Here is a 57,671-nt window from a genome sequence, read left to right on the forward strand (position 1 = left end):
CTTTCAGCACTTATCCCTTCCGCACATAGCTACCCAGCTATGCCCTTGGCAGAACAACTGGTACACCAGCGGTGCGTCCATCCCGGTCCTCTCGTACTAAGGACAGCTCCTCTCAAATTTCCTACGCCCACGACGGATAGGGACCGAACTGTCTCACGACGTTCTGAACCCAGCTCGCGTACCGCTTTAATGGGCGAACAGCCCAACCCTTGGGACCGACTACAGCCCCAGGATGCGATGAGCCGACATCGAGGTGCCAAACCTCCCCGTCGATGTGGACTCTTGGGGGAGATAAGCCTGTTATCCCCGGGGTAGCTTTTATCCGTTGAGCGATGGCCCTTCCATGCGGAACCACCGGATCACTAAGCCCGACTTTCGTCCCTGCTCGACTTGTAGGTCTCGCAGTCAAGCTCCCTTATGCCTTTGCACTCTACGAATGATTTCCAACCATTCTGAGGGAACCTTTGGGCGCCTCCGTTACACTTTAGGAGGCGACCGCCCCAGTCAAACTGCCCACCTGACACTGTCTCCCGGGTCGATAAGACCCGTAGGTTAGAATTTCAATACAGTCAGGGCGGTATCCCACCAGCGCCTCCACCGAAGCTAGCGCTCCGGTTTCAATGGCTCCCGCCTATCCTGTACAAACTGTACCAAAATTCAATATCAGGCTACAGTAAAGCTCCACGGGGTCTTTCCGTCCTGTCGCGGGTAACCTGCATCTTCACAGGTACTATAATTTCACCGAGTCTCTGGTTGAGACAGTGCCCAAATCGTTACACCTTTCGTGCGGGTCGGAACTTACCCGACAAGGAATTTCGCTACCTTAGGACCGTTATAGTTACGGCCGCCGTTTACTGGGGCTTCAGTTCAGAGCTTCGCTTACGCTAACCCCTCTCCTTAACCTTCCAGCACCGGGCAGGTGTCAGCCCCTATACTTCGCCTTACGGCTTCGCAGAGACCTGTGTTTTTGCTAAACAGTCGCTTGGGCCTATTCACTGCGGCTTTCCGTTAAGAAAGCACCCCTTCTCCCGAAGTTACGGGGTCATTTTGCCGAGTTCCTTAACCAGAGTTCTCTCGCACACCTTAGGATTCTCTCCTCGCCTACCTGTGTCGGTTTGCGGTACAGGCACCTTTTATCTCGCTAGAAGCTTTTCTTGGCAGCGGGGAATCAAAGACTTCGCTCCATAAGGAGCTTCCCCATCACAGCTCAGCCTTCACGATAAGCGGATTTGCCTACTTATCAGCCTAACTGCTTGGACGTGCACAACCAATCGCACGCTTCTTCTATCCTTCTGCGTCCCTCCATTGCTCAAACGATAAAGAGGTGGTACAGGAATATCAACCTGTTGTCCATCGCCTACGCCTGTCGGCCTCGGCTTAGGTCCTGACTAACCCTGAGCGGACGAGCCTTCCTCAGGAAACCTTAGGCATTCGGTGGACGGGATTCTCACCCGTCTTTCGCTACTCATACCGGCATTCTCACTTCTAAGCGCTCCACCAGTCCTTCCGGTCTGACTTCACTGCACTTAGAACGCTCCCCTACCACTGATACCATTGGTATCAATTCGCAGCTTCGGTGGTGTATTTAGCCCCGGTACATTTTCGGCGCAGAGTCACTCGACTAGTGAGCTATTACGCACTCTTTAAATGGTGGCTGCTTCTGAGCCAACATCCTAGTTGTCTAAGCAACTCCACATCCTTTTCCACTTAATACACACTTTGGGACCTTAGCTGGCGATCTGGGCTGTTTCCCTCTTGACTACGGATCTTATCACTCGCAGTCTGACTCCTAAGGATAAGTCATTGGCATTCGGAGTTTGACTGAATTCGGTAATCCGATGAGGACCCCTAGTTCAATCAGTGCTCTACCTCCAAGACTCTTACACTTAAGGCTAGCCCTAAAGCTATTTCGGGGAGAACCAGCTATCTCCAGGTTCGATTGGAATTTCTCCGCTACCCACACCTCATCCCCGCACTTTTCAACGTGCGTGGGTTCGGGCCTCCATTCAGTGTTACCTGAACTTCACCCTGGACATGGGTAGATCACCTGGTTTCGGGTCTACGACCACGTACTAAACGCCCTATTCAGACTCGCTTTCGCTGCGGCTCCGCCTCTTCAGCTTAACCTTGCACGGGATCGTAACTCGCCGGTTCATTCTACAAAAGGCACGCCATCACCCATTAACGGGCTCTGACTATTTGTAGGCACACGGTTTCAGGATCTCTTTCACTCCCCTTCCGGGGTGCTTTTCACCTTTCCCTCACGGTACTGGTTCACTATCGATCACTAGGGAGTATTTAGCCTTGGGAGATGGTCCTCCCAGATTCCGACGGAATTTCACGTGTTCCGCCGTACTCAGGATACATTCAAGAGAGAACGAAGTTTCGACTACGGGGTTGTTACCCTCTGTGACGGACCTTTCCAGGTCGCTTCGTCTACCTCGTTCCTTTGTAACTCCGTATAGAATGTCCTACAACCCCAAGAGGCAAGCCTCTTGGTTTGGGCTAGATTCCGTTTCGCTCGCCGCTACTCAGGAAATCGCATTTGCTTTCTCTTCCTCCAGGTACTTAGATGTTTCAGTTCCCTGGGTCTGTCTTCCATACCCTATGTATTCAGGTAAGGATACCATACCATTACGTATAGTGGGTTTCCCCATTCGGAAATCTTCGGATCAAAGCTTACTTACAGCTCCCCGAAGCATATCGGCGTTAGTCCCGTCCTTCATCGACTCCTAGTGTCAAGGCATCCACCGTGCGCCCTTTCTAACTTAACCAAACTAAAATTAAAAAAATATGAGCTACACTGTTATCTAGTTTTCAAAGAACATACATTTAAACTTGAGAGATAGTTCTCTCAAAACTGAACGAAACGAAACAAGTCAACGTTTATTGATGAACTGCGTTCATCAATTCTCCATAGAAAGGAGGTGATCCAGCCGCACCTTCCGATACGGCTACCTTGTTACGACTTCACCCCAATCATCTGTCCCACCTTAGGCGGCTGGCTCCATAAAGGTTACCCCACCGACTTCGGGTGTTACAAACTCTCGTGGTGTGACGGGCGGTGTGTACAAGGCCCGGGAACGTATTCACCGCGGCATGCTGATCCGCGATTACTAGCGATTCCAGCTTCATGTAGGCGAGTTGCAGCCTACAATCCGAACTGAGAACGGTTTTATGAGATTAGCTCCACCTCGCGGTCTTGCAGCTCTTTGTACCGTCCATTGTAGCACGTGTGTAGCCCAGGTCATAAGGGGCATGATGATTTGACGTCATCCCCACCTTCCTCCGGTTTGTCACCGGCAGTCACCTTAGAGTGCCCAACTTAATGATGGCAACTAAGATCAAGGGTTGCGCTCGTTGCGGGACTTAACCCAACATCTCACGACACGAGCTGACGACAACCATGCACCACCTGTCACTCTGCTCCCGAAGGAGAAGTCCTATCTCTAGGATTTTCAGAGGATGTCAAGACCTGGTAAGGTTCTTCGCGTTGCTTCGAATTAAACCACATGCTCCACCGCTTGTGCGGGCCCCCGTCAATTCCTTTGAGTTTCAGCCTTGCGGCCGTACTCCCCAGGCGGAGTGCTTAATGCGTTAACTTCAGCACTAAAGGGCGGAAACCCTCTAACACTTAGCACTCATCGTTTACGGCGTGGACTACCAGGGTATCTAATCCTGTTTGCTCCCCACGCTTTCGCGCCTCAGTGTCAGTTACAGACCAGAAAGTCGCCTTCGCCACTGGTGTTCCTCCATATCTCTACGCATTTCACCGCTACACATGGAATTCCACTTTCCTCTTCTGCACTCAAGTCTCCCAGTTTCCAATGACCCTCCACGGTTGAGCCGTGGGCTTTCACATCAGACTTAAGAAACCACCTGCGCGCGCTTTACGCCCAATAATTCCGGATAACGCTTGCCACCTACGTATTACCGCGGCTGCTGGCACGTAGTTAGCCGTGGCTTTCTGGTTAGGTACCGTCAAGGTGCCAGCTTATTCAACTAGCACTTGTTCTTCCCTAACAACAGAGTTTTACGACCCGAAAGCCTTCATCACTCACGCGGCGTTGCTCCGTCAGACTTTCGTCCATTGCGGAAGATTCCCTACTGCTGCCTCCCGTAGGAGTCTGGGCCGTGTCTCAGTCCCAGTGTGGCCGATCACCCTCTCAGGTCGGCTACGCATCGTTGCCTTGGTGAGCCGTTACCTCACCAACTAGCTAATGCGACGCGGGTCCATCCATAAGTGACAGCCGAAGCCGCCTTTCAATTTCGAACCATGCAGTTCAAAATATTATCCGGTATTAGCCCCGGTTTCCCGGAGTTATCCCAGTCTTATGGGCAGGTTACCCACGTGTTACTCACCCGTCCGCCGCTAACTTCATAAGAGCAAGCTCTTAATCCATTCGCTCGACTTGCATGTATTAGGCACGCCGCCAGCGTTCATCCTGAGCCAGGATCAAACTCTCCAATAAAGTTAGTTTGTCTAGCATCTAAAAATAAAAATTGACGTTCACGTTGTTTGTTTCGTTCAGTTTTCAAAGAACTTGTTCGCCGCTCTGAAAGCGACTTCATCATATTAACATCTTCATTTTCCGATGTCAACTATGTTTTTTAATTTCTTTTTTGTCATTTTCTGCGTTTCCGCATCAGCGACGTTTATTAATATACCATCATGGTTTTTAAATAACAAGTGTTTTTTATAAAAAAATACAAAAAGTTATCCACCCTACTTTCTTCTATAGAAAGAACCATTATCCTTTCTACTGAAAACATTCATTTTGATTGTATACAATTTACTACATACTATCATCAACCAGGCGGTATTTCACAATAAGTTCCTTTCCTTTTTAAATTTTACAATTACCACAGTTCTACTTAAGAAGGACAAATAACCATTTAAATGTAGAGTAACAAAAAACGAGGCTACTATACTAGAGCCAAACTTTAATTAATGCTTTTCCTCGCCAACCAGGAACTTTACTTCCACAAATAACGAACTTCCCTTCGGAATATTAACTTAAGATTATTGTTAGAATTTTTTTACATTTAATTAATGAAAGATATCCATTTTTTGTTATATAGTAAGAAAGTGCCCACAAAACTATAAATAAACTAATGGAGGAATTATCTTATGGATAGGTTAACAAAATTTTCATTAAAAAACCGAGCCGCTATTATTATCATGGTTTTTCTCATTTCCATACTCGGCGTTTATTCCGGCTCCAAATTACCTATGGAATTTTTACCAAGTATCGATAACCCTGCAATAACTGTCACGACATTATCCCAAGGGCTCGATGCTGAAACGATGACCAAGGACGTAACTGATCCCCTTGAAAAGCAATTTCGTAATTTAGAACATATCGATGGCATCACTTCTTCCACACACGAGGGATTATCACGCATCGACATTGCATATACATCCAAGGCAAATATGAAAGACGCGGCACGTGAAGTCGAAAAAGCAATTAATACAATTAAATTACCTAAAGATGTAACTAAGCCTGTAGTTAGCCAATTAAATACTTCTATGATTCCACTCGCTCAAATTACCATCCAGAAGCAGAACGGATTTTCAAAAGCTGACGAAAAACAAATCGAGAAAGAAATCGTACCACAACTCGAAAGCATTGATGGTGTTGCCAATGTTATGTTTTTCGGAAAATCAACTTCCGAATTATCCGTCGTACTTGACCCTAACCAACTAAAAGATAAAAACGTAACATCAGAGCAAGTATTAGCAGTTTTACAAGGAAAAGAAACTTCCACCCCAAGTGGAGCAATTACCGTTAATAAGGAAGAATACAACCTTCGTGTCATCGGGGATATAAAAAATGTAAATGAAATTAAAAATATCACCGTTACACCTCAAGTAAAGTTACAAGATGTTGCTCAAATTGAATTAAAACAACATTACGATACAATCTCGCACATAAACGGGGAAGAAGGAACAGGATTAATCATCATGAAAGAGCCGAGTAAAAATGCGGTTGCAATCGGAAAAGAGATTGATAAAAAGATTAAAGATATAAGCAAGCAATATAAAGATCAATTTTCTATTAAACTTTTAGCTTCAACTCATGAGCAAGTTGAAAATGCTGTTACTAGTATGGGAAAAGAAGTAATCCTTGGGGCAATTGCCGCGACTCTCATTATCTTAATCTTTTTACGTAGCTTCCGAACAACACTCATCGCTGTCGTCAGTATTCCATTATCTATTTTATTAACACTATTTTTACTCCATCAATCTAACATCACACTTAACATTCTAACTCTTGGTGGCTTAGCCGTTGCAGTTGGACGTCTCGTCGATGATAGTATCGTTGTCATCGAGAACATTTTCCGTCGTTTACAAAAAGAACCCTTCTCTCAAAATATTATTCTTGAAGCAACGAAAGAGGTCGCAGTCGCAATTACCGCTTCTACTTTAACAACAGTCGCCGTTTTTTTACCTATCGGTCTCGTATCGGGAGTAATCGGAAAACTAATGTTACCTATGGTATTAGCAGTTGTATATTCTATACTTTCTTCCTTAATTGTGGCATTAACAGTCGTTCCACTTATGGCTTTTCTACTACTCAAAAAAACAAAACGTCGCAATTCTCATTCTTCACCGCGATATGTCGCTACATTAAAGTGGGCTCTTTCTCATAAGTTTATCATTCTACTCACTTCTTTTTTATTATTTGCAGGATCAATCGCAGCCTACATACTACTTCCGAAAGCGAACATAAAGTCTGAGGACGATACAATGCTATCCGTTAACATGACATTTCCAACCGATTATGATTCTGAAGCTAAAAAACAAAAAGCCTTTGATTTCGAAAAGAAACTACTCTCTAATTCTGATGTAACAGATGTTATTTTGCGAATGGGATCTAGCGCAGAAGATGCACAATGGGGACAGACAACTAAAAACAATCTTGCAACTATATTTGTAGTCTTTAAAAAAGGATCTGACATCGATCAATATATTAAAGAATTAAAAAAAGAGCATAATGCTTTTGAACCAGCTGAACTCGATTATATAAAAACTAGTTACTCTGACTCCGGAAGTGGAAACAACTTACAATTTAACGTAACCGCTACTAACGAAACAAATTTAAAAAAGGCCGCTAACATCGTCGAAACAAAACTAAAAAGTATGGAGGCTCTCTCTAAAGTAAAAACAAATATTGAAGACTCTAAAAAAGAATGGCAAATTCATATCGATCAAACAAAGGCGGAACAACTCGGTTTAACACCAGAATTAGCAGCACAACAAGTATCATTCCTTATGAAGAAATCTCCTATTGGGGAAATCTCAATCAATAATGAAAAAACAACTATTATGATAGAACATAAAAAGGCATCCATTAACAAACAAGAAGATATTTTAAACACAAACATACTCTCACCTATTAACGGACCAATTCCTTTAAAAGACATTGCAACTATTTCAGAAAAACAACTTCAAACGGAAATCTTCCATAAAGATGGGAAAGAAACGATACAAATTACTGCAGCAGCTTCAAGTGAAGATTTAAGTAAAGTAAGCGCAGAAGTAAACAAAGCTATAGCCGACTTAGATTTACCTACCGGAGCAAAAGTAAATATCGCAGGTGCTACCGAGTCTATGCAAGAGAACTTCACAGATTTATTCAAAATTATGGGGATTGCAATTGGAATTGTATATTTAATTATGGTTATCACATTCGGGCAAGCACGTGCTCCTTTCGCGATTTTATTCTCTTTACCATTAGCTGCTGTCGGAGGTATTTTAGGATTAATCATTTCCAGAACACCTGTTGATGTAAATTCATTGATTGGCGCATTAATGTTAATCGGGATTGTCGTTACAAATGCTATTGTATTAATAGAAAGAGTGCAACAAAATCGGGAAAACGGTATGGAAACAAGAGAAGCCTTACTAGAAGCAGGATCTACTAGATTACGCCCAATTATTATGACAGCTATAACAACAATCGTCGCTATGCTACCACTCCTATTCGGCCAATCTCAAGCGGGCAGCATGGTATCAAAAAGTCTAGCTGTCGTTGTAATTGGCGGCTTAGCCGTTTCAACCGTTCTTACATTAGTAGTTGTTCCTGTTATGTATGAACTATTAGATAAAATCGGGAGAAAAAGACGCTCCCGCAGAAAAATAAGTACTTCTACAGAAACACCTGATATTTAAACTAAAAGGCGTTATCTTCATAATTGAAGATAACGCCTTTTAGAATTCCCTACCTATCGATATAATCTAGCACTTTTTTCGTATATCGCTCTAGTGACTTACCAGAATCTACAAGAAGATATTCATCATTTAAAAGCCTTGTACTGCCATCTAGCCACTTTTACCAAACGTTACTTCTGATTCTACTGACTTATCTTATGTTCACGTGTTTGTAACCTACGATTAATTTCTTCTATATTATTAAGATAACATTCAATATATTTATATGTAGCACCATACTTCCGACATAAACCTATTCCTTTTTCAACCATCCCATCATAGAGTCATGGACTATCTAATATAACACTATGTTCTTGTTCCAACAAAAAAACTATCAGTTCCCACTCAATATCATAGGAGACTCCCCCAACAACTGTTAATTCAATCCCTTTTGCCGTTAATGATTTTAATAATGCTGATTTCACGACGTCATGGTCTACAATAACTGCACCTGTTAATTTAGCGATATACTTAGAAAGTGTCGATTTACCTGATCCAGGAAATCCCGAAATTTGCAGAAAGCACACCTCTCCCTCTTTCATCCTAATATCCGTATATCAAGCTACCCATTCAACAACTCTCCTTCTTTTCCTGCTAACATCAAAATGGCCGTAAAAAAACTCCCTATTTATAAACAGAGAGTTTTTTACAGCCATTTATGCCGCTTTTACCTTCTTCGTCGTTTTACTTTTTCTTTTCGTTCCTGTAAAGCGCTTATGCAATACAGATGCTACCAAGCGTGAAATGACATTGAATAGTAATACCATAATAATTAATACAGCTGCAGATTTTGTCGCAATCAACTTCGCATCTGGGATAATCCCTTCAGAATTCAACTTCCAAATATGAACCGCTAACGTTTCAGCTGGTCTAAATGGATTTAAAGGATGCGCAGGACTTGAGAAGTCCGCTGCTGAATTTAAAATTGGAGATGTTAAACCCGCTGTGTAAATTAATGCCGCTGCTTCACCAAATATACGGCCAGCCGCTAAAATAACACCTGTAATAATTTGTGGTAATGAAGACGGGATAATAATACGCGCAATCGTTTGCCACTTTGTCGCACCTAATCCAAGACTCGCCTCTTTTACATTATGAGGAACTTCTGAAATCGCATTTTCACAAACACGTGTTAAACCTGGTAAGTTTAAAATAGTTAAAGCTAGAGCACCACCCATTACCGTGTATCCCCAGCCTGTCATTGTAACGAACACTAACAAACCGAATAAACCAACAACAATAGAAGGTAAAGACGCCATTGTTTCAATACATAAACGAACAAAACTTAAGAATCGACCTTGTTTTGCATACTCCGCTAAATATATTCCAGCACCTAATCCAAGAGGAATAGATATAATAAGCGTTATAACAAGCATATAGAAGGAATTGAATAATTGCGGACCAATCCCACCACCAGCTCTTGTATTGCTTGGTTCTCCAAACAAGAAATTAGGATCCCAAAATCCCCATCCCTTTTGTAAAATTTCAAACACTAAGAACACTAGCAAGGCTACAACTAAAGCCGCAACCGCATAAAAGATACCTGTCCAAATTTTATTTACCGTTCTTGCATTCATTATTATCGCTCACCTCTTTGACCAATCGCTCGAATTACTAAAATAAATAGGAATGAAATAACAAGCAAAATCATCGCTAATGTCCATAGCGCATTATTCCAAGCTGTTCCGTTCAATGTATTCGTCATATCCATTGTCAGAATACCCGTTAACGTTGCTGTTGGACTATATATTCCTTCTGGTAATTTAATCGTGTTCCCGATTACCATTTGAACCGCTAACGCTTCACCAAAAGCACGCGCTAATCCTAAAACTATACCTGTTAAAATCCCTTGTTTTGCAGCAGGAACAATCACTCGACTAATCGCTTGCCATTTCGTTGATCCTAGACCATAAGAAGCTTCTAAATAATCAAATGGAACAGAGCGTATTGCATCAGAAGCGATACTAGCAATAGTAGGTAATATCATAATACTTAGGACAATAATACCCGCAATTAAACTAAAGCCCACTCCTCCAAACGAATCACGTAATAGTGGCACTAAAATCGTAACCCCTAATAATCCGTATACAACTGAAGGAATACCAACTAATAATTCTAAAACAGGCTTCAATACTTTATTTCCGAACTTCGGCGAAATTAAATTCATGAATATAGCAAGAGCTATAGCAATTGGTGCACTAATAATAACTGCACCTATCGAAACCAATGTTGAACCTATAATGAAAATTACAGCTCCGAAGGTTCCTTCGTCAGCATTCGGATTCCATTTTGTCGATGTTAGCACCTCAGTAAATGAGATACCACTTTGCGTAAAAGATTGAATTCCTTTACCACAAATAAACGCAATAATAGCTAATGTAACTAAAACAATAAAAATACCACAAAACGTAACGAGTGATCTTCCTATATATTCACTCTTTACGTAATTTATTTGTTTTTTCCCCTTCATCACAGGACAGACCCCACTTCATAAATTGAAATGAACAGGACTGGCCTTGCAGCCAGCCCCATAAATTTTATTACTTATTTAATTTAGACATTGGAATGTAACCCATATCTTCTACTTGTTTTTCGAAATCTTTACCTTTTACATAGTCAATGTAAGCTTTCGTCGCTTCTTTTGCCTCACCTTTAGTTACCATGTACTCGTAAGACCAGAATGGATATTTACCAGCAGAAATATTTTCAACTTTCGGTTCAGATCCATCAATTTTAACCGTTTGTAACGCACCTTTTTTCTCACCAACCATGTAAGACATTGCTAAGTAACTAACTGAACCTGGAGTAGAGTTAATTGCTTGCTCTACAGCACCATTAGAATCTTGTGTCGTACCAGTTCCATCATTAATTTTCGCGTCTTTCATCACTGTCTTTTCAAAAGTAGCACGTGTACCAGATGAAGCTGGTCGGTTAATTACATTGATTTTTTCATCTTTTCCGCCTACTTCTTTCCAGTTCGTTACTTTTCCAGTGAAGATATCTTGCACTTGTTTTACTGTTAAGTTATCAACTTTTACATCTTTATTTACGACAAGTGCGAATGCGATACCCGCAACTTTGTTATCTACTAATTCTTTTGCTTTTTCAGCATCTTTTATTTTATCTCCAGCTGGAACATCTGAGTTACCAATTTGTACCGCACCAGAAGCTACTTGGTTAATCCCTGTTCCACTACCGCCACCTTGAACTTGAATAGAAACTTTTGAATTTTTCTCCATGAATTTCTTTCCAGCTTCCTCCGCAAGAGGTTGAAGAGCTGTAGAGCCAGCTGCTGCAATCGTACCTGATAATTCTTGTTTTGCATCGCTACCTTTAGCAGCTTCCTTATTATCCGTACTTTCTGCTTTTCCACATCCAACTAATGCACCTGCAACAACTAAAGCCGCTAAAGAAAATTTAATACCCTTTTTCATAATCATGTCTTGTACCCCCATTTGGATTATCACTTTTCGAATTCATCTTCTTTCGAACACAAATTCATTGTAGGACAACAATATTATGTGAGTGTTAAGCAATTTTTAAGTTTAAGTAAATAGAGATAACATCCCATAAAAGCTAGACATTCCAACATTTACAGTCGAAAAAGCCAACAAAATCCACACTAAACACGCAGTATTGTAAATTTAATCTTAACAATGTAAATTCAATGTAAATGATTTTCTCTATTTTTCCCTTTAAGTTAAAACTACATTTACAATCCCCCTATATTTTTAAGCTTTTACACTCATACTTTATTTACATTAAAAAGAATTCCAGTAATATTTTTCGGTACAACTAAATAAATTGGAACAATTCTAAAAAAAATTGAATATTTTTAAAGTACTAATTGACAGCATCATTAAATGTAGTCTACTATATTACTATCAAAAAGTTTACCTAAGGAAACTTTTTAAACTAAAACTAAAAATATAGAGATGAGGTAACTTTTATGGTATCGGCTAATACTAAACCCCTTTCCGAATTCAGAACAGGGGAATTTGTACAAATTGAGAAGATACAATTAGAAGGAACTATGAAACGACGTTTATTAGATTTAGGATTTTTTCCTGGAGCGACAATTAAAGTATTACAACGCAGCCCACTTGGAGACCCAGTCGCTTATCAAGTAAGCAACACAACTATTGCACTGCGTAGTGAAGAAAGCTCCCTTATTTTCGGGGTATTAATAGGAGATGATTTCAGATGAGTAACCATCGCATTGCGTTAGCTGGTAACCCGAATACCGGGAAAAGTACATTATTTAATACTTTAACAGGCTTAAAACAACATACTGGAAACTGGACGGGGAAAACTGTTTTAAAGGCTGAAGGGGAATATAAGCACGGCGGAAATATGTATACAATAATAGATTTACCTGGAACTTACTCACTGTATTCAAATTCGGCAGATGAAGAAGTAGCACGAGATTATATTATATTTGAAAAACCAGAAGTAACTGTAGTTGTTATAGATGCAACTGCAATGGAAAGAAATTTAAATTTAGCACTCCAAGTGATGGAAATGACAAACGATGTGGTCATTTGTATTAACTTAATTGATGAAGCGGAGAAAAAAGGAATCATTATTGACGAAAAGAAATTAGCAAAATCACTCGGTGTACCTGTAGTGAAGATTTCTGCTCGCAACCGAGTAGGCATTGGTCATTTGCTAAATGTCATCGCTAAAGTAGCAAATAAAAAACTAATTCCAACACCAATTAAAATTACTTATAACGATAAAATCGAAAATATGATTCAGGAATTAGAACCACAAATTTATAAAGTATTCGGTGATACGTATCCAGCACGTTGGATTGCATTACGTATATTAGATGGAGATAAGAATTTCTTAACTACACTTCAAAAACACCATAACGAACCACTTGTAAGGGAGGTTGTAATCAATGGAATCTCACTCAGCCAGTAAAGCTCTTCCGCTGGACTATATTGTTCAACATGCACAAACACTTTCAAAAGAAGATATACGAGATGATATTGTCGGAGATATTTATCGAACCTCCGCAAGTATATGTAAAGAAGCTGTTCAATATACAAATACCGATAAATTGTACCGTTCTGAAAAACTAGATAAAATTTTCACATCTCCAATATGGGGATTCCCAATTATGCTCGGTATTTTATCTATTATTTTTTATCTTACAATTGCAGGCGCTAACGTACCTTCTGATATGATCGCTAAGTTCTTTGGCTGGGTAGAAGGATATTTAACATCTTGGTTCCAAGCAATGCATGCACCTGAATGGTTACATGGCATTTTAATACTTGGTTTATTCCGTGGTACCAGTGCTGTTATAAGCGTTATGTTACCACCTATGGCAATCTTTTTCCCTATGTTCGCACTATTAGAAAACTACGGATATTTACCACGTGTCGCATTTAACATGGACCGCTTATTCAAACGATCTGGTGCACATGGCAAGCAATCTTTAACAATGGCAATGGGATTCGGTTGTAATGCAGCTGCCATTATGTCAACACGTATTATCGAATCACCACGTGAGCGTATGCTTGCCATTTTAACAAACAACTTCGTCCCATGTAATGGACGCTGGCCTACATTAATCTTAATGGCTTCATTATTTATGGCTGCTGGATATACAGGCAGCATGCAAACACTTGTTACTGCCGGCGTTGTCGTTGGAATGGTTGTAATTGGCGTTATTGTAACTTTAACTGTTTCTTGGGTTTTATCAAAAACTGCTCTAAAAGGCGTTCCAACTCACTATACGTTAGAGTTACCACCATACCGTAAACCAAAAATTTGGAATACAATTGTGCGTTCAACGCTCGATAAATCAATATATGTTTTAAAACGAGCTGTAATTGTAGCTGCACCTGCCGCTGTATTAACTTGGATACTTGCTAATATTTTCGTCGGTGACACGAGCTTACTTATGCATTTTGTGAACTTCTTAGATCCATTTGCTAAACTGTTAGGACTTGACGGATTTATTCTAGCAGCGTTTATTCTTGGACTACCAGCTAATGAAATTGTTATTCCGATTTTATTAATGTCTTACTTATCGACTGGTGCTTTAACTGAAATAGATGATTTTAATCAAATTAAAAATCTATTCTTAGAACACGGTTGGACTTGGTTAACTGCGTTAAACACAATGTTGTTCTCACTTCTTCATTTCCCATGCGGAACAACACTAGTTAACATATATAAAGAAACAAAAAGTGCAAAATGGACATTTTTATCGTTTGCAATCCCTACTGTTATTGCCATTGTTGTTACATTCCTCTCTACACAATTGGTACATTGGTTAGGTCTTGTATAAAAGCAAAGTATACATAGAAGGAATCCCCCTTCAACATATACTTTGTGCACAAAAGAAACCTAAAATTTATTCAGGTTTCTTTTTTTGCGCCTCTTCTTTCCACGGCTGGGCACCATACGTTGTAATTTTTTTATGAATCAAATATATAGTCCCTGGAAGAACCGCCATTAATATCGTGCAACTAATCCCCAATCCAGTAAACAACTTACATCACCTTATTTCACTCTCTTCGGTAAAGCTGAACCTGAATGTGCAATCGTTGGATGAACACGAACAGTAATTTCAGCATTACTAAAGTAATTTTCACCTTGATCCCAATTCTTACTTATCTTTTTCCACTCTTTATAATTATGTCGCTTATATACTTCCCCTAATTCTAATACATCTACCTTATATTTTTTTTGAACAAGCTTAATCGATTTTTGGATGCGTTTCTCCATTTCCTCCGCGATGTTTTTCTTTAATCGATTTTCACTCATAATTTGTTTATGATCACTAAAATGCAACTCAGCTAATGTCCCTTCCAAAGATAAATGAATATCAAACTTCGGTTTTGTAGCATTTTCCGTAGATACTTTAATCTTTCGGTGCATCTTATGAATTTCATATGTAATAAGCTGGTCTTTTTTGCGGATAGTAAAAAAACCTCCAATTTTTTTACCTATTATATAATTCATTCCTAATGTTTGTTCTCCACTTAAACTGCCTACACACTTATTATCCTTCCCACGAAACAGCGCTGCCCCATTCATTTGTACCCCTTGTTTTGTTAGTTCGAGAATAGGTAATACGAAACTTTGGTTGGAAATCATCTTTTCCTGCACTTCACCAATTCTCGCAGCCTCAATCATTTGGGCATTTTTCGGAGGATGTTCAGCTAACATATCAATATACTGCGCCGGTAAATTTTCAGGCTTTGCACTCTGCTTTAAAATCGCCTCTGCATTCTCCTTCGAAACGAACAAACGAATATTTCTTCTCATTTCATGATCGCGAATATATACATCTAACGTATTTTGTAAAACATATGGATTTCCTAGTAAATCTTTAGAGAAAATTATCACTTGTATATGTGGGAAAAATAATGTACGACTAATTTTTTTAGCGATAATTCGTATTTGCTCAAAGACACCATCTGCTTTCGCACTAACATTAATATAATTTTCACTATCTCCATCGCCTTGTCCACCTTGTTGCGCTAACTTACTGGGAAGTACCATCTGATACGTCCCTTTCATAATTGGATTTGATTGTTTTTCCTTCACAATATCGTAAGCCGCCCCTACTACAAATCCCCTTTCTTCTATCTCCTCCAGCTCAGAGCACCCACTAATAGATCCAGCTAAAAACATAATTATTATAATTTTAAGAAGGTGTTTCATTTCCACCATTCCTTCTTTTTATTTTATATACAATAAAAACTAGCAAAGGTGCTAACACAACAAACCCCATATCTATCCAAGCTAAATAAGTCCCATAACTTGATAAATCATTCGAATTGCCAGGTGTCATATTCACCATAAAAATAATAGGAGCACTCACAAAAATAAATACGTGTTTCTTCACTTTTGGAAACATAGCACAAAACAATAAAGATGCGACGTCATAATACATTGCTGTAGTGTTATAAATAGTAATAATCCAAGTAGTAAAAAAAATCGCATCAAATCTTTCTAAAAATCCTCCACCAATCTCAATTTCTTTCCCTAGTTCAATTGTTGGAAATGTCAATCCACGTGTTGTCATATACGAAAAAACACTAATACAAGTTACATAAATTAAAATGTATGACAAAACGTTTACTATCACCGCTTTTGCAACTGCCATTGGCGCTTTTTTCGCTGTCTTATCGTTCAACATCACAGCATAAAACAGAGCTACCTCAAATCCGATAAATGTGAAAATAGAATTTTTAACTCCTACAGCATACTGACTTACGTTCGTTTGAAAAGCCGGTAGTAAATTATCTATTTCCATTAAGTTCACATTCAATAAAGAAAGCAGCACTATCGCAATCAAAACGATGGGTAAGAATAAAACGTTTAACCTTAATAGAGCCGCTCTCGACCCTGCTATTCCATAAATAACAACTAATAGGAAAAAGAACGACAATAGTTGTACTGGTGTATCACTAAACAAATACGTTTGTGAAATAATTGCAATCATTCGCGATTCATATGCTGTCAAAGCAGCAAACGTCAATACTAAAATGCTACTAATTGTGTATGCAACAGGCTTCGTCAAATGTGCACTTGTATATTGAACAAAGTTTTGTTTTGGAAATAAAATAGCTACCTTCGTTACAAACCAACCTAAAATTGCACATATCAAGCCACCCAAAAGCAAAATAATCCAACCGTCCGAAAATAAAGTTTGTGTAGCAATATCTCGCGGCATAGATAATGCACCTATACCGATAATTGTTGACGATACCGCAAAACCAAGTTCCCGAGACCCAATTTCTTCATCCCCATATTCAAATGGCTTCAATTACTCTCGCTCCTTTGGACGTAATGTAGGGTCTTTCGTTTGTAAATATTCCGGTCTCTCTTTCAACATCGATTTTGGCATACGAATAAGTTCTTCTTTCCAATCTTTATAAAATGCAGGAGCAATAGGCGTTGTATATGGCACTCCGACACTCTTCAAATTCGTGATATGAACCGCAAGTGCAATAAGGGCTAAAATGATTCCGTACAACCCAAAAGCAGTCGCTGCTAATACAAAGACAAAAAGTAAAATTCGAAACGTAATTGTAATGCTATATACAGGAAGTGAAAATGTAGCAATCGCAGTAACTGCAATAATAATAACTAAGAACGGATTCACAATCCCTGCATTCACCGCTGCTTCTCCAATTACAAGACCACCTACAATCCCAATCGTTTGTCCCATCGGTTTCGGCAGTCTAATTCCAGCTTCTCTTATTAATTCCATCGTTAATGCCATCATTAACGTTTCAATATATGCCGGAAATGGCACTCCTTCTCTCGCTCCCGCAATAGAATAAGCTAATTTAGAGGGAATAAGCCCTTGATGATACGAAACAAGCGCTACATACGTGGCAGGTAGTAAAACAGCAGCAATACCTGATCCCATACGTAAAATTCTTAATAACGTACCAATTACCCAGCGCTCATAATGATCTTCTACAGATTGAAAAATATCAACAAACACTAGTGGAGCGATAAGAGCAAATGGTGATCCGTCCACTAAAATGGCCGCTTTTCCTTTCGCTAGTGCAGCCACTATATTATCAGGTCTTTCTGTATTCAAAAATTGCGGGAATGGTGATAAATTATTGTCTTGAATTAATTGCTCAATCGTTCCTGTCTCAAGAATAACGTCTGTCACTATTGATTGAAGCCGTCGATCTAATTCGTCTACAATATAAGGGTTAATAATATCCTCTATATAGACTAAAGTTACTTCTTTTTGCGATCGCTTCCCCATAATATAGGATTGAAACCTTAACTTCGGATCACGTAAGCTGCGGCGAATTAACATCTTATTTACGTTAATATCTTCATTCAATCCAATTCTTGGTCCACGTATTAAATCTTCTGTTACTGGAGATTCTAGACTTCTTTTTTCCCATGCTCGGCTATTAATGACAATAGCGGTTTGAATATTATCAATTAATATAACTGTGTCTCCTGCTAAAATCGCATTTATAATGTCTGGAAACGTTGTCTTCATACCGACTTCTGCAATAGAAATAAAACGATCCAATAATGTTTGAACCACAGCTGTTTCATTTGGTATTTCTTCATATTGAAGTGTACGAACTACGTATTTATAAACATTATCCTTATCTGTCAATCCACATAAAAAAACAACCGCACAACGTGTAATGCTACCAGCAAGAGCAACTTCTCTAATTGTTAAATCATTAGGTGAACCTAACTCATCTCTAATTTCCTTCATAACTTCAAACAAGTTACCTTTTAGCTCTAACAATTTCCCCACCTAACTTCCTTTTCAACAAGTTTTTAGTTAGATTCCGCTAATAGAAGAAAATATATACAAAAAAGAGCTATCTCTTTTCGAAGATAGCTCTAACACGCGGGTTACTTTTCTACTATTATATTGTCTGTCTTTATAGATACACTTTTCGTAAATCCACTAACTATAAACATCACAATAATATTAATTAACAATGCGACTATACCTACATTCAAATCTTTTATATATTGCGGGAAACCCGGAAACATTGTAGCTATAGTAGAACCAGATAAGGTGATATATGCAACAACTAACAGCCCAACCCCCATCCCTGCAATCGCTCCTTGCTTCGTAATAATTTGCCGAGGAAACAAACTACATACAAGCGCAGGGAAAAGTTGTGTCACTATACTGTATCCCATTAAAAGAAGTGCCCCTATTGTTTCTCCTCCTTTAAATGTAAACAATACTGCTACGAGCGTTACTACGGGCACAAATAATTTTGCAGCTTTAGCAACTTGTCTATCTGAAGCAGATGGCACCATTGTTCGATAAATATTTTTTGCCAATAGTGTGGAAGCGGCCATAACAAGCATGGAACCTGGAACTAACGCCGTTAATACCCCCGCACTACCAATAATCCCAATAAACCAAGGATCAAAAGTTTGAAGAGCAAGACGGAATAACGAAAGGTCTACATCCGCTCCCTTTAATCCTGGAACTTGTAATATAGCAGCAAACCCTGCAAAGAATACGAAAAGCAAAACTAAAGAATACAGTGGCATGATTGCCGCATTTTTACGAAATACTTTTTCATTTTTTGCAGAGAAAGCAGAGGCAAATGTATGAGGCCACATGTAGAAACCGAGGGCCGTTAATATAATAGTAGAAACAAACCAAGAAATACTCATTCCTTCTTCAGGTAAAGATAAAAACCCTGGTTTCGCAGCTTCTACAGCTTCGAACATCGGCTGAAATCCTCCATAATAATGATACGGTAAATATATACCTAAAAACATAACGATGAATAGTATCATAATATCCTTCAAAGCAGCTGTCCAAGCCGAACCATGTATACCTGAAACCATTACATATATAGTTATAACAATAGCACCAATCCAAACTGCAACAACCGGTGATACTCTGCCATAAGATGCCTCCGAAACGATAATTCCTAATCCCTTTAGCTGCAAAACAAGATATGGAATGATAGAAACAACACCAATAATTGAAACGATTATTCCAAGTGCCTTACTCTTATATTTCTTCGCAAAAAAATCCGACTGTGAAACAAGGTTATGCTCTTTGGCATACTTCCAAACCGGCGGCAATAAAAAATACGATAAAATATAAGCTAGTGCTCCATATCCTAAAATATAAAAAGTAGGAGCTCCTTTACTATACGCCCAGCCACTTCCTCCTAAAAATGTAAATGTCGTATAAATTTCTCCTGCCATAAGGAGAAATACGAAAATGGTCCCAAACCCTCTTCCCCCAACTGACCATTGCTCTAAATTCATATCTTTTCCATGTTGTGCCCGAATCCCTAAAAATAGTGCTAGAAATAAAAATAAAATAATGATAAGTAATGCTGTCATTTTACATCCCCCTTATTAGCAGGATCGAATACGTACACAAGCCCCATACAAAGAGACGTAATAAACACTGATAATAATACCCAAAATAATAAAAATGGCATCCCCAATACGTAAGGAGTAACTGAATTCGCAAATATTGGTCCAACTACTAAACAAAACACTGGAATAAGTGCTAGCACGTGTATTTTCTTCATCTCATTCTCCTTTATTTATAAAATTCATAATGGATGACACGAAGACTTCCACTCCAATTGGTAATGCATCTTCGTCAATCGTAAAACGAGGGTGATGATGAGGGTATATAATTCCCTTCTCTTTATTTCCTGCTCCGATAAAAAAGAATGTCCCTGGTGCCTTTTGTAAAAATGCTGAAAAATCTTCTCCAGCCATCGTTGGCTGCAAACGAACAACCCGGTCCATTCCATAAAGCTGTAATGCCGTATGTTCAATAATCTCTGTCACTTCATAGTCATTCACAACTGGTCGATATCCATATTCATAAGAAAATGTATATTTTGCTCCGTAGGATTCAGTAATATGTTTCACAATCCGTTCAATCTTCTTCTCTGTTTCTTCTCGTAACTCATGCCTTAAACTCCTCACTGTCCCTTCAATTTCTGCTTGTTCTGGAATTACATTATGAGTTGTCCCGGCATGAAATTGCGTAACAGATACTACGAGAGAATCTAACGGATTCGTGAGACGAGATACAATTTGCTGAATATGCGAAACGACTTGTGTACCGATTACAATACTATCAACTGTTTCATGAGGAATTCCAGCATGTCCACCTTTCCCCTCTATCGTAATTTTAAAAACATCCGGTGCCGCCATCGCCGGACCATAAATTACACCTACTTTACCAACCTCTAACGACGCCCATAGGTGAGCACCAATAATATAATCGACACCTTCCATTACACCTGCCGCGACCATTTCCTCTGCACCGCCCGGAAAGTTTTCTTCTGCATGTTGAAATAAAAAGCGAATCTCTCCTTTAACTTTCTCTCTTTCCTCTACCAAGTTATGTACTACACCAAGCAATATTGCCATGTGACCGTCGTGACCACACGCATGCATCACACCTGGATATGTAGAAATAAAATCAAACTTATTTTCTTCATGAATAGGAAGAGCATCCATATCAGCACGAACCGCGATGGTTTTACCAGGATGCTTACCAATTAGCCTTGCCATTACACTATATTTAGTAGGCCTTGAGACTTCTAAATACGGGATTTTCCGAAGTATGTCGAATACAAATTGAGATGTTTTTTCCTCTTGAAAAGATAACTCTGGATACTTATGAAAATGCCTTCTCCACTCAATCAACTGATCTTTTGATAAAACAAGTTCCTTTGCGACATCCATTTCTCTTCTCCCCTTCTTCACCAAGTTAAATGTTATTATAGCGTGAACTGTTAACTTTTAAAAGAATCTTCAGAATTTTCTATAATAAATATTTAAAAATAAAAAGCCATCTCAAGATGACTTTTCATTTTATAAAATAGTAATTGCTTGTTTCCCCATTTGCTCCCATGCCTTTTCAAATTCAGCACGAGGAACGGCTTTTCGCGGATTGTTTGCAAGAGGATCATTTACATATACAAAGTTTTGATCATATCCAATTACTACAACACTATGCTCATAATATGTAATTTTCACTTTACCTGAACTCGTATTCCATGTTTCAAAACTACTTTCAGCTAATGGTTTAAACGTTGTATTAATAATTACCCATACCGGAGAACCAGAACTAATTACTTTATATAGATCTTGCACGTCTCTGCCCGTTAAATTAATTACTTTTTCAGGAATATACTTTTCTGCTAAATTAAAAATCGGTTGATTATATACACCGTATCCCGGCTCAGCTTTCGTATAAATATTTCCAACGAATCCCTCATAAGGATTTCCATGCAAATCATTTTGCTTAAATGGGACGCGATGAATTTCACTAGCAAGTTGCATCTTATCTACTTGTACACCTTTATGTTGTAGTAGCATAGCTAAACTTGTCACTTCACAACCTCTAGGTAATTCAGGTAACTGTCTAATAAACGGAACCTCTGTAATCATTGCACTTTCTTTCATCTCAGAGAAAAGGTCTAACCGTAATTCTTGTGCCTTTTGCATAATTTTATCTTTCTCGAAAAAAAACACGACCGCAAATATAATACCGAAAATAAAAATATATTTTAACTTTTTCATTATAAACCAAACTCCATTACATCAATTATTTTAAAGGCGCAACTCCTATCATTGTACCTTTCTTCTTACTAGTTTGCTAGAAAGATTCTGTGAATTATTATTCACAAATATCATCGTATAATTCTAATTATTCCTAATAAAAAGAAAAATATATACTTTTTCATAACATTTTACTAAAAATAAAATTATTAACATAGTGAAATAATTACATTTCCTTCACTATGTTAATAAATATTATAAGGTAGTTAGCTTTTCCTTTACATACTCAGTTCACAACAAAATAAACCAAGTATGTTTTTCATCCTCACTAATGATTAAAAGTTCCGAATGAAATCTAGTTAACACATACCAAAAAATATGGGGGGAGGGGCATATGAATCAACAAGCAGAATTAAAATACCGCACACCACTTTACCCAATGGTTCCAATCGTAGCTTTCTCACTCAATTTCATTACATTTGTTAGTTTAGCCTTCATTCCAGATTAGAGAATTGCTCTTTCTTACGGGATTCCATTTATGATCATTTGCTACATTTTATACCAAGTTAAACATTCGGAAAGTTGTCACATTTGAACAAAAAAGAAATATAACTCAGGTAACAAAATAAATATATTAAAAATTCAGTAATCTTTCCTATGATGAGATAATTTTTTTCTATTTATTGGGTATGTTGGTATAACTTTATTTATCTTAAAATTCTCACAATAACGTTTTTATTTGGAAAATAGTTTACAATGTTATCAAGTTACAAATGATATTCACCTTAAAAAGCGTGCATTTGTGTCTATTTTTTAACAATATAACAAAAACTATTGCCATCTATAAATTAATAGGTTTATATTGTTTTATTGGCATAGTTTCAATCCAAGGAGAAAGGAGATTTTCAATCGTGCAACTAAAGAAAGCATTTTGGAAGTTAGCTTCGCTTCTTCCGTTATCATTACTTCTGTTCCTCGGTGGCTGTGATAAGAAACTCGCAGTATTAAATCCGCAAGGACCCGTTGCAAAGGCACAGTATGATTTAATTGTTTGGTCATTCTTGCTTATGTCATTAATTATCGCAATTGTATTCATCTTGTTTACAGTCATCTTGATTCGTTATCGTGAAAAACCAGAGAATATGGACTATGAGCCACCTGATCAACATGGTAACACATTATTAGAAATCATTTGGACGGTTATTCCTGTTATTATCGTTATCGCATTATCGATTCCAACAGTTAAGGCAACTTATGCTTCGGAAGAGGTTCCGCAAGAGTCCAAACATATTAAACCAGTTGAAATTTATGTTACATCTGCGAACTGGAAATGGTTATTTAGTTACCCGGAGGAAAAAATTGAAACCGTTAACTATTTAAACATCCCAGCTGGTGTACCAATTCAATTTAAGCTTACTTCTGTAGGTCCAATGAATGCATTCTGGGTTCCAGAACTTGGTGGTATGAAGTACACTATGGATGGCATGATTATGGATTTATATTTACAAGCTGATAAGCCTGGTTCTTACCTAGGCCGTAGTGCGAACTTCTCTGGTGAAGGGTTCACTCATATGGAGTTCGAAGTTGAAGCAAAAACAAAAGAAAAGTATGACAAGTGGGTAAAAGAAGTACAAGAAACTGCTCCTAAACTAACAGAAGATAAGTACAACGAAATTGTTAAACCTGGTGTAGTTGGTCGTATGACATTCTCTAGTCATCACTTAAGTTATGTAGATCCAAAATCACTTGAATATTGTGATTACAACTACTACAAAAACAAAAAATAATAGCTATTATTCCAACAGATTGGAGTGAACACAGTGAAGCTTGATGAATTCTTTGTCACAGGTGACCCGATAATTTACGGTGCAGACGCTTCTATCGTTCTTGTGACATTAGCAATCATTTTCGTACTAACAAAGTATAAAAAATGGAAATGGCTTTGGGACGAATGGTTGACAACTGTTGACCATAAAAAAATCGGAGCCATGTATATTATTTCTGCGGTTATAATGTTATTCCGTGGTGGTATGGATGGTTTAATGATCCGTGCACAGTTAACATTCCCAGAAACAACTTATTTAAACGCTGAACACTATAACGGAATCTTTACAACACATGGTACAGTAATGATTCTTTTCATGGCAATGCCATTCGTTATGGGATTAATGAACCTTGTAGTACCATTACAAATTGGTGCTCGTGACGTTGCATATCCGTTCTTAAATGCTTTAAGTTTCTGGTTATTCTTTGTCGGAGCAATGTTATTCAACATCGCTTTCGTAATCGGTGGTTCTCCAGACGCTGGGTGGACTTCTTACTTCCCAATGGCAGGTACAGAGTTTACTTCTGGTGTAGGAAATAACTACTACGCAATTGCATTACAGATTTCAGGTCTCGGTACGCTAATGACCGGTATTAACTTCCTTGTTACTATCTTAAAAATGCGTACACCTGGTATGACGTTAATGAGAATGCCAATGTTTACTTGGTCAATCTTAATTACAACAGTTATCATTATTTTCGCTTTCCCAGTATTAACAGTTGCTCTTGCATTAATGACATTTGACCGTCTATTCGATGCTCACTTCTTTACGATGGCGAGCGGCGGTATGCCGATGTTATGGGCCAACCTATTCTGGGTATGGGGTCACCCTGAAGTATATATCGTTATTTTACCGGCATTCGGTATTTTCTCTGAAATCATTAGTACATTCTCACGTAAACGTCTATTCGGTTACAGTGCGATGGTGTACTCGATGGTTGCAATTTCTTTACTAAGTTTCGTCGTATGGCTTCACCATTTCTTCACTATGGGTGCAGGTCCGGCGGTTAACTCATTCTTCTCGATTTCGACAATGGCGATTTCGATTCCAACCGGTGTTAAGATCTTTAACTGGTTGTTTACACTGTATAAAGGACGTATTCGTTTTACAGTTCCAATGCTTTGGTCATTGGCATTTATTCCAAACTTCGTAGTTGGTGGAGTTACAGGGGTTATGCTTGGAATGGCAGCAGCTGATTATCAATACCATAACAGCTACTTCCTAATTGCTCACTTCCACTACGTATTAATCGCAGGTACAGTATTCGCTATGCTTGCTGGATTCACATACTGGTATCCAAAAATGACAGGTCATATGTTAAATGAACGCCTAGGTAAATGGACATTCTGGATCTTTATGAGCGGATTTAACATCTGTTTCTTCCCAATGTACTTCTTAGGTTTAGACGGTATGACTCGTCGTATGTACACTTACTCTGAAAGTCTTGGATGGGGCTGGCTAAACCAAATCGCATCTGTTGGTGCTGTAATGATGGGTATTGGCTTCCTAATCCTTTGCTATAACGTAATTTGGAGTGCACGTCACGGTGAGCGTGACACAACTGGAGATCCATGGGACGGCCGTACACTTGAATGGGCAACTCAATCTCCTGTACAACATTACAACTTCGCGAAACTTCCTGAAATTAAAGAAGCTGATGCTTTCTGGTTCATGAAAAAACGCGGAGAAACAGTTACACCAGCTGCAGAAGAAATAAAACCAATTCACATGCCAAGTAACTCTGGCGTGCCTATTATTGCGTCTTTATTCTTCGGTCTTGCAGGTTTTGCATTAGTATTTAGTTGGTTCTGGATTGCAGCAATCGGCGGAGTTGGTATTTTAGGTTGTTTAATCTATCGTTCATTCGATTATGACGATGGTTACTACGTAAGTGTTGATGAAATTAAAGAAACAGAACATATAGCATGAGAGGTGAAATGATATGGCGGCTTTAGATAAAAGCTTACCTTTGGAATATCAATCCGAGCAAAGCAGATTGAATATCCTAGGATTCTGGATTTTTCTTGGGGCTGAAATTATGCTGTTCGCAACACTTTTCGCCTCTTATCTAGTCCTTGCTGGTCGTACGGCTGATGGCCCAACACCAGCTCAATTGTTTGAAGTTAAAACACTTTTAATTCAAACACTGTTACTTTTAACAAGTAGTTTTACATGTGGTATCGCAATTCACGAAATGCGTAAACACAATCAAAAAGGAATGTTAGCTTGGTTTATCCTGACTTTACTTTTAGGTGCAGGCTTCCTATTCTTTGAAATTGAAGAATTCATTTTGTACGTTGGCGAAGGCGCAACGATTCAAACAAGTGCTTTCTTATCGGCATTCTTCGTTCTTCTTGGAACGCATGGTGCCCACGTAACAGGTGGTATCATCTGGGCAACTTGTGTTATTATCCAAATTTTAAAACGAGGTTTAACACCAGTTACAGCTCGTAAAGTATTTATTATCAGCTTATACTGGCATTTCCTTGATCTTGTTTGGGTCTTTATTTACACACTAGTTTACTTGAACGGGATGGTGGCGTAAATGGGTCAAAATAACAATCAAGCAAACGGGCATGCGCATAGCGGATTCCCATGGTCACACGTTTTCGGATTTATTTTATCGCTTGCACTAACGTTTCTAGCGTTATACGTGGCACTTTACACAAACCTGCCACTTTCAACAATATTAACAACTATCATCATAATGGCAGTTGCGCAAGCGTTATTACAATTAATTATGTTCATGCACTTAAAAGAAGGAGAAGGAAGAATTCAGGTTCTTACAATGATATACAGTTTCTTCGTTGCAACTGCAACAGTTGGTCTTACTGTATGGATCTTCTTCTCAATGTAATTTGCATGAAAAAGACTGCTGGGATTCCTCAGCAGTCTTTTTTTATTCTCTCCCCTATTACATCCACATTACGGAATTAACAACAAAATCATGAAAAATATACTTATTATGACAAATGTTAAGAAAACTCTTTCTTTATGAAATCGAAACCATATCCGTTGCTTTTCTACCTATTATATGGCTAAATAGGTACTATATTTATTTGAAGGGAGAGAACGCAGTGGAACATCATTCTTCTGTTCTATCACTTATGGTTGTTGTCGCAATCGCGTTTTTCGTTCCCCTTTTGTTACAACGCTTTAAATTAAAAGCACTTCCTGTTGTTGTTGCAGAAATTATCGCAGGAATCTTTGTAGGTAAAAGTGGGTTTAACATCATTGAGCCAGATATGTGGCTTCAAGTCTTATCGACACTAGGATTTATCTTCCTAATGTTTTTAAGTGGGTTAGAAATTGACTTTTCGATTTTTAAACAAAAAGGGAAAAAGAATACGACAAACGAACCAAACACATTCCAAGCAGCAAGCATTATCTTCTTATTTATTTTCATATTATCTTATGCCCTATCATTAATATTCGTATGGCTAGGATTTGTAGACAATGCAATGTTCATGACTTTAATTATTTCAACTATTTCTTTAGGTGTTGTCGTACCAACATTAAAAGAAAATAACTTAGGAAAGACTGCAATCGGGCAAATCATTTTATTAGTCGCTGTTATCGCAGACTTAGTTACAATGATTTTACTCGCTGTATTCGTCGGATTAAATTCCGAAAGTGGCCAAAGCATGTGGCTTCTACTTCTTCTATTCGGCGCTGGTATTGTAATTTACTTTGTCGCAAGACGCTTTAAAAATATTCCATACCTAGAAAGCTTAAAAGCCGGTAGTGTACAAATTGATACACGAGCTGTTTTCGCACTCATCTTAATATTAGTTGGATTATCTGAATCTGTTGGGGCAGAAAACATTTTAGGAGCCTTTTTAGCAGGTGTACTCGTATCTTTATTATCACCAAATGAAGATATGGTTGAAAAACTTGATTCCATCGGATATGGTTTCTTCATCCCTATTTTCTTCGTAATGGTTGGTGTAAATCTAGAAGTATGGTCTATTTTTAAAGAGCCTTCTAGCATGCTAATGATCCCAATTTTAATTGTGGGACTATTTATTTCAAAACTGTTACCATCACTCGTCTTACGAAAATGGTACCCACGCAATATCGTACTCGGAAGTGCTATTTTGTTAACATCAACACTTTCTTTAGTTATTGCGGCTGCACAAATCGGTGAAAAGCTAGGCATTATTAGCCCAAGTTTATCAGCATCCCTTATTTTAAGTGCAGTTATTACTTGTATTTTTGCACCTATATTATTTAACAAGATGTTTCCAAAAGTGGAAACACCAAAACCTAAAGTATCTATTATTGGCGCAAGCAGAATTACCCTTCCGTTATCACTTGATTTAAAACGTGAAGATTATGACGTAACACTATATATGATACGTCAAAATAAAATAAATGATGAGGAAGCGAAATCCCATGACTTCCCTATTGTAAAATTAGATGAGATTACTATTCAATCTTTAATGGAGCAAAAAGCTTTCGAAGCAGACCGTGTTGTTGTTGCGACAAGTAATGATGAACAAAACTTATTATTAGCAGAACACGCCAAAGAATTAGGTGTTGAACACGTCATCGCAAGTGTAGAAGATCCGCTTCTACAAGAAAAAGCGACTCAAGAACATATCGCTGTATTCTCGACTATTAACTCTACACGTATTTTATTACGTGCACTTATTGATAAACCAAGTCTCGTTCGCTTAATTACAACAGCAAATGAAACGGTACGTGAAGTTGAACTACGAAGTAATAAATATAACGGCTTAGCACTTCGGCGCCTTCCGTTTTTAGGTGATGTACTTGTTATTCAAATTTACCGTGGTAATAAAGCATTAATTCCACATGGTGATACGAAGTTACAGCATGGCGATACTTTACTTGTAACAGGTTCAAAAGAACATATTGATACAATGAAAAGCATATTAGAATAGAAAATGCCCCTCACATAATTGAGGGGCATTTTTTTCCATTCCATATGGTAAAATGTTACTATCACATATTATGGGGATGGATCACATTATGTCTATTGTAACTTTAGCTCTATTATTATTAGCGGAAGTACTCGTTGCCATTATTCTCATCGGTGTTAGCATTGAAATTTGTAGTTACGGCTGGAAAAAATCAAATGGCGTTAAATACACTTGTCTCTTGCTTTCGCTCCTTCTCGGAACCGCTAGCATACTCGGACTTTTCGCTGCACCTGCCTATTTCTTTATACAACTAACAGAAAAAGGCTTATAAGAAAGGATGTTAATATGATTACCGTGAAATATATTGATGCATCTGAAACTTACGTATTACGTCAAAAAATTTTACGCCCGAGTCAAACATTAGCAGATTGCAAATACTCTTCCGACTACAAAGCAGATACCTTCCACTTAGGTGCTTTTCTAAACGATGAACTAATTAGTATCGCTTCCTTCTCAAAAGAAATATATCCTGACTTACCAACAGGTGTTCATTATCGACTACGTGGAATGGCAACATTACCTAACTTTCGAAACAAACATGCTGGAAGCTCCTTAATTCAGAAAGCGGAACAAGTCTTGCAAGAGCGTAAAGCAAATATTTTATGGTGTAATGGCCGAATTACTGTAACTGACTATTACAAGCACTTAGGCTTTCATGAATATGGTGAAATCTTTGAAATTGAACCGATTGGCCTTCATAAAGTATTGTATAAAAAAATATAAGAAAAGCTTTCCGCAATACGGGAAAGCTTTTCTTATATTTCAATCTTCACTTTTTATTTTTTTCATATATATGTATATAAACAAACTAGGAACTAAAAAACAAGCAAACATAATAAGTCCTGTTATGCTAATTTCCTTTATCGAAATATCGGGTGTTACAATGATACAAATAGCTAAAATACCAATAACAATACCTACTGGAATGAATAATAGCTTCATGAAATAACTACGAGATACTCCCCCTGTATGCTCATACACTTCCACCGAATTTTTTAAGTTTAAAAAGTTAATAACTATTATCCCGCCCATAAATACCATTAATAAATCCGAAACACTTTCATATCCTGCCCCTTGTAAAACATAACGGTAAAACACGATACTTAGTATGACAATATTTTGTAAGATGAAAACTAGTCTAATATGTTTTAACCCCTCAATCATTAAACGTTCATCTTTCACGATTTTCACCCTATCACTCCTTTTCCTCCCAAAACAAATCATTCAATGTTTTATCTACCGCATAACAAATTTTCAAACATAAATCTAAAGACGGATTGTATTTCCCCTTCTCAATTAAACTAATCGTTTGCCTTGTAACGCCTACTTTTTCTGCTAATTGTTGCTGTGTTAAATCTAACTGAACACGTGCGACTTTTATTTTACTTACAGCCATTCATGTTCCTCCTCTGCCTTTATTGTAACATATATATTCCATTAAGTAATTTATATTTTACGTAATTGATTTGTTTTTTTCATTTTATTATACACAAAAAAGGAGCCTCTCATAAGAAGCCCCCTTTCCTATCTCTATACTATAAGAATAAATGACATCCAAATAAAATTGTAAATAAATATAGTAACGGATGTACTTCCATCCCTTTCCCCTTCACAATCTTTAATACTGGATACACTAAAAATCCAATTGCAATTCCATTTGCAATACTAGACGTTAACGGAATACCAACGAAAATTAAAAATGCTGGTAATGCATCTTCAAATTCATTCCAATTAATATCACGAATACTTTGTGCCATTAAACTACCTACAATAATTAATGAAGGAGCTGTAATAGCAGCTACACTTGATAAAGACGCGATAACAGGGCTGAAAAATGCCGTTATAATCGTTAGACCAACAACTACAATACCTGTTAATCCAGTTTTACCACCTGCAGCAATACCAGCTGACGATTCAATCGTTGCTGCTGTTGGGCTTGTTCCGAAGATAGAACCTGTAGTCCCGCCAATCGCATCTGCAATGAATGCCTTACCAAAGCGCTTTTCAGTGTTATCTGTATTTAAACCGGCTTGTTTAATTAAACCGAGTAAAGCACCTGTTGTATCAAATAAAAGTACAAGTAAAAATGAAAAAACAACTCCATATAACCCGTATTGAATTACATCCGAAAATGCATTGATAGGGTTTGAAACAATGATGCCTTCTGGCAAATGAGGCATCGCTACAATTTTATCCTCAAACTTCAGTTGCCCCGTAAAGAAGGCGATAACTCCTGTCACAATCATACTAATAAATAATGCACCACTCACACGTAATGCCATTAATACCGCCGCTAAAATTAAACCAATTAAAGTTAAAATAACGGCTGGAGAATGAAAATCACCAATCGTAACTAAGTTAGATGGATGATCCACGATAATTCCAGATAGACGTAATCCAATAAAAGCAATAAATAGTCCAATTCCACCTGCAATTGCATGTTTTAAACTGTCAGGAATTGCGATAATTAGCTTTTGCCTAAATGAAGTGAAAGATAATAAAAGAAAAATGATACCTGTTACAAATACTGCTGAAAACGCAATGACATACGTAATCCCCTCTGCCTGTTGAACAACAGAGTAAGCAAAGTATGCATTCATTCCCATAGCTGGAGCAATAACAATTGGATAGTTAGCTAAAAACGCCATACATAGCGTCCCAATAACTGTCGCAATAATAGTTGCCGTAAACGCTTGATCAAATGGTACACCTGCATCAGATAATATTTTCGGATTGATGACAAGAATATACGCAAATGTAAAAAAAGTTGTGATGCCCGCTAAAAGCTCTTGCTTCACAGAAGTGTTATATTTTTGTAATTGAAACATGGCTATGTACCCTTCCTACACCTGAATTATTATCACACATTCTTTTCTTACTAGTATGTGGGAAAATATAATACTTAATCTTAACAATCAATAAAAAGAAGAGTCAATATATTCTCTAATAGTGAGAATTTTAAGTTTAAGTCTGACAAGTTCAGATGTAGTACAGTTCATTTTGATTATTTTTGTAGCATAACAGATAGAAATGTTTTATAATTTGAAATAGTTAAATATTTATTGGATTCATTCAAATATTGTTCACTCTACAGGGGGTATTCTTCTTATGCAGCAAACAAACAAATCTGAAACTTTAAACCGTGGCTTAAAACAAAGGCATATTACTTTAATGTCTCTCGGTTCAGCTATTGGCGTTGGACTATTTTTAGGATCAGCTTCCGCTATTAAACTAGCTGGCCCATCTATTTTACTAGGCTATATGATCGCCGGACTCGTTATTTTCTTCATTATGCGCGCACTCGGAGAAATGGCAATTGAACAACCGGTTGCTGGCTCTTTTAGTAAATATGCAAATGATTACATCAGCCCACTAGCTGGGTATATTACAGGCTGGAATTACTGGTTTTTATGGGTTGTTACTTGTATGGCGGAAATTACAGCAGCAGGTATTTACATGCAGTACTGGTTCCCTGATATCCCGCGCTGGACTTGGGCGTTACTAGCTCTTTTATTAATGAGTGCTTTCAACTTCTTATCTGTGAAAGTATTTGGAGAACTTGAGTTTTGGTTTGCTCTCATCAAAATTGTCACAATTATCTGTATGATAGTGATTGGCTTTGGTATTATTCTATTCGGATTTGGAAATGGCGGCGTTGCAACTGGTATTTCAAATCTTTGGGAACATGGGGGCTGGTTCCCAAATGGCTTCTCTGGATTATTACTTTCCTTACAAATGGTATTATTCGCTTATTTAGGAGTCGAACTTATCGGAGTTACAGCTGGTGAGGCTCAAAATCCGAAAAAGACACTCGCAAAAGCAATTGATAATGTATTTTGGAGAATTTTATTATTCTACGTTGGAGCTCTATTCGTTATGATGGCAATTTACCCTTGGAACGAACTTGGCGAAAAAGGAAGTCCCTTCGTGCTAACATTCCAGCAAATTGGTATCGCAAAGGCAGCGGGCATTATTAACTTTGTTGTTTTAACAGCAGCTCTTTCTTCTTGTAACGGTGGTTTGTTTAGTACAGGCCGTATGCTATTTACATTAGCACAACAAAAGAAAGCACCCGAAAGATTCGGTCGTTTAAATAAAAACGGTATTCCGAGCCAAGGAATTATCGCAACAGCAATCGTTTTACTCGTTGGCGTTATATTAAACTATCTTGTTCCTGCAAAAGTGTTTACATGGCTAACTAGTATTTCAACTTTCGGGGCAATTTGGACTTGGGGTATTATATTAGTCGCTCAAATTAAATTCCGTAAAGGGTTACAAATTAATAAAAAGGATAAGCTAGCATATAAAATGCCTTTACACCCATTGAGTTCATATTTCTCACTCGGCTTCCTTGTACTTGTACTGGGTATAATGGCCTATTCAGAAGATACACGAATCGCATTAATCGTCGGGCCAATTTGGCTTATTGGCTTAGCTATCGTGTATTATGTGAAAGGTTTTCATAAGATTGATGAAACACCTAATTCAAAGATTAGTTAAACAAGCTATCCCTTCCTTATTAATTGGAAGGGATTTTTTATTGTCTATATAAATATTTCTCAACAAAATTCACGGTATTTTTACAATTTTTTAATATTTTTTACCTTTTCTGTCTTTATTTTTTCAGAAAAATAAATTACATTATTAAAGCACATATATTTATTATTAGGGGGATTCTTCTATGAAGAATAAAAAATGGATTACATTTTCTTTAGCAACAGCAATTACACTTAGTATAGGGAGTTCGTTCATACCGTCTACTTATGCCGAAAGCTCTGTAGACCCAGCTCCTGAAATTGCTGCAAAGGTTGTAAATCAAAACAATGGGAAGAAAGTATTATTTGATAATACGCACGGTCAAACTGCAGGGACAGCTGACTGGGTTATTGATGGCGGCTTTTCTGATTTCGGAAACGGCATTGCCCAAAACGGATATCATGTAAAAGAACTTCGTAAATCAACACCTATTACATACGACGACTTAAAAAATTACAACGTGTTTATCGTTCCAGAGGCAAATATTCCTTACAAAAAATCTGAACAAGACGCAATGTTACAATACGTGAAAAATGGCGGCAGTATTTTCTTCATTGCCGATCATTATAATGCAGATCGTAATAAAAACCGCTGGGACTCCTCAGAAGTGTTCAATGGATATAGACGCGGGGCATGGGATAATCCAGCAAAGGGAATGTCTAATGAAGAAACAACTTCACAAGCTATGCAAGGAGTAGAAAGCTCTGATTGGCTATCCGATAATTTCGGTATTCGCTTCCGTTACAATGCACTTGGTGATGTTTCAGCTAAAAATATTGTCTCACCTGCGCAATCATTCGGAATTACAACTGGCGTTTCATCTGTAGCAATGCATGCCGGCTCTACTCTTGCGATTACAAATCCAAAACTAGCGAAAGGCCTTGTATATCTTCCAGAAAATCCATCAAAATGGAATAACGCTGTTGATAGTGGCGTTTATAACGGTGGTGGCGTTGCAGAGGGGCCTTATGCTGCTATTTCGAAAGTTGGTCTTGGAAAAGCTGCCTTTATTGGTGATTCTTCTCCTGTTGAAGATGCCTCGCCAAAATATGTTCGCGAAGATTCAGGTCAAACAAAGAAAACTTATGATGGTTACAAAGAAGAAAACGATGCTGTTCTATTAGAAAACATCGTGAATTGGTTAGCGAAACAAGAAACATTTACAAGCTTAGATCAAGTGAGTGGTTTACAGCTTGATGCACCTACAGCTCTACAAACATTTGAACAACCAAGTTTATCAACCGAACCACAACCAGAACCTTGGAGCGCACCAAGTCAAGGTTACCAGTGGTTCAATACAAATACTTTCAAACCAGGTTCATACGGCTATAACGGTGCAGTGACAACGAGTGATTACGTAATTACGCACCCTAGCATTCTACCAAGCAATGAAGTGTTCCAAATGAAGATTCAAGTAAATAACTTATTACCAAATACAACGTACAATAATTATTCTTTAGGTATCTTCACAACTGGCGGAACACAGGTGGCAAAAGTTCAAAATACAAATGGTACTTGGCCATCTTCTTTCGGATATAGCAGTGCATTCTCTTTCATTACAAATAGCCAAGGATCTGCTGAAAAAATTGTGAATGTACAACTTGATCCAAATACAACTGGACAAGCAACACTTCGTCTACGTCAAAATACGACTGCGAAATATAGTGAAACTGTAACGATTAATAAAAAATAATGAAAAAGGCAATCCGGATATGGATTGCCTTCTTTTCACTTCTCTTCTTTTGAGAAAAACATTCTTGAAATAACGATACCTATACTACCAACGATTAAGAATAACACCGCCCTGATCATCATCGACACTTCTGGTAAGTCGAGAAGGAATAACTTCCCTACTGTTACTACTAATACGACTAAGCCAGCATATAATATTTCGTTCATCTGTCTATAACGGCCAAACCAAACTGCAAATAACGCATATACCATCCATAATAACGATACAGATACGCTAATTATACTTCCATCTGTAGAAAGAACTTCACCGATTCTAGTAATTGTAATAAATACAATAACCATTAATGAGTAGAGCGCTATAGAGTACACATATTTACCAAAACTCGCTAGCACTTCTTTCGCTTGTCTTATGCAATAATAGAACGTTCCTATCAAAATAATATGAGCGACAAATCCTGCCGAAATGAAATGATCAAACGGGCTAAAAATCGTCTGCACCATTCCAATAGCATAAATCGTTGCACTTACATACAATTTAATATTTTGCTTTACTTTAATAGCAGTAACCATACCAAGGAAACCTTGTAACAATAATACGATTGCTGCATTCACCAAACTGTACTCGTATAAAATCGCTAAACTAAATGACCCCATTGCAAAGCCAAATATTAGATTTGTAAATACAGAATGTTTATTTTTCCTATATTCAAGTGCGAACATAACAACATGCACAAATGCACTTATAACTAATCCCCACGTTGTAAATTCAGGAATTTGAGAAATGGCTAAAATAAAGAAAACTGCATTCGCACTAAATATCGCCAATCGTGCTTCTTGTATAAAATTTCTCTCCGAAAACATATGCCAAAATAATAGTAAATGAATTGCACCGTATACAACTGTTAACTGTACTTGCACATTCTCTACTAATATTGACATAACAGCAAAGAAGACAAATAGGACAATTGCCGCCACAACATAAGAAATCATATACAAGTACTTATAACGGTTTCTCAATGCATACCATAATAGACTAATTGTTAATATCGTCTCATAACTAAAGAAAATATACGTATTAGGAGTCGTACTATTTAACAAGAAAGGAACAAAAAATGCTCCCACCGCCACAAAAATAGCAAGGTATTCCGATTTATATCTTTTCGCTAAATAAATCCCTAAAACAACCCATATAATGTTGCAAATAAACGCAATACTTGCAGGAATAAATTCATATAAATAATGTGCCGCAAACGTTGTTAAAACAATTCCCGTAATACTTCCTCCTGCTAATACTAACCCTAACGCTTGCCGCTCTTTTTTAATTTGTATATCTCCTACATAATACAAACCGGCAGATAGTACTATACCAAACACAACCCGTATCGCTGGTGTTAATAATCCGGCATCTACCCCCGCTTTGAATAACCAAATAACGCCAAGTAGCATAATACCGACAAATATGCGTGGTAACCATGTTTGACAAAACTTTATAATATTAAATGGTTCTGGTTTAAATGCAGATATATCTACTTGTTTCACCTCTGGCTCTTGCATGGACTTCCTCGTCTTAACAACATCTTCTTGTAACTTTTCATTACTTACTGCTTCAATATATTCTTTCTTTTCCTTATTAACGTTTTGTTGAACTTTATCTACTTCTATTTTTCTTTGTTTCGCTTTCAAATCATAAAGTGTCTCTTGCATCGTTTCAATTGCCGTTTCGAGCGCTTCTATTTTCTTATTTAAATCCTCCTTCATACAATCCCCCTCATCATCGATTTTTCACTTGACCTATATATTACCAATTACCTTTATCATACTCTTAGTCTATTCATTTTCAATACTATTTTCCCCAAAAAAGAAAGGTGTTTTCCAAAATAGGAAAACACCTCTTACTTATTTATTCTTATTTATAGCAATACTAACAATTACACCGAGGCAGACACCTACAAATGCCGGAACAATCCAACCTACACCTTCTGAATAAAACGGAAGTATTTTTAGTAGTGGTGTCCAATTATTCATCAGTACACTTTTGTTTAAAACATCAATCGCACTAAATAACGCTACGATTCCAATCGTTACCGAATATACGTATACATACTTTCCGATATACTTATGGAATAACCCTAAAATAATAAGCGTTAGTGCAACTGGATAAATAAATCCAAGAATCGGTACTGATACTTTTAAAATTTGCGTTAATCCTAAATTGGCTAAAACCATACTAACAAAGCTTAATATAAATGCCCAAACTTTATAAGATACTTTCGGAAATACACTTGCGAAAAATTGACTACAAGATGTAACAAGTCCGATTGAAACACATAGACAAGCGACAGTAAAAATAAGACCTAATAAAACTAACCCACCTTGTCCAAATAATGTCGTCATAACTTGCGCTAACACTTCCGCACCGTTATCAAATGTACCCAATGAACCGCTAATTGAGCCAACATATCCAAGAATGACATAAATAATAGATAATAAAAGCCCTGCTCCAATACCAGCAATACTCATATATTTCGCTAAACCTTTATCATCCGCTACACCCTTTGCACGCAGAGCATTTGCAATAACAATCCCAAATATTAAAGCCGCTAACGCATCCATCGTTAAATAACCATCTAAAAATCCTTGGAACATAGGAGCTTCTCCATAATTTCCTGCAGGCTCTTTCACACTGCCTACTGATGTAAACATACTTTTTATAAATATAATGGCAATCATACATAATAATAAAGGCGTTAACACCTTTCCAAACAAGCCCATTAATTTAGACGGTGATAAACTTAACCAGTAAACAATACTAAAGAAAATAGCCGTGTACAATAACAAAACTACGCTACCCGCTTCTGGGAACAACTGACCTGGTCCCATTTCAAAAGCTAGACTTCCTGCACGTGGTATACCAAGACCTGGTCCAATAAATAAGTACACAATACACGGAAAAATAATTGCAAATGAAGAATGAACCCTGCCCGCTAACGTTTGAAAGCTCCCTGCTTTCGCAATAGCGATAACACCTAATATCGGAAGCCCTGTTGCTGACATAATAAAACCTAGCAATGCAATCCACACATGCTCTCCCGCTTCGTATCCAAGGAAAGGTGGAAATATAAGATTTCCGGCCCCAAAGAACATAGAGAATAACATAAGACTAATAAGTAAAATTTCTTTTTTCTGTAACAATTTCATTTCTTTCTCCTTCTTCAATTTCACCTTACATGAAAACAATTCCACACATAAAAAAATGCGGTAATCCGCTTCCTTACAAAGAAAACATAGTCCATAGTCTATCACAAAAGAAACACCCATTCTATAGCTATTTCCCTTTTCAAATTTCTTCTGAAAAATCAACCTTTATTGACTTATAATAGTTAATAAGGTAAAATATTAATAATACAAAACTATTAACTTTGTTTTTTGCTTGTGTCAGGAGGAAAATATTATGGAATCAGCGATACAACTAGAAAGAGAACAACAAAGAAAAAAGAAACATCCTCCAGGTTTGTACTTACTCTTCTTTACAGAAATGTGGGAAAGATTTAGTTACTATGGATTACGAGGATTATTAACATTATATTTAACGACAGCTTTAGTAAGCGGTGGTCTTGGGTTTAGTCCAGCATGGGCACTCTCCATTTACGGATTTTACACTGGCGCCTGTTATTTCACCCCTTTAATTGGTGGATACTTAACAGACCGGTTCCTAGGTAGACGAAAAGCCATCACAATTGGTGGTATCACAATGGCACTCGGTAACCTTACACTATTCGCCTTGCAAAACCAAGTCGGCCTATACCTCGGATTAGCGCTTATTATTATCGGTAATGGATTCTTCAAACCAAATATCTCTACACTTGTTGGAGAATTATACGAAGAGAACGATCCAAAACGTGATAGTGCATTTACAATTTTCTATATGGGTATTAACGTCGGTTCATTTTTAGCCCCACTCGTTTGCGGGTTTTTATCAGAAAATTTATTCAAAACGACAGTTGATGGCGTTGTGCATTACGGATTCCGTTACGGTTTCTTAGCGGCTTCAATCGGAATGATTATTGGACAAATTTTATTTACAACACTATCTAATCGCTTCCTTGGTGATATCGGTAAAAAACCATCTCGCGATTTGCAAACAGCTGCTGGACAACAGACAGTAGGAGATACACCGTTAACAAAAAAAGAAAAACAACGTACCGCAGTTATCGTCATTTTAACATGCTTTGTTGTCTTCTTCTGGGCTGGCTTTGAACAAGCTGGTAGTTCGTTAACATTGTATACAAACAAATTTGTAGACCGCTCTGTGTTCGGATGGGAAGTTCCAACATCTTGGTTCCAATCGGTCAATCCGTTATTTATTATTTTACTTGCTCCAGTCATTTCAGCATTATGGGCAAAACTTGCAACTAGAAAAAATGGTGACATGAAAATCCCAACAAAAATGGGACTTGGTATGATCCTACTCGGTATCGGTTATATCATTCTTGTTATCGCTACATTAAAAACAGGTAGTGATGAACATAACATTACAGAAAAAGCAAACTTACTATTTATCGTCTTTACGTATCTTTTCCATACGTTAGGTGAGCTATTCTTATCACCTGTCGGGCTATCAATGGTTAGTGCTCTCGCTCCAGTAAAACTTGCTTCTTTACTAATGGGTGTATGGCTAGCAAGTTCAGGTATCGCCAACATTATAGGCGGACAACTTGCAAGCTTCACAACTTCACTTGGATATGCTGAAGTATTTACAGTAATCGGAGCTGCAGCGATTATTTTAGGTTTTGTTTTATTATTAATTTCTAAGAAATTAGTGAAATGGATGGATTAAAAAAAGATGAGGAATTTTCCTCATCTTTTTTTATGCTTTCTTTCCCTTTTCTATTGCTTGTTCATACAAGCCTTTATGTTCTTTATATTCACTTGGCACGAAACTCTTATAGAAGAACGAAAGCCAGCTGTCTCCTTTTTTATATCCTTCTTCTCGAATTTCCGCTGCCTTTTTATTTGATTTAAATCCTTCAATAAACCATTCCTTTAATGTTTCATTCTTTTCATACTTAGCAGGAACTTTTAAGTCGTAGTTTTCAAATGCATATGTATATCCAGCTTTTTTCGCTGCCTTTTTAGCAGACTTATATCCCTTTTCATACGCGGTTTCATATGCTTTCACATATACATCCTTTTCGGTATTCCCAGGTTTCTTTTCAGCTAATTCTTTACCAGCCTTTTCACCAAGTTCCGCTTGTTCTTTTTCAATCTTTTCGGTTCTCTCTTTATTACCTACTTGGAAACCTTCTGCAAAGTTCACCTTAAACTCAGGAGTAATTTGACTATCATCCATTGTCTCTTGTGCTAACCCTTGCTCTTTACCTTTTTCAAAATGCGCTTTTTTCTGCTCTTCTAAAGACCAAGCTGCAGTATAAGCAGTTGTAAATGCTTGTTTATATGCATCTGGCTTTCCAGCTACATGTCCTTCTGCATTATTTTTTCCCGCTTTAAAGTCTGTCTCTCCGCTTTTTTGCCCGTCAAGCTGCCCTTTTTCCATGTCAGCTTGACGCTGGGCTTCCTCTTGCTTACGTGCCTCTTCTGCTTTTCTTTGCTCTTCGGCTACACGTTGTCTCTCTTCTTCAGCTTTGCGTTGTTCTTCTGCAACACGCTGTCTCTCTTCTTCTGCTTTACGCTGTGCTTCTGCAGCACGTTGTTTTTCTGCCTCCGCATTGCGCTGCGCTTCTGCTTGCCTTTCAGCTTCTACAGCACCATTATTATTTTGGCTAGGAGCTGGACTCGTTGCACCACTACTAGAAGCTGGTGTATTGTGATAATGATATTCCCCGTACTGCAATCCCCATTTCTCACAGTTTGTACGGCACGTATGTCCACCATTAGCATCTGTACGTCCTGGATGTGCATAAGCAGAAATTGGCGCTACCAATAACGCTACACTTGTTGTTAAAAGAAGTTTTTTTACTTGCTGTTTCACTTTTGTTCCTCCCAAAATCTAGAATCATTACTTTATTATACAAAAATAGAAAAATACTTAAATACCAACTAAAATATTCTTTTATTTCTCAATGTTGGATAAAAAAAGAAGGTTCACTCTTTAAAGAGTGAACCTTCTTTTTTCTTTATTTCTTAGCCTTTGTTCCTACTAGATCACCCGTAATAACAAAACGCTTAGAATTATCCTTAACGGATACACATGTAATAAGTGTTATCTCATCTTTCCCATGATCCTCTACAACTTCCCATTTATCAGGAGTCACTTCAGATACACCAGTAACAGTATACTCATACTCATTTGCATTGTCGTACAAATAAATTTTATCGTTCTTCTTTAAAGTTGATACATCACTAAATAAAACACCTTTTTTTGACATATTATGCCCTGCAAGCGCATAATTTCCCTGTCCCATTACTTGATTTTCTCTTACAGTTGCCGCACCTGATAATAAATTCTTTTCAGTCGACGCTTTTAAAACAGGAAGTTCTAATGAGATGCTGGGAATTGAAATACGACCGATTACTTGTTTTTTATCTAACGATGCACTCGCTACTTCTGCCAAGTCTGGTTGATTAATTTTTGAAGCATCTACAAATTCCGTGTCGTGCTTTTCATATTCCATCTTTTGAACAGCTTGTACATTCGCTGTCTGTTTCGTCTCTGCCTTATATCCATCATAAAATGGCTTTCCGATTAATACACCACCTACAACAAATAGAAGGATTGCTACTATACTATAAATTCTTTGCTTATTCATATACAATTCCTTTCCCTTACAAAATCTTACTCTATATAAAATGATAAAATAATATTGCTGTATGTACAAGTATAAGCTGAAAAGAAACCTTCTTGCCGATGCAAGAAGGTTTCTTTTCAAGCTAATTTATTTTTGTATAAGGATATGTGAAAGACTGTCACTTGAGTCAAATAAATCAAATATACAACATATAAAGGATACGCTGGAATATACAAATTTGCTACAGGTGTAAATATTAATAATCCTAGTGCACAAGGTAATACAAACCACAATGATACAAATGTTGTTCGACATGCTCTATCTGTAATATCCTTCTCACGTTCATCCTCTTGGGGAAATAATAAAGGATACAATCGCAATGATGATTTTTTATATTTCTTCTTATGCAATCTTTTAAAAAACGCTAATATGATAGCTACAATAAATAGTAATACAACAGGTGTCAAACTCATTGTTATTTTAGATGGCAAACTCTCATTTTTAATAATATCAGCAAACTGTATATAAAAATCATAAAACTCTACAAATGCCCAGCATGCCAATACACTGTAAAATAAATTTATGATATATGAAGCAATAATCCTATTCATCCTCTTCCCCCTCCTTATTTAAAACAAACACATCTTCCATCTTTAACTCGAATACATCACAAATCGTCAATGCTAGTAACAATGAAGGAACGTAATCCCCTTTTTCAATTGCAGCAATCGTTTGTCTCGTCACCCCAACCTTTTCTGCTAATACACTTTGCGAAAAATTAAAGCGAGCTCTTAATTCCTTCACCCTGTTTAAAATGGTCAATTTTACCACCTCTTACCATTATTGTATGCTAATCTTAACAAAATGTAAACTCAACTTAACATTATTTTTACAAAAAAATCCAACTTTACGTTTTGTAAAGTTGGATTTCATTTTAGTTTAAAATTGTAACTTTAACACTTCTTCTGCCCCAATTATTAGCTGTAGCTGAATCTGGCATTAATAAATCAATTATATGACCTTTAATCGCACTACCAGTATCTCCAGCAATTGCCGTCCCATAATTTTCTACATATACAGTAGAACCTAATGGAATCACAGCTGGATCTACAGCAATTAGTTTCATGTTTGGATTTGCAGTCAAATTATGTCCTAACTTAGACTTTACAATTTCACCCGGTTTATAGCCATTTTCAGATGGATCAGCTGTATAAGCAGTTGCTGTTACATAAAATTCTTTTCCACCTTGAGTTGGTTTTGGATCCGGCTTAGCTGGTGTTGTATCTTTAGCTACAGGCTCTGCCGGCTTAGCTGCCTGTTCTTCTTTTTGCTTAGCTGCTGCTGCCTTCGCTTTTGCCAACTCTTCTTGCTCAGCCTTTGCAGCTGCTTCCGCTTTTGCACGCTCTTCCGCTGCAATTCTTGCTGCTTCTTGTTCACGAGCAATTGTTTCTTGTACTGCCTTCATATTTGATTCAATTTTAGCCTTTTCTTCTGCTGCTAAATTAAGTTGGCTTGCAACCTGATTATATTTAGCTTGAACTGTTTGTAAGTTATCTTGACGTTTTTTCAAGTTATCTTGCAAATCAGCTTGTGCTTTTGCTAATTTTTGTTTATCTACTACTAAAGATGCTTCTTTTTCGTCAATCGCTTTTTTATCTTCTTCAATTTGACGAAGATCTTGTTCTTGTAGACGTAAAATTTCTTTATCTGCATCTAAAATTGTAGATACTGCGTTCATACGTTGTATGAAATCAGCAAAGTTTTTTGATTCTACAACAACTTCTACTACTAAACTCGTATTTGAGCTATTTTGAACAGAAACCATACGTTTGTTCATAATATCCTTACGAGCAAGGACTTTATCTTCTAAAACGACAATATCTGCTTTTTTTTGTTCAATCTGCTTATGTGTTTCATCGATTTTACGTTGAATAGCAGCTTGATCCTCTTTATTTTTTGCAATTGTATTATTTAAATTATGTAGTTCGTTTTCAATACCTTGAATTTCTTTACTAACAGCTTGCTTCTCTTGCTCTTTCTTCTGCATATCTGCATCGTTTTGCTGCAATTGCTGTTGCATGTTGTTAAGTTTCTCGTCGTTTGACTCTGCTTTTACAGCGACTGTACTAGAAAGAACGATAATTCCTGCTAATACTAGACTACTGATTCGCTTAAAATAGTTCATAATCCGACTCCCTTCTTATACAGTTATACATGATTTATTTTACAGTTTGTTTACAGAACCATTAAATACAGTTTATTTTTCATGACAAAAAAAAGGGAATTATGAATAAAATGTAATAGATTCTTAAATATTTAACAATTCCTATATTTAAAAAATATAAAAAATGCTAAAATCCAAATATAGAGAAAATATAACTTCTAAAGGCGGTTGAGATAAATACATGTTTACTCAAAAGAAAGCACTCCAACATAAAATTGATCAATTAGAAAATCGTATACAAGAGCTAGAAACAGAATTAAAACAAAAAGATATTGAAAACCAAGAGACTATTTCTTCCATCCACGACCGTGTACAAAGCGTTGTTCAAGAGCATCAACTTGTAAATAACCAGCACCATACACTCCAAAATTTAATTCAACAATTAAACTCATGTTTTGAAAATGTTTCAACACGTACGACACATTCAAATGAATTAAATAGTGAAATGTTACAAAAAGAACAAAGCTTAATTCAGTCTATTGAAGAAATTATCGATTGCTCTAATGAAGGAAAAGAATCCGTTCATCGCTTACTCATTGTAATTAATAAATTAGGCGAACAATCTCAACGTACTTCTAATAGTATGAATCATTTAAGCGAACGCTCTAAAGAAATTGAACAAATTGTAGAAGTGATTCAAAACATTGCAGCACAAACAAATTTACTAGCATTGAATGCAAGTATTGAAGCTGCACGTGCTGGAGAACACGGTAAAGGATTCGCTGTTGTTGCTAATGAAGTAAGAAAACTAGCAGAAAGCACAGCTGAAAGTACAAAAAATATCGGTAACTTAACGAAAAAAATTCAAGAAGAAATTGAAAAAGCATATGAAAATACAAAAGATAATTTACATTTAGTTGATGAAGGTGTAGAAATGAGCGCTGATACTAACGCTAGAATTGAAAATATTTTAATGATGATTCAAACATTACAAAGTGGCGCTACAAATGTTATTAAAGCTATCGAAAACCAAAAATCTTGTAACGATGATATATTACGAGAATTTGCAAACACTCAACAAATGTTCCAAAAATTAAATACTACTATTATGAATCATATTAATGATGCTGAAAAAGTCGATGTCCAATTATCAAAAAGTATTCAAGAAATAGTAGTTTCTCAGTAATGTAAAAAATCCCCTATGACGTAATAGGGGATTTTTACTATATTTCGAATATTATTTTCTTCTCAATATTCGCTCTCCCTTTTGTTATAATAAAAAAGTTGTTTCTTTCGACTAATACACAAGGAGGATGTTATGGAACAATTTTATTACATTTTGAAATATTTAATTCTTGGTCTATTCCAAGGACTAACAGAACCAATTCCGATTTCTTCAAGCGGTCACCTCGTTTTAGCACAGCATTTGCTAGGACTAAAAATAGAAGGGTTTAGCTTTGAGCTACTTGTTAATTCAGCTTCATTATTAGCTGTATTACTTATTTATAGAAATGACTTAATTCGTCTAACAAAGAATGGTCTATCTTATATATTCACAAGAGCAGAAGATGCAAAATCAGATTTCTTCTTTATTATTTACCTTATTATTGCAACCATTCCAGCAGGTGTAATTGGAGTTTTATTTAAAGATTATATCGACCACTATTTAAAAGGTGTTAAAATGGTTGGGATTTCCCTTCTAATTACTGCTATCGGCCTTTGGATTATTCGAAACTTGCGTGGACGTAAAAATGATGGCGACCTTTCTATGAAAGATGCAATCATTATTGGTCTAGCACAAGCTTGCGCACTAATCCCCGGTATAAGCAGATCAGGTGCTACAATCGTGGCAGCAATGTTACTTGGTATGAAGCAAGAAACAGCTCTTCGCTTCTCATTCTTACTATACATTCCTGTTAGCTTAGGTGGTTTATTGTTAAGTATTACAGACATTGCAAACGATCCAAATTTAGATACATTATTTGTACCTTATATTGTTGCTTTCATCGCAACATTTGTCATGACATATATTTCACTAAAATGGTTTATGAACATTATGGCAAAAGGAAATTTAAAATATTTCTCTTTCTACTGTATTATCGTAGGTGTGCTAACTATCATTTTCTTATAAAATGATAGTTAACACTCTTTAAAGCAAGTCATTCTATTTAGATAGGACGACTTGCTTTTTTATATTTCAATTTTAAATACGTTTCGTTATTTACTTTGAATTTTCTGAATAGTATAATATTAATTATTCTCGTTACTTCTTCTTACTATAAATAAAGTGAAACCTTACTTATCGCTCACCCATCGGCATTTTACGGGATAAAACTTCTCTCTTCTATCCTATTTTTTACTACTATCGAAAAAAGAGGTGTTCGTATGTTTATCGTTACTAAACTTATTCATATTAAATATGGCTATGAAAATGAAATGTTTCATTCGCTTAAACAGCATTCTCCATCATATGGCACACAAGGCTTTATTAACATAGAATTTTCACAAATGCATCGTATAGATAATAAAGCCGAATATATGGTTCGTATGTTATGGAAAACTCAACAAGATTATCATGAATGGCTTTCTCAAAGAAAGAATGATGAAACGTGGAAGCACCAAATACAAAATTATATCCTTTCTTCAAAATCCAATGCTGCCTATATGCAATAAGGTGAAACTTTAATCAGTGGGTGTTTTGTTCATCCCCCACTGATTATTAGCCTTCACCAATCGGGCGTTTACGGGCAGCCCGACTCCCACCTGAATTTTGAGGTGGGAGTTTTACTGCCCACAAATAGCAGGATAAAAAACCTCTTACTGCCCCATGCAGTAAGAGGTTTTACTTATGCATAAACTTTCTTTTCCTGACAATACAAGCGAATAACATGTGTATTTTTTTGAAATAAATCATGTGTTAAGCGAATAATAATAAAATTTCGTTTTGTATTATCATCATGAACAAAAATCTGTTCCCCCTCCTGAAAACGCCATGTGCTTTCAAAAGTTGTAATATGATCCCCGCTTACAGAAAAAAGCTCATATCGCATATCTAGTACCCTCTCTCAACTTATATAATCACAATATCCTTATATTAGATTTAGTATAACTTAATTTCGATAAAATTTGTAATTCTTTCTATTTCTAAATATTTTAACTTTGTTTTAAACTCCTTTTAGCGCTATAATAATAAACGAATTTTCATTAAAAGGAGCTTCATTTTGACTGCATATTTATTTCCAGTAAAAACAGCATTTATTTTATTTCCTATTTTAGCAATGTTTCTCTTAATTCCTTTTTTAATATTTAATTATCGAAAATACGGTTATTTAAATAAATGGCGCTCATTTATTTTATATTCATTATTACTCTATTTATTAAATGCCTATTTTCTTGTTATTTTACCTTTGCCGCAAACATATGACACATGTAGCCTACAACCGGCTAATACACAGCATATGCAACTCTCGCCATTTTATTTCGTACAAGAGATTAGTAATCATACATCGGCAATTTTGACGAAGCCAGCTACCTACTTCTATTTATTAAAGGAATCTGCATTTTTACAAGTCGCTTTTAACGTTCTACTAACCGTTCCATTCGGTATGTACTTACGTTATTATTTCCGACGTAGTTTCTTACAGACTATTTGTATTTCTTTTTGTCTTTCACTATTTTTCGAGCTAACACAAGTGACTGGACTATATGGTATTTATAATTGTGCATATCGCTTATTTGATATCGACGATTTGTTTTTAAATACACTAGGTGGCGTAATTGGTTTTATCATTGCACCAATATTTACGTACTTCCTTCCGAAAGCAAACGAGTTAGATAGTCGTATTGATTTGGAAACGAAACCAGTCGGATTCGTTCGTCGCCTTATCGCGATGCAAATTGATTGGATTTTCTTATCTATCGTTGTACCTGTCATTAAAAACAAAGGAAATTCTTTCTTCATTTCTAATATCCAATCTTACACAAATGTATACGAACTCATCTTCATTACATGTTCGATCTTTATTTACTTTATTATCATTCCATACTTTACGAACGGAAAAACAATTGGGAAAGCATTGCTTCGTATTTACGTGAAAGGAAAGTCAGATCGTATTACAATGAAGGAATTATTCATTCGTTACGGTATATTCTATTTCATTTTAGGTGGAATCAATTACATTCTTTCTAGTAGCTCTATTTTAAATCATACAGAGCCTTTAGTATTACTAGTTATACTGTTATTCCAATTTGTAATTAACGGGCTATTTATTATTCATGTTTTATTACATGTATTTAGCAGTGATAAATTACTATTTTACGAGCGTATTAGTCATACAAGAAATGCAATTACACTTAAAAAAGCTGACAAATAATAATTTGTCAGCTTTTTTTCATACTCGTAAATAACTTTTCTGTATAAGGGCTTAAAAACATTCCTGTTTCATCTAGTGACTTCCTCATTTTTAGAAACGAATGCAATTCTGGATATATATTTTGTAATTTTTCGTACGTTAACGTATGCATTTTCCCCCAATGTGGGCGCCCTTCATACTTTAGAAAAATTTTCTCCACTTCACCAAAATAAGCGGCATACTTCATACCTTTATACATATGAACAGCAATATACGCTGAATCTCTTCCGTACGCTGGACTGAGCCATATATCATCATCTCTCACGTAGCGGCATTCAATCGGGAAGTGTACCTTATACTTTTTCTTTTCGATAAGATTTGAAATCTCTTCTACAACAGTCCTCATATACTTTGAAGGAACACTATACTCCATTTCATAAAATGGAACTGTACGTGATGTAGCGAACACTTCATAGCTTGCGCCAATTATTTTCGTGTTCGGTACAGCCTTAGCCGATAATCGGCTTACTCCTTTACTTATAGAAGGAAACCATTTACACCCTTTAGATAACAAAGAGAACATCCTATTTTCAAGTAGCTCCACCTTTAGTTTATGCCATTTCAAATCACTTTCTTTACTCGTTGTTTCGTTTGTAAATTTCACTTGCACTTCATCTGAATAAGGAAAAACGAAAAATTCAAAATGACGATTCTTCTTATATTCTTCTAGCTTGTTCATTACAGTAGTTAATGACTGTTTTTCGCTTTCATAAACGAGAGAATACGCTGGGATAACCTTCAATTTTATCTTTACAATGATACCTAGCATTCCAAGCGACAACTGAAATGCTTTCCAATATTCGGCGTTCTCGGTTGCTGAACAGACTATACTCTCACCTGTTGATAAAACTGCCGTGATCTCTATAACTTGTGTTGATAAACTCCCAAATGTAACACCCGTCCCATGAGTCCCCGTACTAATCGCTCCTGCAATAGATTGTGAATCAATATCTCCTAAATTTTCTTGCGCATAACCTTTTTCCTGAAGTAACTTCCCTAAATCATGTAACTTTGTTCCCGCCCACACTTCGGCAACCATCTTCTCTGCATCAATATTTGCAATGCCCTTCAATTCATCTAAAGAAACTAAAATTTCTTTCGTTTGCACAAGAGGTGTAAAAGAATGCCCTGAACCGACAACACGAATTTTCTTTCCTTTTTTTCGTGCAAGCCCCACAACTCCTACTACATCTTGTATACTTTTTGGATACATCGTATAATGCGGTGTTCCTTCTACATTCCCTGTCCAATTTTTCCATTTTTGTCCCTTTATAGAAAGCATTGTCCATCCCCCCGATATGTTGAATACTCTCCAACGATTTCCCCTTGTTTAATGCGATACAAAACTGGAAAACGCTCACATAACTCTCCAGCTTTACTATGACGAAACAAGATAGAATCTCCTATATCCACTCGTTCCTCACCGTTATAAAAAATTGGCGTTTGCACTTCACCAGCACCTTCTAAAACTAATAGTTTTGCACCACCCGGTCGCCAAACCACAGGCTCTTTATCTTTACCAACTGCACCTGAGGCAATATATCCGCCACCTAGGCAAGTATAAATAAAAGGAGCCGGTTTACGTACAACTGGTAAAGCAAATCCGGCAGCTGGCTGAAATTTTACTTCTTTATAATAGTCAAACAGTTTAGGAGAGTAAAAGGCGGATCCTACAGTAATCTCCGTAACTGAGTTATCTTGCTCAGTTGTTTTTATACTTCCTGTTCCTCCCCCATTTACAAGTCTTAGTTCAATACCAAGGTTTTGTATTTCTTTTACGATACGTCCTCTTCTTTCTTTAACCTCTAACACTGATTTCTTCTTTAAATACGAAACAACTTTACTTTTCATCCATTGATTCGGTATATGATCCCCCACCCCGGCAATTTGAGCTTCATATCCCATTACACCATCTAGTATTAAATATGATGAGCCCTTCACCTTTTCTACTATTTTCAAAGCGCTCTGCACATCTTTTACCGGGGATCTTTTTACACCAAAATGAAATTTCAAAAAACGACTACTCATATCAATATCCAAACAAACGCGAAAACAGCCTTTAGACTTCTCAGCAATTTTTTCTAAATAAGTAATATGGTCTTCACAATCCACCATACAAGTTATGATGTGTCCTTGCTTTGTTAGCAAACTAATTTCATGTAAAGCTCTTTCATCATAAACAGGATATCCGAGCAATAAATCATTAAATCCTTGTTCAATTAAAAACAAAACTTCTCTAGGAGAAAAACACATAATACCTTGAAACTGATTATTTGCAGCTAAAATCTTTTTCATAATTGGAACGGAGCGTAATGATTTACTCGCTATACGAATCTTCTTATCTCCACTTAACTCTATAATCGATTGAATATTTCTATCTAAAGCCACTTCATCCAAAAATGCACACGGTAATGGAACTTCTTTAAAAATTCCTCGATCCACATTTTTCTCTCCTCTTCTATATATGTCTTATACATATTGGAAAGAAAGAGTGATTTTCCTGTTTTCAAATAAAAAAAGTTTCTTCTTCACGAAGAAACTTTTTTAAGACTACTTCATAGAAATAGTCGCCTCTACTGGATAATGATCAGAGTAATCATTATACGTATATTTTTTGAGCCATGATGTAACAGTCCATTGTGAAGATTTCGGCTGTAACACTTTATTTTCTATATACGATGGATTCGCATGATCCTTACTTGCAATAATATAATCTAAATACTCGGCCGGGCTATCGGGGAAATTGTATTCTGCAATACTGTTTGTCGTCGCATCCCAGGTCGCTGTATGTCCAGTATAAGATGGAATAGAAGCATGTAATGTTTTAAACATGGATGCATACTCTGAATCACTATTGTTCTCTGCGTTTATTTTATTCACGTTCATATCCCCACCAATTAACACATACTCGTTATTTGGTATATTTTTATTTTGAATAAACTCTTGCATTTCTTGTAGCTGTTTTGTACGTACAGATGCAGGTGAAGTTTTTCCGCACATACTATCTTCAGCCTGTAAATGCGTCCCAATTACATGAACGAAACTATCATTTTTCTTAATTTTTGTGTATACAAATCCTTTATTTGATAAGTTATCTGGTCCGCATCCTTTTTCAAATACATATTGAATCTTTTCAACGATTGGCCATTTACTCACGATCGCAACGCCCCCATCTTCAGGAGTCGAAGATGAATAGTTCCCTAATGTTTTATCCCATTCGTTTCCACTACTACGACCTAATACCGCCGTTTGATTTGGATATTCTCTCTTCAAATTTCCTAACAAACGATCTGAGGCACTATTATCAAACACCTCATTTAATATAACAACGTCCTGATTCTTTATATAATCTGCCGCTCCAATTAAATTAGCACGCTCATTTTGTCCCCAGTTCGGATATAAGTTTGTTGATAGCATGTACACATTATGCGTCATCACTTTTAATGTATTATTTTGATTTATAGACGTTTCTGCTTGAGCCGAAGATCCGCTATATAAAGCTCCTAAACCAATCCCAAAGCTAAGTACACCTTTTAGCAATTTACCTTTCACGTTTCATACCTCCATGTACTGTATAGTGTAAAAAGGCCAAATACTCTATTCTGAGATTTGACCTTTTTCAAATACTTAACGATTTCCGTACGTATCAAACCAAAGCTGGATGTATCCAGCAGTAACACGTTGTGCATCCATTAAACGCTTACCTGTCATTGGTGTAACTTCAGCGCGCCATTTATCTGCGTAGTCTTGCGATACAGCTGCTTTTACGAACCAATCTTTCGTATTATCATTTACAATACCAGAGTAATCTTGTTTCGCAGCTACTGCCGCTCCGTGAATCCAATCTTCTGGATTTGTACCTTTCCAGTTCCAATATCCATTTCCATCCGTTACTTTATAATTATCTTTTATCGTATCTACAAAGTTTTCATATTTAGAATGGAATCCTTGTGGATACGAAAGATTTGTAAAGTTTGCCGCATGCATCGGTTGATTTACATCTCCTAAATAATGAAGAGATAATCCTAAATAGAAGAATGCTTGTTTCATATCTTTATTTTTGTATGACTCACCAGCTAGTTTGAAATATTTAGCACCTGTTTCCTTTGCCTGCTTTGCAAATGGAATATAAGTCTTCCCATTGTCTGGGTCATAGAAGTGTGAAGCAAATGTGCTATTATCATAATAAGGATTTTCATAGTCAGCAGCATAAATACCGTTCTCTAACTCCGTACGCCATTCATTTAATAGTGCAACTTGATCTTGTTTTACAAGTGTCGTATTACGAGACATAATATCCATTGCACGGTTTACAATCCATAAATGAGAGTTTACACCTTCTTTATGTTTATCTTCAGCAGACCAGCGTGGAATAACTCCAACTCTCTGTCCTCCATCATTTTCATGAGCAAACGCAACGCTTTGTAATGGCGCTACTAACGTAATAGCTGCTGCTAAAGCAAGAACTTTCTTTTTCATCTGAAATCCTCCATTTTATAATTGAATTATTGTTCATATTTTGTTAGGATCCTATGATGTCTTCCGGTTAACCTATGACTAGAATATCCCACCTTTCACAAAATTTCTATCAATAAATTAAAATATGCAAATGTTCATATCACTATAACTTTATACATAGTGAACTTAATGAATGAATACACTTACATTGTAATAAAGTATTGTTAAGCTACTGCAAATACTTGTCTAAATTAATGTAAAAAAAGAGTAAAGCGATTAACCGCTTTACTCTTTTTTTCTTTTCGATAATATACTTGGCAGTTGCACATTAACTGCTAATTTATGAATAAATCCAAACACTAATCCAATCCCGATAAATATGTATAAGATCGTAAATACCTTTCCAAAATCAGTTTGCGGACTAAAATTCCCATCACCGACAGTCGTCAACGTGACCACACTAAAATATAAAGCGTCAAGAGGACGTAATCCTTCAACTGTACTATAAAAAATCGTCCCCGATGTTAATGTCAAAATTGTTAATACGAATAACACTTGAAACTCTTTATCTTTCCATGCTCGTAAACAGGCTCTTAACATCCGTTTCAATGTCAACATAAATGAAAGCATTGGACTTCCCCTTCCAAACAAAAATACCTTTAGTTAAAGGAAAGTCTATCACTTTTCAGTATAGAAAAAAAGTAGCCCTTTTCTATTTCTAGAAAAGGGCTACTTTCTTCTATTATATATTATTTAGGTGAAACAAGAATTTTCACTTGTTTTTTATCTTTTACAAGTGCTTCAAAGCCTTCTTCAACAACTTGGTCCACTGTAATTTTTTTCGTAATTAATTTCTCTGCTTGAATTTGACCAGAGCTAATTAATTTAATAACAGCTGGGAATATATGACGATATCCAAGAATACCGATAACTTCTTTTTCTTTTAATACAAGGTTGTTCGGAGTAATTGTCGCATCTTTTTCCCACACACTAACAATTACAGTTTGGCCTTCAAAGCTTGTACTTTCAATTGCTTGACGAAGTACAACTTCAACACCTGTTACTTCAAAGCTAACATTTACACCTAAACCATTTGTTAAGTTGCGAATTTCTGCTAGTACATCTTGAGTTGCTGGATTTAATACGTAATCAGCACCTGCTAATTTAGCTAGCTCTTGACGTTCTTTAGAAAGTTCCACTGCGATAACAGGAGTTGCTCCTGCTGCTTTTGCTGCTTGGATTACAAGAAGCCCAATCGGACCACAACCAAATACAGCTACAGCTTCACCCTCTTTTAATTTACTTTGACGTACTGCATGAACTGCTACTGCTGCTGGTTCTACAAGCGCACCTTGTTCATACGTCATTTCATCTGGAATATGATGAACCATATCTTCTGGTACTACTGTATATTCAGAGAAACCACCGCCGTCTCCACCAAGACCGTGGAAAACAAGTTGTTCACAAACATTGTAATGTCCATGTTTACAAGCTTCACATTTACCACAAGAATAAATTGGTTCTACAACAACGCGGTCTCCCACTTTATGAGATGTAACTCCTTCACCAATTTCTACTACCTCACCACTAAACTCATGACCTAAAATAACCGGTGCTTTTACGTGTGTTAATGGATGTTCTTCTGTTGGAATAAAAATAGGACCTGCTAAATATTCATGCAGGTCTGTCCCGCAGATACCACACCATTTAACTTTAATTTTCACTGCTCCTGGTCTTACAGTTGGTTCTGGTACTTCTTCTACTCGTACATCATGTTGATTATGCCAAAGTAATGCCTTCATTTTATACATCCCTCTCTATGTATATACTTAACCTGGTGAAGTTTACAAATCTATTATAATACTTTTATCCATATATTTCAAAAAACAATCTCGTTTTCACTAATTTTTAACAAATAACGTTCAATATTTTGTCACTTTGTACTTTTTTCCACATCTGTTAATTCAATTTCATTGCGGTTGAAATTAGCATTATGCCATAATAGCATAGGAGAGGTGAATATCGCTTGAAATATTTTATTTACTTTATTGTTATCGTAGCGTTTTTAGATACATTTTCACAATTACCTATTATGAGTACTTTCGCTCAAAGCCTTGGAGGAACCCCTCTTGTTATCGGGCTAGTTGTCGGTATGTACTCATTCGCTAATATGATCGGTAATATTATTGCTGGAGCCGCTGTTGATAAATTTGGTGCAAAAAAAATCCTTTATATAAGCATGGGAATTACGAGTTTCATAGTCTTGTTATACACCGTTGTTCAAAGTGGTGAACAACTATTAGTTGTGCGCTTTATGCACGGTTTTAGTGACGGATTTTTAATTCCTGCTGCCTTTACGTTTTTATCAAAACAAACAAATTCAGCAAGGCAAGGTAAGGCAATGGCTCTATCTGGTGCTGCTGTTGGAACAGCGGCAATCGTAGGACCTGCTTTCAGCGGCATTATGAAAGCAACAGCTGGTATAGAGTGGGTGTTCATTACCATTTCTATTTTAATGGTCCTTGGTACAATCGTATCTCTATTCTTCCTACCAAATAACGTATCAAGAAAAGATACATCAAGAACACAAATGATGAACAAAGAAGATATGATTGAACTATTGAGATCTGAGCCTTTATTACAAGCATATATTGGTGCTTTCACACTAATGTTTTCACAAGGGATTGTCACTTATATGTTACCAGTAAAAGTTGAGGCGTTAGCACTTAAAGCATCTACAACAGGCATGATGTTAAGTGTATTCGGAATTACCGCTATCCTCTTCTTCTTACTGCCAACAAATCGTATTTACGATCGATTTAATCGTTCAAAACTAATGCTAATTGGGATTACAGTAATGGCATTAGCGTTATCTTTACTTGGATTATTCGCAACAAAAGGTATGCTCTTTATCGTTATGATGATTTATGGCATTGGATTCGCTATCCTCTTCCCATCGATAAATGCATTACTTGTTGAAAATACGACAGATGATAAACGCGGAAAAGCATTCGGATTGTTTTATGCTTTCTTCTCATTAGGAGTTGTTGCTGGATCCTTTACAGTTGGTGCAATCGGGGCATCCCCTAGCGTCAGCTTCGTTATCGGAACTGCATTCTTATTAACATTTGCCGGTATGATTTACGTAAGAAGCAAAGTAAAAAAGACAATGATGGGGTAACTCCATCATTGTCTTTTTTTCGCCTAATATATATTACTTTTGCATATAACCAAGTAATACTGTAAATAAACTTATGTATAAAGACAATACTACATTTCTTCTTTTACAAAGAAAGTGTATCAATACCGACGATACTTCGACAATTTCCTCGGAAATATTTCCTTTCCCCACATAATTTGATACACTACATATGAACAGACACTTGTATTACATAAGCTAAAATCATAACTTACTGTACAAATTAAAAAGCACATTCTTCATATGAAGAATGTGCTTTTATGTTATTAACGTCTAATCCAAACAGCACCTGCAGACTTATCATCTGCTTGTCCAACAACTTGGAATTTAAGACCAAGGTTTGGAACTTTGCGTCCTGCGTCAGCAATTTGTTTGTTGCTGTATACTTTTGAATCATCAAATGTTGTAACACCTTGTAATCCAGTATAATTAAATTGTCCACGTGTTAATGAATTTGCACTCCATGCTGGCGTTTGATCAAATGAGAATGCAGCATCTGCAATTTGCATTCCAGTATTACCGTACGCTGGTTTTCCGTTTAGATTGCCAACTAACGCTTCTGGATGAGAGTCAACAACACCAAGGAATCCTTCACCTGGATGCACCCCAACCCAGTTATCTTTGAAGCTATCATCTGCATACCAAACGACAAGACCTGTATTATACACCGGGCCTCTTCCCGCTTTTAATCCACTATCTGACCCAGCATAGTTTCTCCACTCTAAGTAGTAATAATGAGCTTTCTTTTCTGTCCCATCAGAAACAACGAATCCATTTAACTTCATTTTAGATTGTCCTTCTGCATCATCAGAAAATACTACTTGGCCATCAACTGTTACATTTACACTATCCATTGCGAAGCCTTTATATGTTAAAGCCGGATCTGTAATGTAGTCGAATTGTAGTTTCACTTTCTTTCCTTTAAATTGACTTAAATCGTATGATTTATCAATCCATTTTCCATCGGTCGTATCTTTATCTCCTTGGACTACTTTTTCTCCAAGTCTATCAATTAATATTTTCGTTCCATCTTCCGTTACAGCATGTACTTCAATGAAATCGCACTCTGCTTCTAACTCATAATTTGCTTTATAATCGAACTTTGCATTTGTTCCCTTTGTTAAATCAAAGAACGGTGTTTCTAATGTTGTATGCATATCATCACCTCTTGTACTATAATATGCATGCTTTCCAAACTCAGGTTTAATCGTTTCAACACTCTTATCTGGTAAGTTAACACGTACAACACCTGGACGATTTGATTTCGTAACACTTTGATCAATATATGTAGGAATTCCTACACCACGCTTAATTTTATCGTAATCTACTTCTAATATTTTTGCCCAGTTACCACCCATATTCTTTTGTAAGAAGTCTTTATTTTGTGGTGAAAAACTAGTCGGCTCTGTTCCTGCAATTTTTCCTGTCCAACTGCCTCCA

General features: G+C 36.8%; 47 protein-coding genes, 2 rRNA genes and 3 pseudogenes (2 of these 52 cut by a window edge). 20 read left to right on the forward strand and 32 right to left on the reverse strand.

What is annotated here, in order from left to right; genetic code table 11:
• Both QCI75_RS23210 and QCI75_RS23215 read right to left on the reverse strand, forming a co-directional pair.
• Positions 1-2,774 (reverse strand): 23S ribosomal RNA (locus QCI75_RS23210); it reaches 148 nt to the left of the window's first position.
• Between the two features lie 146 nt (positions 2,775-2,920).
• Positions 2,921-4,472 (reverse strand): 16S ribosomal RNA (locus QCI75_RS23215).
• Together the 16S and 23S rRNA genes form the textbook arrangement of a ribosomal RNA operon.
• Before the next feature lie 659 nt (positions 4,473-5,131).
• On the opposite strand from QCI75_RS23215, the gene QCI75_RS23220 reads away from it, so the two are divergent.
• On the forward strand, positions 5,132-8,176 hold the full coding sequence (locus QCI75_RS23220) for an efflux RND transporter permease subunit (RefSeq protein ID WP_353761253.1): 3,045 nt from the start codon (positions 5,132-5,134) through the stop codon (positions 8,174-8,176).
• 49 nt (positions 8,177-8,225) lie between these two features.
• Here the strand turns inward: QCI75_RS23220 and QCI75_RS23225 are convergent.
• The 4 genes and pseudogenes from QCI75_RS23225 to QCI75_RS23240 form a co-directional block, all read right to left on the reverse strand.
• Positions 8,226-8,742: pseudogene (locus QCI75_RS23225) on the reverse strand (P-loop nucleotide/nucleoside kinase family protein).
• 129 nt (positions 8,743-8,871) lie between these two features.
• The gene (gene pstA / locus QCI75_RS23230; RefSeq protein WP_144508644.1) at positions 8,872-9,792 is read right to left on the reverse strand and encodes a phosphate ABC transporter permease PstA; all 921 of its coding nucleotides are present in this window, start codon (positions 9,790-9,792) and stop codon (positions 8,872-8,874) included.
• A gap of 2 nt (positions 9,793-9,794) precedes the next feature.
• A complete protein-coding gene (pstC, locus tag QCI75_RS23235; protein WP_000676684.1) occupies positions 9,795-10,685 on the reverse strand; it encodes a phosphate ABC transporter permease subunit PstC in 891 nt (296 codons plus the stop codon).
• Between the two features lie 70 nt (positions 10,686-10,755).
• Positions 10,756-11,655 (reverse strand): phosphate ABC transporter substrate-binding protein PstS family protein, encoded by a 900-nt coding sequence (locus QCI75_RS23240; protein ID WP_144508643.1) that lies wholly within the window; start codon positions 11,653-11,655, stop codon positions 10,756-10,758.
• 509 nt (positions 11,656-12,164) lie between these two features.
• Here QCI75_RS23240 and QCI75_RS23245 point away from each other — a divergent pair.
• From QCI75_RS23245 to QCI75_RS23255, 3 genes are read left to right on the forward strand one after another with little or no spacing between them, the layout of a single operon-like run.
• Complete coding sequence (locus QCI75_RS23245) at positions 12,165-12,422, forward strand: FeoA family protein (RefSeq protein ID WP_002090873.1); 258 nt, start codon at positions 12,165-12,167, stop codon at positions 12,420-12,422.
• Positions 12,419-13,141, forward strand: a complete 723-nt coding sequence (locus tag QCI75_RS23250) for a FeoB small GTPase domain-containing protein (protein ID WP_353761254.1) — start codon at positions 12,419-12,421, stop codon at positions 13,139-13,141. The genes QCI75_RS23245 and QCI75_RS23250 overlap by 4 nt, the downstream gene beginning before the upstream one ends.
• Entirely contained in the window at positions 13,119-14,519 is a 1,401-nt protein-coding gene (locus QCI75_RS23255) for a nucleoside recognition domain-containing protein (protein ID WP_353761255.1), read from the forward strand. The genes QCI75_RS23250 and QCI75_RS23255 overlap by 23 nt, the downstream gene beginning before the upstream one ends.
• A 66-nt stretch (positions 14,520-14,585) precedes the next feature.
• Here QCI75_RS23255 and QCI75_RS23260 read toward each other — a convergent pair whose 3' ends face one another.
• The 8 genes from QCI75_RS23260 to QCI75_RS23295 form a co-directional block, all read right to left on the reverse strand.
• A complete protein-coding gene (locus tag QCI75_RS23260) occupies positions 14,586-14,723 on the reverse strand; it encodes a hypothetical protein (RefSeq protein WP_087952777.1) in 138 nt (45 codons plus the stop codon).
• Positions 14,724-14,734: 11 nt separating this feature from the next.
• Positions 14,735-15,901 (reverse strand): Ger(x)C family spore germination protein, encoded by a 1,167-nt coding sequence (locus tag QCI75_RS23265; protein WP_353761256.1) that lies wholly within the window; start codon positions 15,899-15,901, stop codon positions 14,735-14,737.
• Positions 15,885-17,009, reverse strand: a complete 1,125-nt coding sequence (locus QCI75_RS23270; protein ID WP_144506806.1) for an endospore germination permease — start codon at positions 17,007-17,009, stop codon at positions 15,885-15,887. The genes QCI75_RS23265 and QCI75_RS23270 overlap by 17 nt, the downstream gene beginning before the upstream one ends.
• Positions 17,010-18,488, reverse strand: a complete 1,479-nt coding sequence (gene gerLA / locus QCI75_RS23275; RefSeq protein ID WP_141535161.1) for a spore germination protein GerLA — start codon at positions 18,486-18,488, stop codon at positions 17,010-17,012.
• Between the two features lie 101 nt (positions 18,489-18,589).
• Positions 18,590-20,062, reverse strand: a complete 1,473-nt coding sequence (locus tag QCI75_RS23280) for a sodium:solute symporter family protein (RefSeq protein WP_144506807.1) — start codon at positions 20,060-20,062, stop codon at positions 18,590-18,592.
• Positions 20,059-20,256 (reverse strand): DUF3311 domain-containing protein, encoded by a 198-nt coding sequence (locus QCI75_RS23285; protein ID WP_105587732.1) that lies wholly within the window; start codon positions 20,254-20,256, stop codon positions 20,059-20,061. Before QCI75_RS23285 ends, QCI75_RS23280 begins: the two co-directional genes overlap by 4 nt.
• Before the next feature lies 1 nt (position 20,257).
• Positions 20,258-21,433, reverse strand: a complete 1,176-nt coding sequence (locus QCI75_RS23290) for an amidohydrolase (RefSeq protein WP_353761257.1) — start codon at positions 21,431-21,433, stop codon at positions 20,258-20,260.
• A gap of 129 nt (positions 21,434-21,562) precedes the next feature.
• Entirely contained in the window at positions 21,563-22,273 is a 711-nt protein-coding gene (locus QCI75_RS23295) for a C39 family peptidase (RefSeq protein ID WP_144506810.1), read from the reverse strand.
• Positions 22,274-22,661: 388 nt separating this feature from the next.
• On the opposite strand from QCI75_RS23295, the pseudogene QCI75_RS23300 reads away from it, so the two are divergent.
• From QCI75_RS23300 to QCI75_RS23335, 8 genes and pseudogenes are all read left to right on the forward strand, one after another.
• Positions 22,662-22,881 (forward strand): annotated as a pseudogene (locus QCI75_RS23300) (amino acid permease); the annotation flags it as partial.
• A gap of 282 nt (positions 22,882-23,163) precedes the next feature.
• Complete coding sequence (locus QCI75_RS23305; RefSeq protein ID WP_144506811.1) at positions 23,164-24,039, forward strand: cytochrome aa3 quinol oxidase subunit II; 876 nt, start codon at positions 23,164-23,166, stop codon at positions 24,037-24,039.
• 33 nt (positions 24,040-24,072) lie between these two features.
• Positions 24,073-26,007 (forward strand): cytochrome aa3 quinol oxidase subunit I, encoded by a 1,935-nt coding sequence (gene qoxB / locus QCI75_RS23310; protein ID WP_144506812.1) that lies wholly within the window; start codon positions 24,073-24,075, stop codon positions 26,005-26,007.
• A 13-nt stretch (positions 26,008-26,020) separates the two neighbouring features.
• A complete protein-coding gene (qoxC, locus tag QCI75_RS23315; RefSeq protein WP_002029841.1) occupies positions 26,021-26,623 on the forward strand; it encodes a cytochrome aa3 quinol oxidase subunit III in 603 nt (200 codons plus the stop codon).
• A complete protein-coding gene (gene qoxD / locus QCI75_RS23320; protein WP_088291939.1) occupies positions 26,624-26,935 on the forward strand; it encodes a cytochrome aa3 quinol oxidase subunit IV in 312 nt (103 codons plus the stop codon).
• A gap of 220 nt (positions 26,936-27,155) precedes the next feature.
• Positions 27,156-28,985, forward strand: a complete 1,830-nt coding sequence (locus tag QCI75_RS23325) for a monovalent cation:proton antiporter family protein (RefSeq protein ID WP_353761258.1) — start codon at positions 27,156-27,158, stop codon at positions 28,983-28,985.
• 52 nt (positions 28,986-29,037) lie between these two features.
• The gene (locus QCI75_RS23330) at positions 29,038-29,295 is read left to right on the forward strand and encodes a DUF4022 family protein (RefSeq protein WP_142344905.1); all 258 of its coding nucleotides are present in this window, start codon (positions 29,038-29,040) and stop codon (positions 29,293-29,295) included.
• Positions 29,296-29,309: 14 nt separating this feature from the next.
• Positions 29,310-29,747 carry a GNAT family N-acetyltransferase gene (locus QCI75_RS23335; RefSeq protein ID WP_144506814.1) on the forward strand — a complete coding sequence of 146 codons (438 nt, stop codon included), beginning with the start codon at positions 29,310-29,312 and terminating at the stop codon, positions 29,745-29,747.
• 39 nt (positions 29,748-29,786) lie between these two features.
• On the opposite strand, the gene QCI75_RS23340 is transcribed toward QCI75_RS23335, so the two are convergent.
• The 3 genes from QCI75_RS23340 to QCI75_RS23350 all read right to left on the reverse strand — a co-directional run bounded on the left by QCI75_RS23340 (position 29,787) and on the right by QCI75_RS23350 (position 31,852).
• Entirely contained in the window at positions 29,787-30,215 is a 429-nt protein-coding gene (locus QCI75_RS23340; RefSeq protein ID WP_000706645.1) for a hypothetical protein, read from the reverse strand.
• Between the two features lie 4 nt (positions 30,216-30,219).
• Positions 30,220-30,420: a helix-turn-helix transcriptional regulator gene (locus QCI75_RS23345; RefSeq protein ID WP_000301182.1), complete on the reverse strand. Its 201-nt coding sequence runs from the start codon at positions 30,418-30,420 to the stop codon at positions 30,220-30,222.
• Between the two features lie 139 nt (positions 30,421-30,559).
• Positions 30,560-31,852 (reverse strand): NCS2 family permease, encoded by a 1,293-nt coding sequence (locus tag QCI75_RS23350; RefSeq protein ID WP_144506815.1) that lies wholly within the window; start codon positions 31,850-31,852, stop codon positions 30,560-30,562.
• Between the two features lie 280 nt (positions 31,853-32,132).
• On the opposite strand from QCI75_RS23350, the gene QCI75_RS23355 reads away from it, so the two are divergent.
• The gene (locus tag QCI75_RS23355; protein ID WP_144506816.1) at positions 32,133-33,524 is read left to right on the forward strand and encodes an amino acid permease; all 1,392 of its coding nucleotides are present in this window, start codon (positions 32,133-32,135) and stop codon (positions 33,522-33,524) included.
• A gap of 181 nt (positions 33,525-33,705) precedes the next feature.
• On the forward strand, positions 33,706-35,253 hold the full coding sequence (locus QCI75_RS23360) for a DNA-binding protein (RefSeq protein WP_353761259.1): 1,548 nt from the start codon (positions 33,706-33,708) through the stop codon (positions 35,251-35,253).
• Between the two features lie 35 nt (positions 35,254-35,288).
• Here QCI75_RS23360 and QCI75_RS23365 read toward each other — a convergent pair whose 3' ends face one another.
• Together QCI75_RS23365 and brnQ1 are read right to left on the reverse strand one after the other, a co-directional pair.
• A complete protein-coding gene (locus QCI75_RS23365) occupies positions 35,289-37,010 on the reverse strand; it encodes a DUF2339 domain-containing protein (protein WP_353761260.1) in 1,722 nt (573 codons plus the stop codon).
• Between the two features lie 138 nt (positions 37,011-37,148).
• A complete protein-coding gene (brnQ1, locus tag QCI75_RS23370; RefSeq protein WP_483299469.1) occupies positions 37,149-38,450 on the reverse strand; it encodes a branched-chain amino acid transport system II carrier protein BrnQ1 in 1,302 nt (433 codons plus the stop codon).
• A 253-nt stretch (positions 38,451-38,703) separates the two neighbouring features.
• Here brnQ1 and QCI75_RS23375 point away from each other — a divergent pair, with 253 nt between their 5' ends.
• The gene (locus QCI75_RS23375) at positions 38,704-40,089 is read left to right on the forward strand and encodes a peptide MFS transporter (RefSeq protein ID WP_353761262.1); all 1,386 of its coding nucleotides are present in this window, start codon (positions 38,704-38,706) and stop codon (positions 40,087-40,089) included.
• Positions 40,090-40,119: 30 nt separating this feature from the next.
• Here QCI75_RS23375 and QCI75_RS23380 read toward each other — a convergent pair whose 3' ends face one another.
• The 5 genes from QCI75_RS23380 to QCI75_RS23400 form a co-directional block, all read right to left on the reverse strand.
• Positions 40,120-41,241 carry a YHYH domain-containing protein gene (locus tag QCI75_RS23380; protein WP_353761263.1) on the reverse strand — a complete coding sequence of 374 codons (1,122 nt, stop codon included), beginning with the start codon at positions 41,239-41,241 and terminating at the stop codon, positions 40,120-40,122.
• A 145-nt stretch (positions 41,242-41,386) separates the two neighbouring features.
• The gene (locus tag QCI75_RS23385) at positions 41,387-42,019 is read right to left on the reverse strand and encodes a class A sortase (RefSeq protein ID WP_131231995.1); all 633 of its coding nucleotides are present in this window, start codon (positions 42,017-42,019) and stop codon (positions 41,387-41,389) included.
• Between the two features lie 116 nt (positions 42,020-42,135).
• Positions 42,136-42,609: a DUF2178 domain-containing protein gene (locus tag QCI75_RS23390; protein WP_144508751.1), complete on the reverse strand. Its 474-nt coding sequence runs from the start codon at positions 42,607-42,609 to the stop codon at positions 42,136-42,138.
• On the reverse strand, positions 42,602-42,820 hold the full coding sequence (locus tag QCI75_RS23395; protein ID WP_000154009.1) for a helix-turn-helix transcriptional regulator: 219 nt from the start codon (positions 42,818-42,820) through the stop codon (positions 42,602-42,604). Before QCI75_RS23395 ends, QCI75_RS23390 begins: the two co-directional genes overlap by 8 nt.
• A 112-nt stretch (positions 42,821-42,932) precedes the next feature.
• Entirely contained in the window at positions 42,933-44,183 is a 1,251-nt protein-coding gene (locus tag QCI75_RS23400; protein ID WP_144508752.1) for a 3D domain-containing protein, read from the reverse strand.
• 661 nt (positions 44,184-44,844) lie between these two features.
• Here QCI75_RS23400 and QCI75_RS30575 point away from each other — a divergent pair.
• From QCI75_RS30575 to QCI75_RS23415, 3 genes and pseudogenes are all read left to right on the forward strand, one after another.
• Positions 44,845-45,348: pseudogene (locus tag QCI75_RS30575) on the forward strand (methyl-accepting chemotaxis protein); the annotation flags it as partial.
• A gap of 132 nt (positions 45,349-45,480) precedes the next feature.
• Entirely contained in the window at positions 45,481-46,293 is an 813-nt protein-coding gene (locus QCI75_RS23410) for an undecaprenyl-diphosphate phosphatase (protein WP_098777490.1), read from the forward strand.
• Between the two features lie 254 nt (positions 46,294-46,547).
• Positions 46,548-46,835, forward strand: a complete 288-nt coding sequence (locus tag QCI75_RS23415; RefSeq protein WP_144508754.1) for an antibiotic biosynthesis monooxygenase family protein — start codon at positions 46,548-46,550, stop codon at positions 46,833-46,835.
• Between the two features lie 173 nt (positions 46,836-47,008).
• On the opposite strand, the gene QCI75_RS23420 is transcribed toward QCI75_RS23415, so the two are convergent.
• On the reverse strand, positions 47,009-47,212 hold the full coding sequence (locus tag QCI75_RS23420) for a hypothetical protein (protein WP_016103553.1): 204 nt from the start codon (positions 47,210-47,212) through the stop codon (positions 47,009-47,011).
• A gap of 171 nt (positions 47,213-47,383) precedes the next feature.
• Here QCI75_RS23420 and QCI75_RS23425 point away from each other — a divergent pair, with 171 nt between their 5' ends.
• Entirely contained in the window at positions 47,384-48,535 is a 1,152-nt protein-coding gene (locus QCI75_RS23425; protein ID WP_353761264.1) for a VanZ family protein, read from the forward strand.
• 7 nt (positions 48,536-48,542) lie between these two features.
• Here the strand turns inward: QCI75_RS23425 and QCI75_RS23430 are convergent, their stop codons facing one another.
• From QCI75_RS23430 to bdhA, 6 genes are all read right to left on the reverse strand, one after another.
• Positions 48,543-49,856, reverse strand: a complete 1,314-nt coding sequence (locus QCI75_RS23430) for a D-arabinono-1,4-lactone oxidase (protein WP_353761265.1) — start codon at positions 49,854-49,856, stop codon at positions 48,543-48,545.
• Positions 49,844-51,016, reverse strand: coding sequence for an amino acid deaminase/aldolase (locus QCI75_RS23435; RefSeq protein WP_353761266.1), 1,173 nt, complete (start codon positions 51,014-51,016; stop codon positions 49,844-49,846). Before QCI75_RS23435 ends, QCI75_RS23430 begins: the two co-directional genes overlap by 13 nt.
• 108 nt (positions 51,017-51,124) lie before the next feature.
• A complete protein-coding gene (gene sph, locus QCI75_RS23440) occupies positions 51,125-52,126 on the reverse strand; it encodes a sphingomyelinase C (protein ID WP_144508594.1) in 1,002 nt (333 codons plus the stop codon).
• Between the two features lie 75 nt (positions 52,127-52,201).
• Positions 52,202-53,053: a phospholipase CerA gene (gene cerA / locus QCI75_RS23445; RefSeq protein WP_144508595.1), complete on the reverse strand. Its 852-nt coding sequence runs from the start codon at positions 53,051-53,053 to the stop codon at positions 52,202-52,204.
• A 264-nt stretch (positions 53,054-53,317) separates the two neighbouring features.
• Positions 53,318-53,662: a potassium channel family protein gene (locus QCI75_RS23450; protein ID WP_002114144.1), complete on the reverse strand. Its 345-nt coding sequence runs from the start codon at positions 53,660-53,662 to the stop codon at positions 53,318-53,320.
• Between the two features lie 119 nt (positions 53,663-53,781).
• Positions 53,782-54,834 carry a (R,R)-butanediol dehydrogenase gene (gene bdhA, locus QCI75_RS23455; RefSeq protein WP_002114142.1) on the reverse strand — a complete coding sequence of 351 codons (1,053 nt, stop codon included), beginning with the start codon at positions 54,832-54,834 and terminating at the stop codon, positions 53,782-53,784.
• Between the two features lie 224 nt (positions 54,835-55,058).
• On the opposite strand from bdhA, the gene QCI75_RS23460 reads away from it, so the two are divergent.
• The gene (locus QCI75_RS23460) at positions 55,059-56,213 is read left to right on the forward strand and encodes an MFS transporter (protein ID WP_353761267.1); all 1,155 of its coding nucleotides are present in this window, start codon (positions 55,059-55,061) and stop codon (positions 56,211-56,213) included.
• 284 nt (positions 56,214-56,497) lie between these two features.
• Here QCI75_RS23460 and inhA2 read toward each other — a convergent pair whose 3' ends face one another.
• Positions 56,498-57,671, reverse strand: partial view of a M6 family metalloprotease immune inhibitor InhA2 gene (gene inhA2 / locus QCI75_RS23465; RefSeq protein ID WP_353761268.1) — the final stretch only. It continues 1,220 nt past the right edge of the window; 1,174 of the gene's 2,394 nt are visible here — the last part of the coding sequence; its start codon lies off the right edge, out of view; it ends in the stop codon at positions 56,498-56,500.

Origin of the sequence: Bacillus cereus group sp. RP43 (assembly GCF_040459645.1) — a bacterium.
In the GTDB taxonomy this organism is placed as follows: Bacteria; Bacillota; Bacilli; order Bacillales; family Bacillaceae_G; genus Bacillus_A; species Bacillus_A mycoides_C.

Excerpts from the sequence above, each read along its gene's own strand:
- QCI75_RS23420 (WP_016103553.1), bottom strand. The coding sequence starts at position 47,212 with ATGCGATATGAGCTTTTTTCTGTAAGCGGGGATCATATTACAACTTTT.
- QCI75_RS23410 (WP_098777490.1), top strand. The coding sequence starts at position 45,481 with ATGGAACAATTTTATTACATTTTGAAATATTTAATTCTTGGTCTATTC.
- QCI75_RS23240 (WP_144508643.1), bottom strand. The coding sequence starts at position 11,655 with ATGATTATGAAAAAGGGTATTAAATTTTCTTTAGCGGCTTTAGTTGTT.
- QCI75_RS23345 (WP_000301182.1), bottom strand. The coding sequence starts at position 30,420 with ATGGCTGTAAGTAAAATAAAAGTCGCACGTGTTCAGTTAGATTTAACA.
- QCI75_RS23430 (WP_353761265.1), bottom strand. The coding sequence starts at position 49,856 with ATGCTTTCTATAAAGGGACAAAAATGGAAAAATTGGACAGGGAATGTA.
- QCI75_RS23290 (WP_353761257.1), bottom strand. The coding sequence starts at position 21,433 with ATGGATGTCGCAAAGGAACTTGTTTTATCAAAAGATCAGTTGATTGAG.
- QCI75_RS23220 (WP_353761253.1), top strand. The coding sequence starts at position 5,132 with ATGGATAGGTTAACAAAATTTTCATTAAAAAACCGAGCCGCTATTATT.
- qoxC (WP_002029841.1), top strand. The coding sequence starts at position 26,021 with ATGGCGGCTTTAGATAAAAGCTTACCTTTGGAATATCAATCCGAGCAA.
- pstA (WP_144508644.1), bottom strand. The coding sequence starts at position 9,792 with ATGAATGCAAGAACGGTAAATAAAATTTGGACAGGTATCTTTTATGCG.
- QCI75_RS23330 (WP_142344905.1), top strand. The coding sequence starts at position 29,038 with ATGTTACTATCACATATTATGGGGATGGATCACATTATGTCTATTGTA.
- QCI75_RS23450 (WP_002114144.1), bottom strand. The coding sequence starts at position 53,662 with ATGCTTTCATTTATGTTGACATTGAAACGGATGTTAAGAGCCTGTTTA.
- QCI75_RS23295 (WP_144506810.1), bottom strand. The coding sequence starts at position 22,273 with ATGAAAAAGTTAAAATATATTTTTATTTTCGGTATTATATTTGCGGTC.
- QCI75_RS23360 (WP_353761259.1), top strand. The coding sequence starts at position 33,706 with ATGAAGAATAAAAAATGGATTACATTTTCTTTAGCAACAGCAATTACA.
- cerA (WP_144508595.1), bottom strand. The coding sequence starts at position 53,053 with ATGAAAAAGAAAGTTCTTGCTTTAGCAGCAGCTATTACGTTAGTAGCG.
- QCI75_RS23255 (WP_353761255.1), top strand. The coding sequence starts at position 13,119 with ATGGAATCTCACTCAGCCAGTAAAGCTCTTCCGCTGGACTATATTGTT.
- qoxD (WP_088291939.1), top strand. The coding sequence starts at position 26,624 with ATGGGTCAAAATAACAATCAAGCAAACGGGCATGCGCATAGCGGATTC.
- QCI75_RS23390 (WP_144508751.1), bottom strand. The coding sequence starts at position 42,609 with ATGAATAGGATTATTGCTTCATATATCATAAATTTATTTTACAGTGTA.
- brnQ1 (WP_483299469.1), bottom strand. The coding sequence starts at position 38,450 with ATGAAATTGTTACAGAAAAAAGAAATTTTACTTATTAGTCTTATGTTA.
- bdhA (WP_002114142.1), bottom strand. The coding sequence starts at position 54,834 with ATGAAGGCATTACTTTGGCATAATCAACATGATGTACGAGTAGAAGAA.
- QCI75_RS23355 (WP_144506816.1), top strand. The coding sequence starts at position 32,133 with ATGCAGCAAACAAACAAATCTGAAACTTTAAACCGTGGCTTAAAACAA.
- QCI75_RS23385 (WP_131231995.1), bottom strand. The coding sequence starts at position 42,019 with ATGAATAAGCAAAGAATTTATAGTATAGTAGCAATCCTTCTATTTGTT.
- QCI75_RS23375 (WP_353761262.1), top strand. The coding sequence starts at position 38,704 with ATGGAATCAGCGATACAACTAGAAAGAGAACAACAAAGAAAAAAGAAA.
- QCI75_RS23350 (WP_144506815.1), bottom strand. The coding sequence starts at position 31,852 with ATGTTTCAATTACAAAAATATAACACTTCTGTGAAGCAAGAGCTTTTA.
- pstC (WP_000676684.1), bottom strand. The coding sequence starts at position 10,685 with ATGAAGGGGAAAAAACAAATAAATTACGTAAAGAGTGAATATATAGGA.
- QCI75_RS23335 (WP_144506814.1), top strand. The coding sequence starts at position 29,310 with ATGATTACCGTGAAATATATTGATGCATCTGAAACTTACGTATTACGT.
- QCI75_RS23245 (WP_002090873.1), top strand. The coding sequence starts at position 12,165 with ATGGTATCGGCTAATACTAAACCCCTTTCCGAATTCAGAACAGGGGAA.
- QCI75_RS23265 (WP_353761256.1), bottom strand. The coding sequence starts at position 15,901 with ATGAAACACCTTCTTAAAATTATAATAATTATGTTTTTAGCTGGATCT.
- QCI75_RS23365 (WP_353761260.1), bottom strand. The coding sequence starts at position 37,010 with ATGAAGGAGGATTTAAATAAGAAAATAGAAGCGCTCGAAACGGCAATT.
- QCI75_RS23400 (WP_144508752.1), bottom strand. The coding sequence starts at position 44,183 with ATGAACTATTTTAAGCGAATCAGTAGTCTAGTATTAGCAGGAATTATC.
- QCI75_RS23415 (WP_144508754.1), top strand. The coding sequence starts at position 46,548 with ATGTTTATCGTTACTAAACTTATTCATATTAAATATGGCTATGAAAAT.
- QCI75_RS23250 (WP_353761254.1), top strand. The coding sequence starts at position 12,419 with ATGAGTAACCATCGCATTGCGTTAGCTGGTAACCCGAATACCGGGAAA.
- QCI75_RS23285 (WP_105587732.1), bottom strand. The coding sequence starts at position 20,256 with ATGAAGAAAATACACGTGCTAGCACTTATTCCAGTGTTTTGTTTAGTA.
- QCI75_RS23280 (WP_144506807.1), bottom strand. The coding sequence starts at position 20,062 with ATGACAGCATTACTTATCATTATTTTATTTTTATTTCTAGCACTATTT.